The 56,042-nt window shown below is 59.6% G+C and carries 57 protein-coding genes and 2 tRNA genes (1 of these 59 running past the window's edge); 24 read left to right on the top strand and 35 right to left on the bottom strand.

Translation table 11 applies throughout. From position 1 onward, the window contains the following. A protein-coding gene (locus J3350_RS11370; protein ID WP_097791771.1) for a peptidylprolyl isomerase crosses the window boundary here: on the top strand, positions 1-453 show its 3' portion. Its footprint begins 24 nt before the window's first position; the window shows 453 of its 477 coding nt (coding positions 25-477); its start codon lies off the left edge, out of view; its stop codon occupies positions 451-453. Positions 454-590: 137 nt separating this feature from the next. On the opposite strand, the gene J3350_RS11365 is transcribed toward J3350_RS11370, so the two are convergent. Both J3350_RS11365 and J3350_RS11360 read right to left on the bottom strand, forming a co-directional pair. After that, the gene (locus tag J3350_RS11365) at positions 591-2,204 is read right to left on the bottom strand and encodes a phosphoenolpyruvate--protein phosphotransferase (RefSeq protein ID WP_097791770.1); all 1,614 of its coding nucleotides are present in this window, start codon (positions 2,202-2,204) and stop codon (positions 591-593) included. Continuing rightward, positions 2,201-3,373, bottom strand: a complete 1,173-nt coding sequence (locus J3350_RS11360) for a patatin-like phospholipase family protein (RefSeq protein WP_207686698.1) — start codon at positions 3,371-3,373, stop codon at positions 2,201-2,203. The genes J3350_RS11365 and J3350_RS11360 overlap by 4 nt, the downstream gene beginning before the upstream one ends. 129 nt (positions 3,374-3,502) lie before the next feature. Between J3350_RS11360 and J3350_RS11355 the strand changes: the two genes are divergently transcribed. Further along, positions 3,503-4,141, top strand: coding sequence for an HAD family phosphatase (locus tag J3350_RS11355; protein WP_207686697.1), 639 nt, complete (start codon positions 3,503-3,505; stop codon positions 4,139-4,141). A 325-nt stretch (positions 4,142-4,466) separates the two neighbouring features. On the opposite strand, the gene J3350_RS11350 is transcribed toward J3350_RS11355, so the two are convergent. Both J3350_RS11350 and J3350_RS11345 read right to left on the bottom strand, forming a co-directional pair. Beyond that, the gene (locus tag J3350_RS11350) at positions 4,467-4,985 is read right to left on the bottom strand and encodes a hypothetical protein (RefSeq protein ID WP_207686696.1); all 519 of its coding nucleotides are present in this window, start codon (positions 4,983-4,985) and stop codon (positions 4,467-4,469) included. 83 nt (positions 4,986-5,068) lie between these two features. Beyond that, a complete protein-coding gene (locus J3350_RS11345) occupies positions 5,069-5,791 on the bottom strand; it encodes a LytTR family DNA-binding domain-containing protein (protein ID WP_207686695.1) in 723 nt (240 codons plus the stop codon). A gap of 97 nt (positions 5,792-5,888) precedes the next feature. On the opposite strand from J3350_RS11345, the gene J3350_RS11340 reads away from it, so the two are divergent. Continuing rightward, complete coding sequence (locus tag J3350_RS11340) at positions 5,889-6,839, top strand: glycosyltransferase (RefSeq protein WP_097791766.1); 951 nt, start codon at positions 5,889-5,891, stop codon at positions 6,837-6,839. 190 nt (positions 6,840-7,029) lie between these two features. Here the strand turns inward: J3350_RS11340 and J3350_RS11335 are convergent, their stop codons facing one another. From J3350_RS11335 to J3350_RS11320, 4 genes are all read right to left on the bottom strand, one after another. Next, positions 7,030-8,829: an aminopeptidase P family N-terminal domain-containing protein gene (locus J3350_RS11335; RefSeq protein ID WP_207686694.1), complete on the bottom strand. Its 1,800-nt coding sequence runs from the start codon at positions 8,827-8,829 to the stop codon at positions 7,030-7,032. 131 nt (positions 8,830-8,960) lie between these two features. Next, positions 8,961-9,419, bottom strand: coding sequence for a MarR family winged helix-turn-helix transcriptional regulator (locus tag J3350_RS11330; protein ID WP_207686693.1), 459 nt, complete (start codon positions 9,417-9,419; stop codon positions 8,961-8,963). Positions 9,420-9,574: 155 nt separating this feature from the next. Then, positions 9,575-12,355, bottom strand: coding sequence for a hypothetical protein (locus J3350_RS11325; protein ID WP_207686692.1), 2,781 nt, complete (start codon positions 12,353-12,355; stop codon positions 9,575-9,577). 163 nt (positions 12,356-12,518) lie between these two features. Further along, a complete protein-coding gene (locus tag J3350_RS11320) occupies positions 12,519-14,177 on the bottom strand; it encodes a Na+/H+ antiporter NhaC family protein (RefSeq protein ID WP_207686691.1) in 1,659 nt (552 codons plus the stop codon). A gap of 17 nt (positions 14,178-14,194) precedes the next feature. Here J3350_RS11320 and J3350_RS11315 point away from each other — a divergent pair, with 17 nt between their 5' ends. Then, positions 14,195-14,437: a hypothetical protein gene (locus tag J3350_RS11315; RefSeq protein WP_207686714.1), complete on the top strand. Its 243-nt coding sequence runs from the start codon at positions 14,195-14,197 to the stop codon at positions 14,435-14,437. Positions 14,438-14,726: 289 nt separating this feature from the next. Here J3350_RS11315 and J3350_RS11310 read toward each other — a convergent pair whose 3' ends face one another. Further along, positions 14,727-15,113 (bottom strand): thioesterase family protein, encoded by a 387-nt coding sequence (locus J3350_RS11310; protein ID WP_207686690.1) that lies wholly within the window; start codon positions 15,111-15,113, stop codon positions 14,727-14,729. Between the two features lie 170 nt (positions 15,114-15,283). Between J3350_RS11310 and J3350_RS11305 the strand changes: the two genes are divergently transcribed. The 6 genes from J3350_RS11305 to J3350_RS11280 all read left to right on the top strand — a co-directional run bounded on the left by J3350_RS11305 (position 15,284) and on the right by J3350_RS11280 (position 20,224). Beyond that, the gene (locus J3350_RS11305) at positions 15,284-16,042 is read left to right on the top strand and encodes a YwaF family protein (protein WP_207686689.1); all 759 of its coding nucleotides are present in this window, start codon (positions 15,284-15,286) and stop codon (positions 16,040-16,042) included. Positions 16,043-16,279: 237 nt separating this feature from the next. Continuing rightward, a complete protein-coding gene (locus J3350_RS11300; RefSeq protein WP_097791759.1) occupies positions 16,280-16,615 on the top strand; it encodes a helix-turn-helix transcriptional regulator in 336 nt (111 codons plus the stop codon). Between the two features lie 20 nt (positions 16,616-16,635). After that, positions 16,636-16,857 carry a cation transporter gene (locus tag J3350_RS11295; protein ID WP_097791758.1) on the top strand — a complete coding sequence of 74 codons (222 nt, stop codon included), beginning with the start codon at positions 16,636-16,638 and terminating at the stop codon, positions 16,855-16,857. Positions 16,858-17,121: 264 nt separating this feature from the next. Continuing rightward, the gene (locus J3350_RS11290; RefSeq protein ID WP_207686688.1) at positions 17,122-19,014 is read left to right on the top strand and encodes a heavy metal translocating P-type ATPase; all 1,893 of its coding nucleotides are present in this window, start codon (positions 17,122-17,124) and stop codon (positions 19,012-19,014) included. Positions 19,015-19,145: 131 nt separating this feature from the next. Further along, positions 19,146-19,898, top strand: coding sequence for an AzlC family ABC transporter permease (locus tag J3350_RS11285; RefSeq protein ID WP_207686687.1), 753 nt, complete (start codon positions 19,146-19,148; stop codon positions 19,896-19,898). Further along, complete coding sequence (locus tag J3350_RS11280; RefSeq protein WP_207686686.1) at positions 19,895-20,224, top strand: branched-chain amino acid transporter permease; 330 nt, start codon at positions 19,895-19,897, stop codon at positions 20,222-20,224. Before J3350_RS11285 ends, J3350_RS11280 begins: the two co-directional genes overlap by 4 nt. Before the next feature lie 285 nt (positions 20,225-20,509). Here the strand turns inward: J3350_RS11280 and J3350_RS11275 are convergent, their stop codons facing one another. The 3 genes from J3350_RS11275 to J3350_RS11265 form a co-directional block, all read right to left on the bottom strand. Next, complete coding sequence (locus J3350_RS11275) at positions 20,510-21,301, bottom strand: TIGR03915 family putative DNA repair protein (RefSeq protein ID WP_207686685.1); 792 nt, start codon at positions 21,299-21,301, stop codon at positions 20,510-20,512. Next, the gene (locus tag J3350_RS11270) at positions 21,280-22,638 is read right to left on the bottom strand and encodes a putative DNA modification/repair radical SAM protein (RefSeq protein ID WP_207686684.1); all 1,359 of its coding nucleotides are present in this window, start codon (positions 22,636-22,638) and stop codon (positions 21,280-21,282) included. Before J3350_RS11270 ends, J3350_RS11275 begins: the two co-directional genes overlap by 22 nt. 69 nt (positions 22,639-22,707) lie before the next feature. Then, complete coding sequence (locus J3350_RS11265; protein WP_097791754.1) at positions 22,708-23,337, bottom strand: LexA family transcriptional regulator; 630 nt, start codon at positions 23,335-23,337, stop codon at positions 22,708-22,710. Positions 23,338-23,566: 229 nt separating this feature from the next. On the opposite strand from J3350_RS11265, the gene J3350_RS11260 reads away from it, so the two are divergent. Then, a tRNA-Ser gene (locus J3350_RS11260) sits at positions 23,567-23,654 on the top strand. 32 nt (positions 23,655-23,686) lie between these two features. Next, a tRNA-Ser gene (locus J3350_RS11255) sits at positions 23,687-23,780 on the top strand. Positions 23,781-23,873: 93 nt separating this feature from the next. On the opposite strand, the gene J3350_RS11250 is transcribed toward J3350_RS11255, so the two are convergent. Further along, positions 23,874-24,599: a TraX family protein gene (locus J3350_RS11250; RefSeq protein WP_207686683.1), complete on the bottom strand. Its 726-nt coding sequence runs from the start codon at positions 24,597-24,599 to the stop codon at positions 23,874-23,876. A 256-nt stretch (positions 24,600-24,855) separates the two neighbouring features. On the opposite strand from J3350_RS11250, the gene J3350_RS11245 reads away from it, so the two are divergent. Together J3350_RS11245 and J3350_RS11240 are read left to right on the top strand one after the other, a co-directional pair. After that, positions 24,856-25,731, top strand: coding sequence for a LysR family transcriptional regulator (locus J3350_RS11245; RefSeq protein WP_097791752.1), 876 nt, complete (start codon positions 24,856-24,858; stop codon positions 25,729-25,731). 108 nt (positions 25,732-25,839) lie between these two features. Beyond that, complete coding sequence (locus J3350_RS11240; RefSeq protein ID WP_207686682.1) at positions 25,840-27,393, top strand: lipase; 1,554 nt, start codon at positions 25,840-25,842, stop codon at positions 27,391-27,393. 59 nt (positions 27,394-27,452) lie between these two features. On the opposite strand, the gene J3350_RS11235 is transcribed toward J3350_RS11240, so the two are convergent. The 3 genes from J3350_RS11235 to J3350_RS11225 form a co-directional block, all read right to left on the bottom strand. Further along, positions 27,453-28,394 carry a transketolase family protein gene (locus J3350_RS11235; RefSeq protein WP_207686681.1) on the bottom strand — a complete coding sequence of 314 codons (942 nt, stop codon included), beginning with the start codon at positions 28,392-28,394 and terminating at the stop codon, positions 27,453-27,455. Between the two features lies 1 nt (position 28,395). Next, positions 28,396-29,247 (bottom strand): transketolase, encoded by an 852-nt coding sequence (locus tag J3350_RS11230; protein WP_097791749.1) that lies wholly within the window; start codon positions 29,245-29,247, stop codon positions 28,396-28,398. Between the two features lie 138 nt (positions 29,248-29,385). Then, complete coding sequence (locus J3350_RS11225) at positions 29,386-29,643, bottom strand: hypothetical protein (RefSeq protein ID WP_207686680.1); 258 nt, start codon at positions 29,641-29,643, stop codon at positions 29,386-29,388. Here J3350_RS11225 and J3350_RS11220 point away from each other — a divergent pair. Beyond that, on the top strand, positions 29,633-30,169 hold the full coding sequence (locus J3350_RS11220; RefSeq protein WP_097791747.1) for an ECF transporter S component: 537 nt from the start codon (positions 29,633-29,635) through the stop codon (positions 30,167-30,169). The genes J3350_RS11225 and J3350_RS11220 overlap by 11 nt on opposite strands. A 516-nt stretch (positions 30,170-30,685) precedes the next feature. Here J3350_RS11220 and sstT read toward each other — a convergent pair. The 17 genes from sstT to J3350_RS11135 form a co-directional block, all read right to left on the bottom strand. Then, a complete protein-coding gene (sstT, locus tag J3350_RS11215; protein ID WP_207686712.1) occupies positions 30,686-31,930 on the bottom strand; it encodes a serine/threonine transporter SstT in 1,245 nt (414 codons plus the stop codon). 259 nt (positions 31,931-32,189) lie between these two features. Further along, positions 32,190-33,287, bottom strand: coding sequence for a dipeptide epimerase (locus J3350_RS11210; protein ID WP_097791745.1), 1,098 nt, complete (start codon positions 33,285-33,287; stop codon positions 32,190-32,192). Between the two features lie 13 nt (positions 33,288-33,300). Further along, a complete protein-coding gene (locus J3350_RS11205; protein ID WP_207686679.1) occupies positions 33,301-34,680 on the bottom strand; it encodes a Sapep family Mn(2+)-dependent dipeptidase in 1,380 nt (459 codons plus the stop codon). Continuing rightward, positions 34,677-35,186, bottom strand: a complete 510-nt coding sequence (locus tag J3350_RS11200; protein WP_370569316.1) for an N-acetyltransferase — start codon at positions 35,184-35,186, stop codon at positions 34,677-34,679. The genes J3350_RS11205 and J3350_RS11200 overlap by 4 nt, the downstream gene beginning before the upstream one ends. Positions 35,187-35,336: 150 nt before the next feature. Then, positions 35,337-35,720, bottom strand: a complete 384-nt coding sequence (locus tag J3350_RS11195) for a helix-turn-helix transcriptional regulator (RefSeq protein ID WP_097791744.1) — start codon at positions 35,718-35,720, stop codon at positions 35,337-35,339. 261 nt (positions 35,721-35,981) lie between these two features. Further along, positions 35,982-36,650: a phosphate signaling complex protein PhoU gene (phoU, locus tag J3350_RS11190; protein ID WP_207686678.1), complete on the bottom strand. Its 669-nt coding sequence runs from the start codon at positions 36,648-36,650 to the stop codon at positions 35,982-35,984. A 16-nt stretch (positions 36,651-36,666) separates the two neighbouring features. Next, positions 36,667-37,431: a phosphate ABC transporter ATP-binding protein PstB gene (gene pstB, locus J3350_RS11185; RefSeq protein ID WP_207686677.1), complete on the bottom strand. Its 765-nt coding sequence runs from the start codon at positions 37,429-37,431 to the stop codon at positions 36,667-36,669. A gap of 167 nt (positions 37,432-37,598) precedes the next feature. After that, positions 37,599-38,456 (bottom strand): phosphate ABC transporter permease PstA, encoded by an 858-nt coding sequence (gene pstA / locus J3350_RS11180; RefSeq protein ID WP_207686676.1) that lies wholly within the window; start codon positions 38,454-38,456, stop codon positions 37,599-37,601. After that, positions 38,446-39,363: a phosphate ABC transporter permease subunit PstC gene (gene pstC / locus J3350_RS11175; RefSeq protein ID WP_207686675.1), complete on the bottom strand. Its 918-nt coding sequence runs from the start codon at positions 39,361-39,363 to the stop codon at positions 38,446-38,448. Before pstC ends, pstA begins: the two co-directional genes overlap by 11 nt. A gap of 6 nt (positions 39,364-39,369) precedes the next feature. Continuing rightward, positions 39,370-40,260, bottom strand: coding sequence for a phosphate ABC transporter substrate-binding protein (locus J3350_RS11170; RefSeq protein ID WP_207686674.1), 891 nt, complete (start codon positions 40,258-40,260; stop codon positions 39,370-39,372). A gap of 324 nt (positions 40,261-40,584) precedes the next feature. Continuing rightward, positions 40,585-41,121 carry a twin-arginine translocation signal domain-containing protein gene (locus J3350_RS11165; protein WP_207686673.1) on the bottom strand — a complete coding sequence of 179 codons (537 nt, stop codon included), beginning with the start codon at positions 41,119-41,121 and terminating at the stop codon, positions 40,585-40,587. Positions 41,122-41,134: 13 nt separating this feature from the next. Continuing rightward, positions 41,135-41,647, bottom strand: coding sequence for a twin-arginine translocation signal domain-containing protein (locus J3350_RS11160; protein ID WP_207686672.1), 513 nt, complete (start codon positions 41,645-41,647; stop codon positions 41,135-41,137). A 169-nt stretch (positions 41,648-41,816) separates the two neighbouring features. Then, positions 41,817-42,422 carry a twin-arginine translocation signal domain-containing protein gene (locus J3350_RS11155; protein ID WP_207686671.1) on the bottom strand — a complete coding sequence of 202 codons (606 nt, stop codon included), beginning with the start codon at positions 42,420-42,422 and terminating at the stop codon, positions 41,817-41,819. 163 nt (positions 42,423-42,585) lie between these two features. After that, positions 42,586-43,188 (bottom strand): GNAT family N-acetyltransferase, encoded by a 603-nt coding sequence (locus tag J3350_RS11150; RefSeq protein ID WP_207686670.1) that lies wholly within the window; start codon positions 43,186-43,188, stop codon positions 42,586-42,588. Then, on the bottom strand, positions 43,185-44,312 hold the full coding sequence (nagA, locus tag J3350_RS11145; RefSeq protein WP_207686669.1) for an N-acetylglucosamine-6-phosphate deacetylase: 1,128 nt from the start codon (positions 44,310-44,312) through the stop codon (positions 43,185-43,187). Before nagA ends, J3350_RS11150 begins: the two co-directional genes overlap by 4 nt. A gap of 122 nt (positions 44,313-44,434) precedes the next feature. Then, a complete protein-coding gene (gene nagB / locus J3350_RS11140) occupies positions 44,435-45,163 on the bottom strand; it encodes a glucosamine-6-phosphate deaminase (protein ID WP_207686668.1) in 729 nt (242 codons plus the stop codon). A 184-nt stretch (positions 45,164-45,347) separates the two neighbouring features. After that, a complete protein-coding gene (locus J3350_RS11135; RefSeq protein ID WP_207686667.1) occupies positions 45,348-46,820 on the bottom strand; it encodes a PTS transporter subunit EIIC in 1,473 nt (490 codons plus the stop codon). A 343-nt stretch (positions 46,821-47,163) separates the two neighbouring features. On the opposite strand from J3350_RS11135, the gene prmA reads away from it, so the two are divergent. The 9 genes from prmA to J3350_RS11090 all read left to right on the top strand — a co-directional run bounded on the left by prmA (position 47,164) and on the right by J3350_RS11090 (position 54,852). Continuing rightward, positions 47,164-48,078 carry a 50S ribosomal protein L11 methyltransferase gene (gene prmA, locus J3350_RS11130; protein WP_118553742.1) on the top strand — a complete coding sequence of 305 codons (915 nt, stop codon included), beginning with the start codon at positions 47,164-47,166 and terminating at the stop codon, positions 48,076-48,078. 96 nt (positions 48,079-48,174) lie between these two features. Continuing rightward, positions 48,175-48,918 (top strand): 16S rRNA (uracil(1498)-N(3))-methyltransferase, encoded by a 744-nt coding sequence (locus tag J3350_RS11125; RefSeq protein ID WP_097791732.1) that lies wholly within the window; start codon positions 48,175-48,177, stop codon positions 48,916-48,918. Positions 48,919-49,082: 164 nt separating this feature from the next. Then, complete coding sequence (locus J3350_RS11120; RefSeq protein WP_207686710.1) at positions 49,083-49,751, top strand: alpha/beta hydrolase; 669 nt, start codon at positions 49,083-49,085, stop codon at positions 49,749-49,751. Continuing rightward, a complete protein-coding gene (locus J3350_RS11115; protein WP_207686666.1) occupies positions 49,748-50,185 on the top strand; it encodes a DUF188 domain-containing protein in 438 nt (145 codons plus the stop codon). The genes J3350_RS11120 and J3350_RS11115 overlap by 4 nt, the downstream gene beginning before the upstream one ends. 581 nt (positions 50,186-50,766) lie before the next feature. After that, entirely contained in the window at positions 50,767-51,648 is an 882-nt protein-coding gene (locus J3350_RS11110; protein WP_005939384.1) for a DUF6017 domain-containing protein, read from the top strand. 55 nt (positions 51,649-51,703) lie between these two features. Beyond that, a complete protein-coding gene (locus tag J3350_RS11105; RefSeq protein WP_044953384.1) occupies positions 51,704-52,078 on the top strand; it encodes a TnpV protein in 375 nt (124 codons plus the stop codon). 151 nt (positions 52,079-52,229) lie between these two features. After that, positions 52,230-53,396 (top strand): ATP/GTP-binding protein, encoded by a 1,167-nt coding sequence (locus tag J3350_RS11100; protein WP_207686665.1) that lies wholly within the window; start codon positions 52,230-52,232, stop codon positions 53,394-53,396. A gap of 258 nt (positions 53,397-53,654) precedes the next feature. Next, positions 53,655-54,467 carry a hypothetical protein gene (locus tag J3350_RS11095; protein ID WP_005939393.1) on the top strand — a complete coding sequence of 271 codons (813 nt, stop codon included), beginning with the start codon at positions 53,655-53,657 and terminating at the stop codon, positions 54,465-54,467. A gap of 4 nt (positions 54,468-54,471) precedes the next feature. Then, positions 54,472-54,852: a hypothetical protein gene (locus J3350_RS11090; protein ID WP_005939396.1), complete on the top strand. Its 381-nt coding sequence runs from the start codon at positions 54,472-54,474 to the stop codon at positions 54,850-54,852. A 98-nt stretch (positions 54,853-54,950) separates the two neighbouring features. Here the strand turns inward: J3350_RS11090 and J3350_RS11085 are convergent, their stop codons facing one another. Both J3350_RS11085 and J3350_RS11080 read right to left on the bottom strand, forming a co-directional pair. Further along, the gene (locus tag J3350_RS11085) at positions 54,951-55,868 is read right to left on the bottom strand and encodes a site-specific integrase (RefSeq protein ID WP_242700271.1); all 918 of its coding nucleotides are present in this window, start codon (positions 55,866-55,868) and stop codon (positions 54,951-54,953) included. Continuing rightward, positions 55,861-56,042, bottom strand: a 182-nt coding sequence (locus J3350_RS11080; protein WP_207686663.1) for a restriction endonuclease subunit S, incomplete at its 5' end; no start/stop codon positions are given. The genes J3350_RS11085 and J3350_RS11080, both read right to left, overlap by 8 nt.

The following is a 56,042-nucleotide window of genomic DNA, read 5'->3' as shown; positions in this document are numbered from 1 at the left end:
GGCGGCGTCATCGACATTGAGCTGAATGAGGAAGCCGCCCCTCTCACCTGTGAGAATTTCAAGAAGCTGGTCGGTCAGGGCTTTTACAACGGCCTGACCTTCCACCGCGTCATCCCCGGCTTTATGATCCAGGGCGGTTGCCCGCTGGGCAACGGCACCGGCGGCCCCGGCTGGAGCATCAAGGGTGAGTTTGCTGCCAATGGCGTCAACAACCCGATCAAGCACACCCGCGGCGTCATCAGCATGGCCCGCAGCATGAGCCCGAACAGCGCCGGCAGCCAGTTCTTCATCATGCACCAGGATGCCCCCCATCTGGACGGCCAGTATGCCGCATTCGGCAAGGTCGTGGCCGGTATGGACGTGGTGGACAAGATCGCTGCAGTCGCCACCGACTGGAACGACAAGCCCAAGACCCCGGTCCGGATGAAGACCGTCGAGCTCATCGAGGGCTGAATCACGATCTGAAAAAGAGCTTTCCGCCGCAGGGCGAACTTCACCCCATGTGTTAGACAGTATCCTGTCTAACACATGGGGTGTTTTGTATGCCGAAAGGGCACCGCAAGTACAATGGAACACGGATCAGATTTTTGTCAATCCCGGCTGTCCGCCTCCAGCAGCGCGCGCTTCACGCTGATGAGGCTCTGCGGGCTCACGGAGAAGCTGCGCAGGCCGAGTTTCAGGTACTGCACGGTGTTGGCCGGGTTGCCGACGGCCAGACCGCAGATGGTCACGGGGATCTGGCCTGCGTCCGCCGCCTCCACGACCATGGCGATGAGCTTTTTCATCGCGTGGCTGGCCGGGCGGTAGTAGCGCTCGGCGATGGAGAGGTCGCGGTCCACGGCATGGGTGTACTGGATGAGGTCGTTCGTCTCAATGACGAAGAACTCACACCCGTGGGCCACGAATTCTTCCGCCGTCAGGCAGGCCGACGGTACACTGAGCATGACGCCGAAGGGCATCTTCTCATTGAAGCGCTCCCCCCGCTCCCGCAGGTGCTGGCGGCAGTGCTCCACCAGCTTCATGGCTTCGTCCCAGTCTTCCAGATTGGTCACCATCGGGAACATCACCCGCAGCGGGCCGTCTGCCGCCGCACGGAACAGGGCACAGATCTGGGTCTCGAACTGATGGGGGCGGCGCAGGCTGCTGCGGATGCCCCGCAGGCCCAGCTTGGAGGACTCCGGCCCCTGATGGGCGTCGGCCATGGTGCGGTCTGCACCAAAATCAAAGGTACGCACCGTGACCACCCCGCCCTTTGCCGCCGCCAGGCAGGAGTGATAGAACACATACTGCTCCTGCTCGTCCACCGGGCGGCCCGGCAGCATCATGTAACCGCTGCGCAGCAGACCCACGCCGGACGCGCCGGACTGCCGCGCCGTTTCGATGTCCTCCTGCCCGAAGCAGTTGGCCAGCAGCTCAAAGGGCTGGCCGTCCTTCGTCCGGCACGGCAAGGCGCAGACGCGGTTCATCTCCTCGTTCTCCCACTGCTTCTCGCAGATGCGGGACATCGCCTGCTGGCGGGTGACGGCATCCGGGTCGAGGATGCACTCGCCGTTGTCGGCGTCCAGGATGGCCGTGCGGCCGTCGCAGTCGTTCAAAAAATCGCTGCCCACCTGCACGATGCCGGGGATGTGCATGGCCCGCGCAATGATGGCCGCATGGCTCTGCTTGTTGCCTTCTGCCGTGATGATGCCCAGGATCATTCCGGCGGGCACACTGAACAGGTCGCTCGGCATGAGCACCTCTGCCGCCAGGATGACGGGGTGGTCCAGCGCCAGCCAGACGCGGGGGCGGTTGGTCAGGATGTTCACCACGCGGCGGGCGGCATCAAGGATGTCCACGCTGCGCAGCTGCATATAGGCGTTGTCTTCCATCTGGGCCAGCTGGTCGGCATAGCGGCGGCCGGCCCGGTCTACGGCTTCGGCTGCGCCGACGCCCGCCTTGATCTGGAACCGGACTTCGTTCATGAAGCCCTCGTCCTCCAGCATCATACTCTGGAACAGGAAGATGGCCTGTTCGGTGGGGCCGCTGCGCTCAGCCATCGAGTCCAGCTCGGCCTGTGCCGTCTTGACGGCCCGGTCCAGCAGCCGTTGTTCCCGGTCCGGGTTGAACGGCCCTGTGCCGAAACTCTCGGTCCTGCGCTCCACACGGCTCACCTGCCCCAGCACCAGGCCGGACGAGGCGGCATATCCCTGATAGACTTTCATTCCTCCGTCACCTCCGTCGGGGCAGGCGTGGTCAGTGTGCGGAAGACCAGCGCCTGCAGGAATGTATTGGGCAGCAGCGCTGCCCATGCGGCCTGCGCCGCGTTTCCGCTGCCCTCGAACAGCGGTTCAAATCCCTCGATGCGGGTGCGGTCACAGGTCTCCAGAAACGCCTTTGCCAGCGTCTCCACGGTGTAATACCGGGTGGGGTCCACGCCCACGTCCTCAGCGGCCGCTTCCAGCGGGGCCAGCTCGGCGTCCTGCATGTTGGCCAGCTTGAGCGCCAGGTCTGCCGTCAGCGTCACCGGGTACTTTGCCTTCACCGCCTTCTGCACAGCGTCGAACCGCTGCCGGAATGCGGCCGCGTCCTGTGCGGTCTGCTCGTTCTTCGCCACCGCATAGGCACAGCCGCGCAGCCGCCCGAAGGCCCGCAGGGTGTCGTAATAGCCCAGCTCGATGTTCCGTCTGGCCGTGTCCGGGTCAAAGTGGAGGATATCGCCCAGCTCCCAATAGCTGCGCACCATGGTGGTGGGCAGGCCGGTGCGGTTGGGCAGGGTGATGCCCACCCCTTCCAGATCGACACAGACCAGCTCCTCGGCCCCCATTTTCTGGGCCAGCGCCGTGGGCATGTTGTCGCGGTAGCCGCCGTCCAGAAACTGCACCCCGTCGATCTGTTTGGCCCGCAGCGCCGGGAAGCAGGCAGCCGAAGCCAGCAGGTAATCTTTCACCTTGCCTTTCGGGATCTCTTCCAGCGGCAGCTCACGGGGCTTCAGGCCCCGCTTTTCCACCGTGACGAGCCCGAACCGGATGGGCGAGGCGCGCAGCGCGTCCTCGTCCAGCACCCGCTCCACGATCTCTTCCAGCGGGGTGACATCCATGCCGCCCGCGCGCACCACGTCCCGCAGGAACTGGTGCAGCTCAGTCAGGTTCCGTGTCTCCTCCGGCAGCTCCATCACGTCCTGGCTGCGGATGCTGGTCCACATATCCCGTGCGGTTTCGTACAGGTCCAGCGCGAACATCGCGCCGTTCAGGCTGCCCACACTGGTGCCGGTGATGATCTGCGGGTTCCAGCCGAGTTCGGTCAGGGCACGCCAGACGCCCACCTGATAGCTGCCGCGGGCCCCGCCGCCGGCAAGCACCAGTGCCTTTCTGGGGGTATCGTTCTGCGCCATCCAATACGCCTCCTTGTTGTCCGATTCAAACCTGCAAAAAGTATACCATATTTTCTGGAAAATTTCTCCCTGTTTTTGGAACAAAAAGCGTGGTATAATTTAGTAAATTATGACTGTGAGGAGGACTGCATGAACTGCAACCAATGGATCTTTGATATGGACGGCACCCTGACCGACAGCATGACTGCGGTGTGGGAGAACGCCCCGCTGGCGTTGCTGCGCCGCTACGGCCGCACCCCAAGGGCCGACCTGCGCTCCACGCTCCTGAGCATGGGCATGGCGGACGGGGCGCAGTACCTCATCCGCGAATACGCGCTGCCCCTGCGGCCGGAAGACTATTTCGGCATGATGCGCTCGGTCATCGCCGAGCTGTACGAGACCGTGGAGCTAAAACCCGGTGTGCGGGAGCTGCTGGCCCGCCTCAAGGCTGAGGGTGCCCGGATGTGCATCTGCTCCAACACCTGGAGCGACCAGTGCAAAACGGTGCTCACCCGCCTGGGCGTGGACGACTGCTTCGAGTTCTACATCGAAGCCCAGGGGCCCCTGCACAAGAGCCGCCCGGACGTCTTTTTCGCGGCCTTACAGCGCCTCGGCGGCACCGACCCGCACCGCTGCGCCGTCTGCGAGGATTCCCTCTACGCGGCCCGCACCGCCCACGACGCAGGGTTTTACGTCATCGGCATCGCCGACGCCGCCAGCGCCGCCGATGAACCCGCCCTCCGCCGCGTCAGCGACCAGTTCCTGACCCGGTGGGCGGAGTTGAAATGAGCTGCTTTATAATCTTCCAAGCCGCAAAAAGGCCATCCCCTTCTGCATCAGAACGGGATGGCCTTTTCTTTCACTTTGTTCTCAAGACTTCAACACGCAGCATCTCCAAAAAAGGGTCTTACCGTGCCGGGAGACGCCCCGTCGCGTTTTGCCTTTTCCTGCTCATACATTACTCTGGTCGCTTCCTCGATAAATGCCCGCACCTCCGGAGAAGCCGCTGACCATGTCACATTGAATCGGCGGCAGACTTCGTAAAAGGTCCGATAGAATGCGTCCCGCTCCGGGTCCCGCCGAAAATACGCTTCAGCCGTCATAGGTCAACACCTCATTTCAAATAGGTCACGAATACATTCATCGCTGCTTCGCCCGAAAGCTCATAGCGCGGTGCTCCGCCAAAACTTGGCAGCGGGCAGGCTCCATAATCCCGAACATAATGTTCTGCCAATTCCGGGACTTTTGCTTCAAACGTGACCGTTCCGCCACACTCATGGTCGATCGACAGCTTGATTCCGTAGGCGATCAGGACACGCCCGATTCCCTGATATTTTTTCGAGTGTCCCACAATGGTCGGGTTGCTCTCCGGTTGGCTTTCGATATAGGTGATGTGCACCATCACATCCTGTTTCAGGATCTCATATGCGGCCAGTGCCACAAGCTCTCCGTCTCTCGTTTTCAACGCATACTTTTCAAAAGCATCGTCCTGCATATACTCCGACATCCAGCTTGTCTGCCACAGAGGCTCTTCTTCGGTCTGCGCTGCATCCGCACATTTCATCCGTGCGATCTTCACGCCGATCTTCTGACCGCTGTCCGCCCTGAGGATGAATGGTATAAATTTTGCCATATGCGTTCCTTCTTTGTGGTTTCTGCTTTTAGTTTACCACGGCATCCGCCTGAAATCAATCGAGTTATTGTATTTTTCAGCTCTTACCGTTCCAAAAACTTCCGGAAAGCTGCCCTCACGGCGGCTTCGCGGCCGCGGGGGATGGGGACGCGGGCACCGCTGCGCATCCACAGCTCCCCTACGGACAGCTGCGATGCCGCCGCCAGGTTGACCACATAGGAGCGGTGGGGCTGCAAAAAGCGCCGGTCGGCCAGCAGCGGCTTTGCCACTTCGGAGAAGGGCACCCGCAGCGAGAGCGAGGCCACATCCTCGCCGCTGGCAAGGTGGAAATGCACCACATGGTGGGTGCATTCCAGATACTCGATGTCCACAAAGGGGAGCGCCCGCAGGCCGGTCGCCGTCGTCACCGGGATGACGGGGCCATACTCCGGCTCGGTGGCGCGGTCCAGCAGGGCGGTGAGCTGTTCGGGCCGGAAGGGGATCTGCAAATACTGCATCGCATCCACCCGGAACGCCTCGTAGGCGTAGGCGGGCGTGTGGGCCAGAAAGGCCAGCGGTGCCCGCACCCCGCGCTGCCGCAGCTGCGCCGCCGCCTGCAGACCTGCCGCCGGGTTTGCCGCTGTCAGCTCGATGAGATACAGCTCAAACCGGCTGCCCGCGTCCTCTTTGCGGAGCAGTGCCCCCGCGTCCTCCAGCTGTTCCACGATGCAGGCGTCGGCCCGGCGGGCATAATATTCAAGGCAGTGCCGCTGCACCCGCCCCCGCAGCACCGCATCCGGGCTGCAGACCGCAATGTGAAAGATCATTTTTTTAACTTCTTCCTCCTGCCCGGCCTTCCGGGCGCTTGCATTTTACGCCGCACGGGAGTATAGTTACTATAAAATCAGAAAAGGAGACGCCGCCATGAATCAGCCCCTTGTCAGCATCATCCTGCCCGTGTACAACGCCCAGAACCATCTGGCCCGCTGCGTAGGCAGCATCTGCGCACAGACCTATTCCAACATCGAGATCATCATCCTGAACGACGGTTCTAAGGACCAGAGCCTGCCCGTCTGCGAAGAGTTCCGCGCCAAAGACCCCCGTATCGTGCTGGTGGACAAGGAAAACTCCGGCGTAGCGGACACCCGCAACCTGGGCCTGAAGCTGGCCGGCGGCAAGTATGTGCAGTTTGTGGACAGCGACGACTATCTCGACCCGGACTTCACGGCCGCTCTCGTGGCCGCGGCCGAGGAGCACACCGCCGACCTCGTCATCGCACCCTACAAAATGGTCATCCCGGCGGGCGCTTCCAAGCCCGAACAGGTGCTCGATAAGATCCAGGACGAGCTGGGCGTCATGAGCGTCGCCCGGCCCCCGGAGATGCGGGAGTACGGCTTTCTGCCCGCAGGCGTTTATGACAAGGACACCTTCGCCCTCCGCCTGATGGACAAGCCCGCCTCCTATTTTTACAGTGTGCTCTGGAACAAGCTCTACCGCCGCGACCTCCTGACCCGAAACGACATCCAGTTCGTCAGCGAGATGCACTGGGCCGAAGACCTCGTCTTCAACCTGCGGTATATCCAGTACGCCGAGACCTTCGTTTCCATCGGCAAGGCCGGTTATTACTACGTCCAGAACCCGCAGAGCATCTGCCACACCCAGGTCCACGTATCCACCGTGGTGCAGAACAAGCTGCAGGTGTTCCGCTATTACAAAGACCTCTACACCCGCCTGGGCATGTATGAGGAGGTGCGCCCCCAGCTGTATAAATTCCTGGTGGACATCGCCGAGAGCACCTACCCCTCCGGCCCGTTCAAAAAGGCCATCGATGAGGCAAAAGCCTACTGGAAAGAGCACAAACCGGAACAGGAATAACAAAGAACCCTCTCCGTCATTGCTGTGCAATGCCACCTTGTCCCCTTCTGGCACTAACGTGCCACCTCCCCCGGCCGGGGGAGTCTATCAAAGGGCGAGGTTTTGATGTCGAGTTGAACCTGCATCAAAGCTCCCCCATCGGGGGAGCTGGCGAGCGCCAGCGAGACTGAGAGGGTCTTTTTATCCTTATTTACGCTCCGATGGCGGCGCACTTCTTGGCCAGCCAGTCGCGCTCCTCCTCGGTCAGGCGGGGAGCGAGCTTGGTGAAGACCTCGCGGTGGTAGGCGTTCAGCCACTCGATCTCGTCCTTGGTCAGGATGCCGGGCACCACAGGCGAGGTGGCGATGGGCACAAAGGTCAGCGGGCGGAAGGCCAGGAAGGTGCCGTACTGGTTGTCGGCCTTGTGGTAGCACTCCAGCTCGTTCTCGATGCGGATGCCGACGACGCCGCTCTCGTAGACGCCCGGCTCGTCGGTGACGATCATGCCCGGCTGGAACACGGTGGTGTTGCGGCCGTTCAGAGCGTGGGGGCCTTCATGGACGTTGCCCACGAAGCTGACGCTGTGGCCGGTGCCGCAGCGGTAATTGATGAGGTGCTGCCACAGCGGCTCACGGGCGATGGTATCCAGCATGTGGCCGTCGCAGTAGTTCAGCCAGACGGCCTTGGCAATGTCGATATGGCACTGCAGCGTCCAGGTGTAGAACCGCTTTTCGTCCTCGGTCAGCTCGCCCAGCGGGTAGGTGCGGGTGATGTCGGTGGTGCCGTCCATGTAGGTCGCGCCGCTGTCCACCAGCAAAAAGCCCTTCTTTTCGAGCTTGGCGTGGTCTTCCTCGGTGGCATGGTAGTGCATCATGGCCGCGTTGCCGCCGTAGGCTGCAATGGTGCCGAAGCTCTCCACGATGAACTTGTCCTGTGCCGAGCGGTACTTGTGGAGGATCTCATCCACGGTCAGCTCCGTCAGCTCTTCGCCTGCGGCCAGACGCTCTTCCAGCTCCTTCTGGAACCGCACCATGGCCACGGCATCGCGCAGATGGGTCTCACGGTTGTGGTTCAGCTCGGTCTCGTTCTTGACGCCCTTCATCGGCAGCAGGGGGTCGGCCTCATCCTTGACGGTCAGGACCGGGTTGTTGCGCAGGGTCTCATAGACCGCATAGTTGACGGAAGCCGGGTCGGCCAGAACGGTCTGGGCCTCGGTCTCTGCAGCCAGGAAGGTGAGGACGTCGTCATATTCGGCGATCTCGACGCCGTTCTCCTTCAGCTCGGCAGCGGCCTCCGCGCCCAGACGACGGGTGTTGATGAAGAGGACGGCACGGTCCCCGGTCACATAGCAGTAGGCCATGGCGTAGGGAGTGCACTGGATGTCCATCGCGCGGAGATTCAGCAGCCAGGCCAGGTTGTCCAGCTTGCCCACCAACTGGGCCGTGCAGCCCAGCTCTTTGAGCTTGGCCCGCAGCTGCTCCAGCTTCTCGGCGGGGGCAAAGCCCGCATACTCCTTGCTCAGGAGCCAGGCCGGGGTCTCCGGCAGGGCAGGGCGGCCCTCGGTCCACAGCTCATCTTCCAGATTCAGGGTCTTGATGGTGCCGTGCTTGGCGTCCAGCGCTTTCTGTACGCTGCGCACCAGCTGGCAGGAAGCGGTCAGGCCGCACAGGCCCAGCACACCGCCTTCCGGCAGGGCATCGGCGCAGTACTGCTCCACGGTCGGCACACCCGGCTCGCCCATCCGTTCCAGCTCGATCTCGGTGCCCGCGATCTCCTTTTCGGCCTGCACAAAATAGCGGCCGTCGGCCCACAGGGCGCTCTTGTCTCTGGTCACGACGAAGTTCGAGTTCTCGCCGTGGAAGCCGGAGAAATAGGTCAGGGAGGTGTAGTGGTCGGGCAGATACTCGCTGGAGTGCGGGTCGCCCACCGGGATGAGGTAGAGGTCCACGCCATTGGCGTCCATGGCGGCGCGCAGCGCAGCCAGACGCTCAGGGACTGTATTCATGCTCATGATAAAAGCCTTCTTTCTTGCACTTGCCGGAAAAACGTCCGGCGGCGGTTCTCGCTGGCTCCTATTGTATCATTCCGGCGCACGGATTGCAATTGCCCCGGCCGTTTTACTCCAACGGGGTGAAACGGTGCTTATTCGTCCTCCGTCTTTGATTTCAGATCCAGCTCCGGCATCAGCTCCTCGCTGATGATGGTGAGCATCTGTTCCATTTTGTCCACGTCCTCGGCGGGGAAGCGCTCCCGCACACGCTCGACCACGGTGTGCAGGTAGGAATAGCTGATGTTGTAATACTCGAAATACTTCTGGGTGGGGCGCAGGTGGTACTCGCGCCGGTCCTTGGCGGACTGGATCTTTTCCACGTAGCCCTTGCGCATCAGGCTGCCGATCTTATACGCTGCGTTGGGGGTAGAGATCTTCATCATCCGCGAGAACTCCGCAATGGTTGGCTCGCCCATGGCCATGATGCCCTCCATGCAGAAGGACTCCACCGTGGTCAGGGTCGCCTCGCGGGTGGCAAAGCGCTGAAACACGTTCTGATAGAAGTGCAGCTTGAATTTTGTGTAAACGTCGTTGAATGCTTTTTCCAGCATGGTACGGCTCCTTCCGATTGCTCAATTTCCTTTAGTATACCATGTTTTTTCCCAGAAGCAACGGAATTTTTCCGTTTTGAAACAAAGGGCCCCCCAGCCCATGCAGGCCGGGAGGTCCTTTGCATTAAGGGGGACGCTCACTGCGTCGGGGATGTTCAGGTGGTGCCGAGGAGCTTTTTGAGCCGGAGCCATGCGCCGAAGACGTCCATCTTGGTGACATAATGGTCCGGGTCAAAGAAGGACGCATCCTTCTTGTCGGCCGCGTCCATCAGGCCGTTCTGGACCGCCCAGCGGGTGGCCTTTTGCAGCTCGATCTCTTCGGTGGGGATATCGCCGTAAAGGGTGGGCAGAGCCACCTCCGGTTTGCCTGCGGTCTCCCACAGGAGTAGCGCCAGCGCACGGCGGTCGGTCGGCACCGGCACACCCTGGGGCAGCGCATTGGCGAGGTAGAGGTCTACGCCCAGGCTCACGCCCTGCCACACCACGATGCCTGCGGCTGCGCCGCCCACCGCGATGGTCGCCGCCGTTGCCAGCGGAGAGGGCGCTGCGTCCTCGATGATCTCCGCCGAGCGGTACTGCGCCCGGATGGTCACATCTTCGGCAGGCATCTGGAAGGTCATGGCCTCGGCCCGGTAATCGACGTTGATATCGCCGCTGAGCTTGCTCGACGAAATGCTCCACAGGTCAAACGTCATGCCGTCCGGAATGTCGCTCTGGTCCAGCACCACGGTCAGGGTGTCGTTCTCCTTGGCGGAAACGGACGTCTTGCCGTCGATCGTGCCGCCGATGACGGTCACGGTGTAGGTGGTGGGTTCCGGCTCCGGTTCAGGTTCCGTCTTGGTGATGGGCTCGCCGTTCAGCGTACCGCTGCCGGTGATGCTCTCGCTGACTGTGCCGCTGCCGGTCACAGCACCGTTGAATACGCCGCCGTTGATGGTGCCGTTGTTCTCGACTGCACCGTGGAAGGTGCCGTTCTCGATGGTGCCATTATTCTCGACTGCATCGTTGAACGTACCATTCTCGATGCGGCCCATGGTCGTGTTGTCGACCGAGCTGTTGAAGGTGCCGCTGTTGATGACGCTGTTATTTTCGACTTTGACGTGGAAGGTACCGTCGTTGATGGTGCAGTTGTTCTTGACAGCATCGTTGAACGTGCCGTTTTCGATCATGCCGTTGTTCTCGACAGCGCCGTAGAAGGTGCCATTCACGATGCGGCCCGGTGCCCTATTGTCGACCTCACCGTGGAAGGTGCCGCCCAGAATGCCGCTGTTGTTGAACACTTTGCCGTTGAACTCGCCGCCCGTGATGGCCGTCGGCTTGCCCACAAAGACGTTGCACTCCACCGCCGAACCATCTCCGATGGTGCTGAAATCGAACAGCCCGCCGGTCTGGTTGCTGCCCGTCAGAAGCAGCATGTCGCCATTGGTCGGGTCATTGGGGATGTACTCCCAGCCGTCGCCCTTGCAGGGGATGGTGCCGCCGTTGGAATCCTTCGGCCAGCCATTCTCCATGACGAGGTCTGTGCTGGTGATCGCTTTGTTCAGCACCACGTCATCGTCCGGCATGGTGAAGGTCACGGTCTTCTTGTCGCTGCCGTAGCTGCTGTTGCAGTTGCCCGCGCCGATGGGCTGGCCGTTCAGGCTGAAAATCTCGGTATCGGCAGTGATGGTCACGGTGGTGCCCGCATAGGAGTAGAGGTCCCATGCCGTGCCGGTCGTCACGGCTCCCGTCGTTTCATCCACGTTCCGCGGGTCTTCGCCGTTCACTTTGAGCAGACTGCCATCCGTTACGGTGACGTGGCGGGCATCGGTCAGCGCCGTATTGCCGTTGAACACGCCGCCAGTCACGTTGCCGGAGTTCTTAGACAGGCCCGCCGCGAAAATGCCGCCGGTGATGGTGCCTTTGTTTTCCACTATTCCATCGAAGGTGCCGCTAAAGATCGTTCCGCCGATGTGGTTTTTCACTGTTGCACTGAAGGTGCCGCCGGTAATTTCTGCACTCGGTTGAATGTAAATCGCGCACTGCACAGCCGGAGCGAACTGCGTTCCTGCACTGATGTTTTGGGGATGGGTGGAACTGAAATCATACGTTCCATACTTCAGAATCAGTATGCCGCTACTGTCGTACTCCCAGCCGTCGCCCCAGCAGGGGGTTTTGCCGCCGTTGGAAGCCTCCGGGTAGCCGTCCTTCATGACGAAGTCGCCGTAGTTGATCTCCTCGTTCAGCACCACATTCTTGTCCGGCATGGTGAATTTCACGGTCGTCCTGTCGTTTGGTTTGGGGTAGCTGCTGTTGTAGTCCGTGCCGATGGGCTTGCCGTTCAGGCTGAAAATCTCGGTGTCGGCAGTGATGGTCACTTCATTCGTCGTGGCATTGCTGGTCACGACGACGTAGGGCTTCCAATCCGCAGACACACCGTTGACTTCCGTGATCTTGGCACCGAAGTAGGCCGCATCCCAGGTGATGTTGTAGTCACCTGTTACCCCGTTCAGGTTTGCGTCCCCATTGAATATGCCGCCGGTGATGGTGCCGTTGTTTATCACCATGCCCTTGCTCTGGAACGTGCCGCCAGAGATCTTTCCGCCGGTGTAGTTATTCACTGTTGTACTGAAGGTGCCGTCGGTAATTTCCGCACCCGATTGAATCTCAATCGCGCACTGCACAGCCGGAGCGGGCTTCGTTCCTGCACTGGTGTTTTGGGGATGGGTGAAACTGAAATCAAATTCCCTACTCATACCCTTCAGAGTCAGTGTCTTGGTGTTTTTATCGTAACTCCAGCCGTTGCCATCGCAGTCGGCAGTGCCGCCGTTGGAATCCTTCGGGAAGCCGCCCTCCATGACGAGGTCTTGGTTGGAGCCTTCTGCAAAAGCCCCCAGGGGGAGCACGGAGAGCACCATGCTCAGTGCCAGGATCAGGCTGAGAATGCGTTTTTTCATTGGGGTCGTCCTCCTCTTCTGCCAAAGGCCGCACGGTCGTTCGTTTCTGGGTCCATCATACCAGAAAAACAGCCGGAAGGAAAGCAAAGCTGCGTGAAACGCCCTGAAAACTGCGCGAATGACGATTTTTGCCCCCTTGACAGGGCCAAAAACGCCGGTTGGGTCAGTCTGCTTTGGCCGTTCGCAGCCGGATGACGTTCAGCACCACCAGCTCCAGCACGATGGCCACGGCCAGCAGCACCAGCGAGGTGAGCAGGCTGGCGCTGGTGCCCAGGAACATCTGGCTCAGGCCGGTGACGACATAGCACACCGCCGAGATGGCCGCCGCCGTGATGGCATAGGGCAGCTGGGTGGACACATGGTTCACATGGCTGCAATGAGCACCGGCGGACGCCATGATGGAGGTGTCCGAGATGGGGGAGCAGTGGTCGCCGCACACCGCACCGGACAGGCAGGCCGCAATGGAGATGACCAGCATCTCCCCCTGCGGGAACGCATGGCAGACGATGGGGATGAGGATGGAGAAGGTGCCCCAGGACGTGCCGGTGGCAAAGGCCAGGAACACCGCCACCAGAAAGATGATGGTCGGCAGCAGATATTGCAGCGCAGCCGCCGAGCCGTTGAGCAGGTTGGCCACGTAATACTTGGCACCCAGCAGGTTGGTCATGCCGGAAAGGGTCCATGCCAGCGTCAGGATGAGCATGGGGCTGACCATGGCCTTGAAGCCCTCCGGGATGCAGGCCGCGAAGTCCTGAAAGGTCATCACGCCGCGCACCCGGTAGAACACGAAGGTGAACAGCAGCGCGATGCTGCTGCCCAGCACCAGGCCCGCCGAGGCGTTGCAGTCGGAGAAGGCGGTGATGAAGTCCACGCCTTCAAAGAAGCCGCCGGTGTAGATGAGGCCGAAGATGCAGGCCGCAATGAGCACCAGCACCGGCAAAATCAGGTCGATGACGTGGCCGCAGGCTGCGGTGCCGTCGTCCACATCGTCGCCGTAGGGGCGGTCTTCGGTGGTGAAGAGGTCGCCCTTCAGCGCGTTGTCCTCGTTGAGCTTCATGGGGCCGTAGTCGGTGCCCGTGAAGATGAGGAAGAGGATCATGATGATGGTCAGCAGGGCGTAGTAGTTATACGGAATGGTGCGCAGGAACATGGTAAAGCCGTTGATGCCCGAACCTTCCGGCACCGAGGAGGTGACGGCCGCCGCCCAGCTGGACACCGGCGCGATGATGCAGACCGGGGCCGCCGTGGCGTCGATGAGGTAGGCCAGCTTTGCGCGGGAGACCTTCTGTCGGTCGGTCACAGGCCGCATGACGGAGCCTACGGTCAGGCAGTTGAAGTAGTCGTCCACAAAGATGAGCACACCCAGAACAAGGGTCATGAACTGCGCCCCCGCGCGGGTGTGGATGTGGGTGGACGCCCAGCGGCCAAAGGCCGCGCTGCCGCCCGCCTTGTTCATCAGGGCCACCAGGATGCCCAGCATGACCAGAAAGACCAGAATGCCTACGTTGCTGGAGTCGGACAGCTTGGCGACCATGCCGCCGTCTTCGTTGAAGAACAGGGTGTTCAGGGCCAGTTCCAGGTTGCCGTTGGCAAAGAGCAGCGCACCCGTCGCGATGCCCACCAGCAGCGAGGTGTAGACCTCCTTGGTGTTCAGTGCCAGCACGATGGCCACCACCGGCGGCAGCAGGGAGAGCGCCGTGCTGTACACGGCGCAGGTGTAGGTAGACGGGTCGGCAATGGTGCCGGGTGTTGCCGCCGTGCACCACAGCAGCAGAGCGAACACCAGCACGGCACCCGCCCACGAAAGATTGACTTTTTTCATAAGATCTGATTCCTCTTTTGATTTTTTGCCTCAGCGCGGGGCAGACTATCCCCAACCAGACAGGGAAGGGGGTGTTTGCCGCGCCGGATTATAAAGCGCTGTACTTTGAACTGTTCCGCGCCAGCGAACAGGCCGCCCGCCTCCTCCACGAGGCCCAGCAGCGGGCCGAAGAACAGGTGATGGCGGAGGATGAACCGCCGCTGCGGCTGGAAGAACCGCTCCGTCCCCACTCACGGGAGGGCGCCCCTCAGAAACCGTGAAGCGGCTGCGAGACGGACCCTCTCCGTCAGTGCTACGCACTGCCACCTCTCCCAAAGGGCGAGGCATTGGCAGACCGGGCCAGCCCTGCTGTTCGCTTGGGCCCGATGGGGCGCAAGGTGCCGGGCCCTGCTCTCATTGGCAGCGGCATTTGTATTGCAGCCGTGAATCGAGACAGCGGAGCCCGACCGTTCCCGATCGAAAAAAACTTCGCTCGTCCAGCACGACCACTACCGACTCGCCAGTGGCTCTCCCTTCGGGAGAGCTGTCACCGAAGGTGACTGAGAGGGTTCACCCCTTCTTGCTCTCCGCCTTCGCCGCGAACTTCGCGTCATTGACGACGAAGCGCTCATGCACGCCGCCGCCCACGGGGCCTTTTTCGTCGTGCAGCGAGACCTTGAACACCAGCTTCCGGCCTTCCACGGCGGTCAGCTCGCTCTCACAGGTCACGGTCATGCCCACGGGGGTGGGGGCGGTGTGTTCCAGTTCCAGCTTTGTGCCCACCGAGCCGCAGCCCGCGTCCAGCTCGGACGCGACGCTCATCCAGCAGGTCTTTTCGGCCAGTGCCACCAGTGCGGGCGTTGCGAACACATCCAGTGTGCCGCTGCCCATGGTCTTTGCGGTGTTTTCGTTCGTCACGAGCTGGCTCTGCTCGCCGTGGATGCCAATAGTCAACATAAAAAAAACTTCCTTTCCAGAATCGCCTTGCGGCAGTAAATTTCCGATCTCCTGATAGGATACCACATTTTCCGCGTCGATGCACCTGTTTTTGGTGGATTTCTGCATTTTCCTCTTTTCTGTCAGCCCAAAACGCGTTATGATAGGGCAAAATGGGGGAGGGTACGCCTATGAACGACTTCTGGAAATCCTACGATATCACCGCGCTGGAGTACGGAGTGAATTATCAGTGTTACCCACTGTATGGAAGAATCCATCTCACCGAACTGGCGCTTTCACTGATCTTCATCCTGAGTGCTGCGCTCTGGTACAGGCACAGCGGGCCAAAACAGCGGCGGCGCATCTTGGTGGGGGTCACGGTGCTTCTGCTTCTTGACGAAGCGGCCCTTCTGCTCGGCATGGCCCTGACTGGCCAGTGGAATTGGAGCTATCTCCCGCTCCACCTATGCAGCATCAACGTTTTCGTCTGCCTGTACAACACCCTGTTCGACCAGAACTGGTGCAAAGAGGAACTTTACGCCCTCTGCATCCCCGGCGCGGCGCTGGCCCTGCTCTGCCCAAGCTGGTTGGATGTGCCTTCATGGTGGACGCTCATCAACTTGCACTCGGTCTCCATCCACGCCCTGCTGGTGCTTTACCCGGTCCTTCTCGTTGTGGGCGGCTACCGCCCCAGCCCCCGCCGGGTGCCGCAGGTACTGGCTTTCCTGTTCGGCACCGCCTTGCCCATCTATTTTCTCAACAAGTCTCTGTACACGAACTTCTATTTCCTGAACAACCCAACCGCCAACATCATCACCTGTGCCTTCACGAGATTTCTGGGTGAACCGTATTATATACTCGGCTTCCTGCCCGCCATCGCTGCGGCACTGGCGGTGATGTATCTGCCATGGGCAGCAAAAAACTTCACCGAAAATCGACGAAAACATTGACACTTTTTCCGTTATAGCCCCTCGGAAAACCTGATACTCATTCCATTTTTCCGCACTCAAAACGCACCCTTTTTGCAGATTGAAATCGCAGTTTTCTTGCGTATTGGGGTATTTTTTTACAATTTCAAGGTTCTGCTCAAAATCTTTGCAAAAAGCCTTGACAGGGTTCCTTCCGCGTGATACTATGAACACATGAACAAGCGTTCACATGAATGTGCTGCGAAAGGAGAGACTGCCATGAACGACCCCAAAGACGCTCTGCCCGCCGCGCAGCCGGGGCCTCTTGTGATGCCGGACGACGAAGTGCTGTATGAGCTGGCCGACCTGTTCCGGGTGTTCGGCGACTCCTCCCGCATCAAGATCCTGTATGCGCTCCACGACAGCGAGCTGTGTGTGCAGGACCTCGCGAATGCGGTGCAGCTGAGCCAGTCTGCGGTGAGCCACCAGCTCCGGGTGCTGAAGGACTCGAAGCTCGTGCGGTTCCGCCGGGACGGAAAGACCGTTTACTACGCACTGGACGATGACCATGTGCGCAGCATCCTCTCCATGGGGATGGATCATATCGAAGAATAACCGAAAGGCAGGTACTTATTATGAAGAAGAGCTACAAGATCGAGGTCGATTGCGCAAACTGCGCCCAGAAGATGGAAGATGCCGCCAACACCGTGGCCGGTGTGGCAAATGCGACCGTCAGCTTCATGACCCAGAAGATGAAGGTGGAGTTCGCAGAGGGCGCAGACCCCCACGACACCATGGTGAACGTTCTGGCCGCCTGCAAAAAGGTCGAGGACGACTGCGAGATCTTTGATATCTGAGCAACGCATCCGATGAGAACGGCTCCTCCTGCGGGGGAGCCGTTTCCTTCCCCGACGATTTCCTGTTGAAAGAAAAGCCAGTTTTCAACACTTTCCACCGGGTTTTCAACAGCTTTTGCGGAAAAGTTTGAAAACAAACGCGAAAAAGTCAGATTTCTTCGGGAAAACCTCGTGGAAAACATGGGGGAAAACGTGGAAAAGTTTCCTTTCCGGGGAAAACCTGTTGAAACCGCCCCCAGCCATCCGTCAAAAGGAGAGTTTCGTATGACCAAAAAGCAGAAAAAGGTGCTGTATCAGATCATCGCGGCGGTCATCCTGATCGTGATCCTGAAGCTCCTGCCCGCATTCCCCACCCCGGTGGAGCTGGTGCTCTACCTCATCCCGTACCTCGTGGTGGGCTGGGATGTCCTGCGCAAGGCGCTCAAGGGCATCCAGAACCGCCAGCCGTTCGACGAGTGCTTCCTGATGGCCGTTGCCACCGTGGGCGCGTTCGCGCTGGGCGACTATGTCGAGGGCTGCGCCGTCATCCTCTTTTACCAGATCGGCGAGCTGTTCCAGAGCGTGGCCGTCGGCAAGAGCCGCCAGAGCATCTCCAGCCTGATGGACATCCGCCCCGACTACGCCAACATCGAGGACGCAGACGGCAAGCTGGAACAGGTGGACCCCGATGATGTCGAAGTCGGCACCGTGATCGTGGTCCAGCCCGGCGAACGTGTGCCCATCGACGGCGTGATCGTGGAGGGCACTTCGGCCCTGAACACCGCAGCCCTGACCGGCGAGAGCCTGCCCCGCGATGTGCAGACCGGCGACGAGGTCATCAGCGGCTGTGTGAACATGACCGGCCTGCTCAAGGTGCGTACCACCAAGGAATTTGGCGAGTCCACGGTCTCCAAGATCCTCGACCTCGTGGAAAATTCCAGCATGAAAAAGGCCCGCACCGAGAACTTCATCACCCGTTTTGCCCGCGTGTACACCCCCGCCGTCTGCTACAGCGCACTGGCTCTGGCGTTCATCCCGCCGGTGGTCCTGCTGCTGATGGGCCAGCCCGCCCGCTTCGGCGACTGGGTCTACCGCGCCCTGACCTTCCTCGTCATCTCCTGCCCCTGCGCTCTGGTCATCTCCATCCCGCTGAGCTTCTTCGGCGGCATCGGCGGTGCCAGCGCCTGCGGCATCCTCGTCAAAGGCTCCACCTATCTGGAAGAGCTGGCCCGCACCGGGATCGTGGTCTTTGATAAGACCGGCACCCTGACCCAGGGCACCTTCAAGGTCGTGGGCGTCCACCCCGAACACGGTGTCACCGAAGACGCCCTCGTGGAGGCCGCCGCCCTCGCGGAGAGCTGGTCCAAACACCCCATCTCTCTGAGCATCAAGGCCGCTTACGGCAGGGACATCGACGCCAGCCGCGTCACCGATGTCCAGGAGCTGGGCGGCCACGGCGTGACAGCAAAGGTGGACGGCAAAACCGTTGCCGCCGGCAATGCCCGCCTGATGGCAAAACTGGGCCTCACCGCCCCTGAAGTGACCGAGCCGGGCACCCTCGTGCATGTGGCCATCGAGGGTCAGTACGCCGGTTATCTGCTCATCGCGGACGTGGTCAAGCCCCACAGCGCGCAGGCCATCCGGAGCCTGAAGTCCGCAGGCGTCCGCAAGACCGTGATGCTGACCGGCGACGCCGAGCCTGTAGCCAGAGCGGTCGCCAATCAGCTGGGTCTGGACGAATACCATGCCGGTCTGCTGCCCGGCGACAAGGTGGACCAGATCGAAACGCTCCTCGCCGCCAAAGGCCCGAAAGAGAACCTCGCCTTCGTGGGCGACGGCATCAACGACGCGCCCGTCCTGTCCCGCGCCGACCTCGGCATCGCCATGGGTGCGCTGGGCTCGGACGCCGCCATTGAGGCCGCGGACATCGTCCTGATGGACGACGACCCGGCCAAGATCGCGCTGGCCATGCGCATCGCCCGCCGCACCCTCCGCATCGTCTACGAGAACATCGTCTTCGCGCTGGCCATCAAGTTCGCCTGCCTGGCGCTCGGCGCTCTGGGTCTGGCAAGCATGTGGACCGCCATCTTCGCCGACGTCGGCGTCATGGTGCTGGCCGTCCTCAACGCCACCCGCGCCCTCTACACCAAGGACCTTGCCCGGAAGAACGAGCAGTGACCCATAACACACGAACACCCCCGCCGGGAATTTTTTCGGCGGGGGTGTTTTTGTGCACAAAATCTTTTTCCCGAAACAACTTGCAATACCGGGAGATTCTGTTATACTACTAATCCAGGAGGTTAGTGGAAATGTATCCAGTCAAATCAGATCCTCATTCTTCCGGCAAGGTGTGGCGGGCGCTCTGGGCAGCTGCGCCCCAGACGGTGCCGGTGTTTGCCGGTTACCTCGTGCTGGGCATGGGGTACGGCATCTACGTTCAATCTCTGGGCCTGCCGGTCTGGATGCCCATGCTGATGGGCACCGTCGTCTACGGCGGCTCGCTGGAATTCGTGCTGGCAAGCCTGCTGCTGGGGGCGTTCGCGCCGCTGTCGGCCTTTCTGATGGCCCTGATGATCCAGGCGCGGCACCTGTTCTACGGCCTTGCCATGCTGGAGCGCTACAAAGGCTATGGCCTGCGCAGCGTTTACATGATCTACGCCATGAGCGACGAGACCTTTTCCATCACCTGCTCGGCCGAGCCGCCGGAAGGGGTGGACCGGGGCTGGTTCATGTTTTTCATCACCCTGCTGGATCAGCTCTACTGGGTGGCCAGCGCCGGGCTGGGCGCGGTTGTCGGTTCGGTCCTGCCCTTCAGCACAGAGGGCGTGGATTTCGTGATGACGGCCATGTTCGTGGTCATCTTCCTGAACCAGTGGGAAAAAGAAAAACAGCACATCAGCGCCCTCATCGGGCTGCTGGTTCCGCTGGTCTGCCTGGTGCTTTTTGGGGCAGGCAGCTTCCTGCTGCCCGCCATGGCCTGCATCCTGGTGCTGCTGGTGGCCCTGCGCAGGCCCATTGAGACCATTGAAGCAAAGCACGGCGAAACGGAGGTGCCGAAATGACCGCACTGCAAATGGGCATCACGATCGCGGTGTGCACCGCTGCCACCATGCTCACCCGCTTTCTGCCGTTTCTGATTTTCTCCTCCAAGGACCAGCAGCCGCCGGAGGTGGTGCGGTATCTGGGCCGCGTTCTGCCCGCCGCCATCTTCGGGATGCTCATCGTCTACTGCCTCAAGAGCGTGACGCCCTTTGCGGGCAGCCACGGCATCCCGGAGGCCCTCGCCATCGCCGTGACCATCGCCCTCCACAAATGGAAGCACCAGACCCTTGTTTCCATCGTCGGCGGCACGGTCTGCTATGTGCTGCTGGTGCAGCTGGTGTTTTGACGGCAACGCAATTTTTCACGTAAACAAGTTGACGTTTTCGTCAGAAAGCCGTATACTATAAATGTAGGAAGACCTGCCGAAGATGGTCTCGTAGAACGCGACCAAGTAAAACAAAAGAAAAGTTCACTGAGAAGACTTGCTCCCTTGAAAAAGGAGCATTTCTTTTTCCGAGCAATATTTTGAAGAATATCTTTAAGATACAAAAACCGGGAGATGCCGCATGGTATCTCCCGGTTCTGATTTTTATCACAGCATTCGGCACAATACAAGAAGTTCCGCGCTGCTTCACAGTTCCTCCCGCAGCTCCGTCAGATCGGCCCAGAAGCGTTTGGGGCAGTGGGTCATGCGGCCCCGCTCGTTGTGGCGGGCCTGGATCTCCAGCGTTTTGTAAAACTGCTTCCAGAGCGCCTGGAACTGCTGCTCCCGCTCACTGGGCGGAGGAAGCTCCAGCGGCTCGGCCAGTTCCAGCAGCTGCGGCCGGTGATCCCGATACAGCAGCACTGCCTGGTGCACCGCGTCGTAGATCATGAAGTCTTCCTCCGGAAAGCGGCCGCAGAAATGCCCCCGCAGCAGCGGCAGGATGTAGTTTTTCGGGTGGATGACCGCACCCAGCATCCCGTCGTGTTCCTCGAAGCGGACGAACCCTTGAAATTTGTCCACCTCCCAGTCGAGGCTCTTTTTCATCTCGTAGAGCGGCGCGACGTCCGGGTGGCCTGCCCGCTTGACCGTGCCCGGCCCCAGCGCGAAGGCCAGATGCAGAAACCGGATGAGAAGCAGTTCCTTGTCCTCCCGGCCGGAGAGGAAGTCCCGCGTGACGAGGTATTCCGTCTCGGCCCCCAGTTTCCGGCCAAAGCTGGCAAACACCCGCCGGGCTTTTTCGTGATCGGTGGCGATGTCCTTGAAGGGGTAGAGGGTGGCGGTCTCCCGCTCCGGCGTCCAGACCGCAAACGGGATCTCGTGCTGGGCAAAGCTCTCGAAGACACAGCAGAGAAAGCCCTCAAAGCTGCCGTCGTAGAGGTAAACGACTGCGGCATCGTGGAGCTTGCGGGCGGGGTTTACAGTGCTCTGGCCAGACATTGCACTGCCTCCTCCCGCACCAGCTTCTGGGCCGCGTGGGGCGGCACCCCCTGTGCCACCAGCTTGTCCACGGCGGGCGGCGAGAACAGGCTCAGCTGCTCCACGCCGCCGCTGAAGACGTTCGGGTCGATGAGGGCGCTCGTGATCCGCTCCCGGCCCGCGCTGCCCCGCCCCGGATGCGCTCCGGCAAAGCCCCGGCAGGTGATGAAATACTGGGCCCGCTTGAGCACCACGCCCATCCGCTTCAGCTCATCCAGCCCCAGCGAGGCCTGTTTCCGGGCATGCCAAATGCGCCGGGCACTCTTGGGGCCGATGCCCGGCACCCGCAGCAGCATTTCGAAGGAGGCCCGGTTCACGTCCACCGGGAACAGCCCGTAATGCTGGACCGCCCAGTTGCATTTCGGGTCCAGATAGGGGTTGAAGTTCGGATGATCGGCGTCCAAAATCTCGTCCGCTTTGAACTGATAGAACCGCAGCAGCCAGTCCGCCTGATAGAGCCGGTGCTCCCGCAGCAGCGGGGGCTTGGTGTCCAGCGCGGGCAGGCGGGTATCCTCGGCCACGGGGATGTAGGCGGAGTAGAACACCCGCTTGAGGCTGTATTTCTGGTACATCCCCTCGGTCAGCTTGAGGATGTGATGATCCGTCTCCGGCGAAGCCCCCACGATCATCTGGGTGCTCTGACCGGCGGGCGCGAACCGGGGCGCTTTGCGGTAGAGAGTCAGTTCCTCCCGGTTGGCGGCTCCCTCCACTGCGATCTGCTTCATGGGCCGGAAGATGGAGTGCCGCCCCTTGTCCGGGGCCAGCAGTTTCAGGCTGCTCTCGCTGGGCAGTTCCACATTGACGCTCAGACGGTCGGCCAGAAAACCCAGCTGCTCCAGCAGTTCCGGGCTGGTGCCGGGGATGGCCTTGGCGTGGATGTACCCGCCGAAATGGTATTCGTTCCGCAGCAGGCGCAGGGTCTTGAGCATCCGCTCGGTGGTGTAGTCCGGGCTGACCAGCACCGCGCTGGACAGGAACAGCCCCTCGATGTAGTTGCGGCGGTAGAACTCGATGGTCAGCTCGGCCAGCTCCCACGGCGAAAAGGTAGCGCGGGGCGCATCGTTGGACCTGCGGTTGACGCAGTAGCTGCAATCGAAGGCACAGCAGTTGGTCATCAGCACCTTGAGCAGGCTGACGCAGCGGCCGTCCGCCGTAAAGGCATGGCAGCAGCCCGGCGCGTAGCAGCTGCCCATGCTGCCCGCCTTTGCCGCGCGGGACGCTCCGCTGGACGTGCAGGCTACATCGTATTTCGCGCTGTCTGCCAGAATGGTCAGCTTTTCCATCAGCGACTGTTCCATGCCGCACCTCCGTTCGTTTATCAAAAAAGGCTGCCGCATCCTTGCAGCAGCCTTTTCAGCGCAAATTGGTTACCACTTGGCCTTGGTCTCGACCACGCGGCCTGCAATGTGCAGGCGGTTCAGGTCTTCGCCCTTGATGACCAGCTCCTTGTAAGCCGGGTTGAAGGGCTGCAGCACGACGCAGTTGCCCCGCTGCAGATACCGCTTGAGGGTGCCTTCGCCCTCGTCGCCGTAGATCAGGACGCCCAGGTCGCCGTTTTCCAGCGTATCCTGCCGGTGCACCAGAGCCAGATCGCCATCGTGGATGCGGGGTTCCATACTGTCGCCGCGCACCACAAGATAGAAGTAGCTGGAGGGGTCTTTGACGCGGGCATATTCCTTGCCGTAGTCCTCCTCATAGGCCAGCGCGCCGTAACCGGCCTTGACCGTGCCGATGACCGGGATCAGGCTGTACACATAGCTGCCGAAGAAGCGCTCCTCGGTCTGGCCCTCGCTGGCGGGATCGAACAGGCCCAGCAGGTAGTCTGCGGTGGTATCCAGGATCTCGGCAAGCTTGGCCACCGTGGCAGGGTCCGGGGAGCTTTTCCCGCTCTCCCATTTGCCCACTGCCTGCTGGGTAACGCCCAAAAGTGACGCAAGTTCCGCCTGGCTCATATGCTTTTGCTTGCGGCATTGCCGTAACAGCTCCGGAAACGACATCGTTCAACACTCCTCTGTTCTCGTCCGTCGGGTTTGTTTCTTGCTGTTTTTATTATACAACAAAAGGCTGTGCAAGTAAAGAGAAAGTTTTGTTTTGGCTCGAAAAAAAGTTGTCGCAAAATCATTTTTGGTCTGCATCGTGGAGAAATTTTTAATTTGGGGTTGACAGCAGGCTGGAAATCTGGTAAATTAAATAGGCATTCGGTACGGCGTGTGCGGGTGCCCACGAGGAGAGATGTCCGAGTGGTTTAAGGAAGCAGTCTTGAAAACTGCCGTGCGGCAACGCACCGTGGGTTCGAATCCCACTCTCTCCGCCATTTTTTTGAATCAGTGTAACACACTTTGCTCTGGAGTAGTACTCAAGAGGCCGAAGAGGCGCCCCTGCTAAGGGCGTAGGTCGTCTAAACAACGGCGCGAGGGTTCAAATCCCTCCTACTCCGCCAAGAAAAAGCTCGATGATCCTTTGAGTTCATCGGGCTTTTTCCATTGTCGGGCACAAAAAAGCAGCCGCTCCGGGGCTTCCGGGGCGGCTTTTTTCATGCCAGGAGCAGATTCGTCACCAGCGCCAGCAGCGTCAGATGCACAGGATAGAACCCGTAGAATGCCCATTTGGCCCACTGCGGGCAGCGGCCGCGCTCACCGTTGTAAAACCAGAGCAGCACGAACGCCAGCGGGGCGGTGATCTCAAACAGCATCAGCACCGCGCCGATGATGCACTGATACCTCCGGTCGTTCCGGGTCAGGTACAGCGCCACGATGAGCGCGACGCCAATGGCCCCATAATCTGTCCCCGCCAGCTGGGCCATCACTGCGCAGGCCAGCGCTGCGAGACGGCCTGTCCAGGCCGCATTGCCGTCGGCATCCTCGGATTTTTGCAGCAGCGCCATGGCAAGCACGCCCAGCGCCAGCGTCCAGTACACGTTCTGATTGCCCCAATGGAACGGCGTCTTGAAGAAAGCCATGTCAAAGGGTACCTCGCTGAGAAGCCCGAACAGGAACAGCCGCCCGATGTACTTTTTCACATCGTGGGTGTGGAGGAAGCCTTCCACGAGCAGGAAGCAGAAGATGGGAAAGGCCAGCCGCCCGATGAGCCGCAGCACCCGATCCAGTTGCAGGATCTGCGGCGGCGTCCGGTATGCGACCCCATAGGTCGCCTCAATGCAGGAGGCCCCGATGTGGTCGATGAGCATGGTGATGCAGGCAGCGAGCTTGAGCGCCGTTCCGCTCAGGCCCGGCCGGGTCTGTGTCTGAAGTGTTTCCATTCAATTTCCTCATTTCAATCGTTTGCACCGTGTCTTTTTTCATTCTTTTGTTTTATACGATCTCTCTTCTCCAAATCCTGCATCCGATTTGACAAAATCCGCCTGCCGTGCCCAGAAATCGGCCCGAAAATGCTTGACAGAACGAGCCCGGAATAGTACAATCAAGAAGATAATTGAACTATCTCAAATCAAAGATGAAAAAGATTCACAGAGAATGAAGCGTCTCCGAACGAGAAAACGGAAGGAGGCATGGGATATGACGCTGTTTTCCTATGAAATTTTCGACGCAGTCGCGCGGCAGGGCAGCTTTAACAAAGCCGCCCAGCAGCTGCACCTGACCCCGTCTGCCATCAGCCACGCCATTGCGGTGATGGAGGCTGAGCTGGGCTTTACCTTATTCAACCGCGGCAAGAACGGCGTCACCATGACCAGCTACGGTGCCTCGCTCTATCCGTCCATCCGGGCCGTCCTGAACAGCGACGAGGCCCTGCAGCAGAGCATTGCACGGCTGAACGGCCTGGAGAAGGGCAAAGTGAAGCTGGGCGCTTTCAACTCCGTCTGTGCCGGGCTGCTGCCCGACATCCTCAAGGGCTTCATGGCCCAGTTCCCGCAGATCGAGGTCGAGGTCTATCAGGGCACCTACGACGACGTGAAGGAGTGGCTGCGCACCGGGCAGGTAGACATGGCCTTCCTCTCCAACAACTGCCGGGAGGAGTTCACCCTCACCGAGCTGTTCCGTGAGCCGCTGCTCTGCATCACCCCCATGGACTGGCCCGAACCGCCCCGCGGCGTGATGACGCCAGAGCTGATGAACGGCCAGAACTTCGTCGTCCAGTGGGATGCCACCGACGCCGAGATGCGCCAGTTCCTCAAGAAATATTCCATCGCCACTGAGCGCCGCTGCCACGTCATCGACGACCAGTCCAACATCGCGATGGTGGAAGCCGGTCTGGGCATCTCCATCATGCCCCGGATGCTGCTGCGCAAGTGCACGGCCGGGGTCAAGATCTATCCCATCCAGCCGGAAGAAGACCGCGTGGTCGGTCTGGCCGTTCAGCGGCCCACCGCCATGGCTCCGGCTGTGGAACAGATGTTCCGCCACATCGTCGAGTACTGCCAGCACCTCGACTGAATCTCATGATAACACACCGCGGGGCGGCTGCAAAATGCAGCTGCCCCGTTGATTTTTGGTGCCGGGATGCGATATACTAGAAAAAATTGAGGAAGGGGACGACATCGTATGAAGCGACGGGATTTTTGCAAGGCGCTGGGGCTTTCGGCCGTCGGCGGGCTGCTGCTTCCGGCTGGCTCTGCCGCTGCGGCGCAGCCGGTGGGCCATGCCGTGCCGGATGGCACCTATCCGCTGCCGTTTCTCAGCATCCTGAGCAATCTGGATATCACCCACGATTTCTACTACTCCGAGAGCCTGTTCGACCACCCGGCCACCGAGTACGACCACCAGCTGGCCTTCGTGACGCTGGGCATGGTCATGGCCGCGTTCACTGCGGCTGTCAGCATCCCGCAGTACTGGGTCAACGGCTCTGTGGGCCGCGAGGCGAACCTCGCCGCCGCCTATGAGCTGCTGGGCTTCGGGGATGCCCGTTTCTACAACTACGACATCGACACTGGCAAGGCCGGGGATTTCGTGGGCTACTCACTGGCACGGAAGCGCTACATCCACAACGGCAAAACACGCACCCTCGTGGCCCTGATGCTGCGGGGCGGCGGTTATGGCGGCGAGTGGGCCAGCAACGTCCACACCGGCTCCACCAGCGCCCACTACGGCTTCACGACGCCAGTGGCCGCCGTGTTTGCCTCCCTCAAGGCCTATCTGGCGCAGATCGGGCAGGAGGGAGACCCCGGTGAGCTCAAGCTCTGGATCGGCGGCTACAGCCGCGGAGCCATCATTGCGAACCTCCTTTCCGCCAAGGCGCTGAACGCCCTGCCGCAGCTGGAAAAGGCCAACTGCTTCGTCTACACCTTTGCCACCCCTGCGGCCCTGACTGCCGCCGACCAGCCGGACATGCAGCTGGATTTCGACAACAACCACAAGGCCGACGGCTCGCTGCGCGTCACCTGGGGTGAGAGTAACATCTTCAACATCCTTTCCAGCGGCGACCTCGTCACCCGCGTGCTCCCCTCCGACTGGGGCTACCACCGCAACGGCAACGACCGCTTCCTGCCCGCCACCCGGAACCGGACCGAGCTGGCTGACCTCGACGCTCTGGGCGCTTCCTACGGGCCGGTGCCGCTGGAGATCAGCAGCCTTGCCACCGCCGAGGACGCCACTGCCGTCATCCGCGCGGTCGAGAACTTCTGCGGCAGCAAGGAGATCTTCCACGAAAAATTCGAACCCGCCGTCATGGACATGCTGCAATGCGCCTTCATCCGCACCGAGGACGAGGCGCTCTACGGCAAGATCCTGTCCGACGAGGAGATCGTCCTCCGGCTGCAGAGCCTTTCCAACATGCACCAGTTCGATTTCTGGACCATCGCCCGCAGCGTCTGGGCCGCTTCCAGAATGAGCCGCCCCATCCTGGAGCGGTTCGGCCAGAACGTGCCCCTGCTGGCCCAGCAGATCATCATCCCGGTGCTGGCCGTCGGCCTGTGCTACGGCATCGAGTCCAACATCGTCCGGATCATGGCGCAGTACATCGTCAAGCTCGTCTCGATGCGGGGCGAACTGGACAGCGTCCTCCGCGCCGCCTACTGCCATGAGGGCGAGAACTATCTGGCCCTGATGGAATACTACACCCCCGAAGAGCACGGCATGGTGCCCTTCACCCGCATCTGAACCCAGCAAAAAGCGCCTGTCAGCATCTGCCGACAGGCGCTTTGCATTTGCAGTTCTTCTTACAGCATCTCGTGGGCCGTCTTGCAGATGGTGGCGGCATCGAGGCCGTACAGCTTCAGCAGATCCCAGGCCGGGCCGGAGCAGCCGAACTTGTCCTGCACACCGACGCGGCGGACGAGGGTGGGGCACTTCTCGCTCAGGACGGCGCAGACGGCCTCGCCCAGACCACCGATGACGCTGTGCTCCTCGGCGGTGATGACCTTGCCGCACTCCTTTGCCGCCCGGATGACGATCTCCTCATCCAGCGGCTTGATGGTGTGGATGTTGATGACGCGGGCGTGGATGCCCTCAGCGGCCAGCTGCTCTGCCGCCAGGCGGGCTTCGTTGACCATCAGGCCGGTGGCGATGATGGCGATGTCGTTGCCCTCGGTGAGCTGCTCGCCCTTGCCCAGCTCGAAGTGGTAGTTGGCCTCATCGTGGAAGACGGGCACTGCCAGACGGCCGAAGCGCAGGTAGACCGGGCCCTGCATCGCATACGCGGCGCGGACGGCTGCGCGGGCCTCGACGTCATCGGCGGGGCAGATGACGGTCATGCCGGGCAGGCTGCGCATCAGGGCGAAATCCTCGCAGCACTGGTGGGAAGCGCCGTCCTCACCGACGGAGATGCCGCCGTGGGTCGCGCCGATCTTAACGTTCAGGCGGGGGTAGGCGATGGAGTTGCGGATCTGCTCAAAGGCACGGCCCGCAGCAAACATGGCAAAGCTGGAAACGAACGGGGTATAGCCCATGGTGGCCAGGCCCGCGGCCACGCCCATCATGTTGCCCTCGGCAATGCCGCAGTCAAAGTGGCGGTCCGGATACGCCTTGCGGAACATACCGGTCTTGGTGGCGGCGGCCAGGTCGGCGTCCAGCACCACGATGTCGTCGTGACCCTCTGCAGCCAGCTCCTTCAGGGTGTTGCCGTAGCTGTCACGGGTCGCAATCTTCTTCACATCTGCCATCTTACTTTTCCTCCTCTTCCAGCGCGGCGTAGGCTGCGGTCAGTTCCTTCATGGCGATCTCATATTCCTCGTCATTGGGGCCCTTGCCGTGCCAGTCAACGGCGTTTTCCATAAAGGAGACGCCCTTGCCCTTGATGGTGTCCAGCAGGATGCAGGTGGGCTTCTCGCTCTCTGCGTGGAAGGCTGCGATGGCCTTCTCGATCTGGTCGTAGTCGTGGCCGTCGATGGTCAGGACATTGAAGTTGAAGGCGCGGAGCTTATCTTCCAGCGGCTCACTGCTCATGACGTTCTCGGTGGGGCCGTCGATCTGCAGGCGGTTGCGGTCCAGGAAGACGCAGAGGTTGGACAGGCCGTAGTGTGCGGCAAACATAAAGGCTTCCCAGCACTCGCCCTCTTCGACCTCGCCGTCGCCCACGATGGCATAGACGTTCAGGGCCTTACCTGCGTGCTTGGCACCCAGTGCCATGCCGGCGGCGGCAGAGATGCCCTGGCCCAGGCTGCCGGTGGACATATCCACGCCCGGCACACTGTTCATATTGGGGTGGCCCTGCAGGTAGCTGCCGATCTTGCGCAGAGTCTTGAGGTCTTCCACCGGGAAGAAGCCGCGCTCGGCCAGCGCTGCGTACAGGCCGGGGGCTGCGTGGCCCTTGGAGAGCACCAGACGGTCACGGTCCGGGTCCTTCGGAGCCTTCGGATCGACGTTCATCTCTACAAAATAGAGGTAGGACAACACTTCGGCGATGTCCAGGCTGCCGCCCGGATGGCCGCACTTGGCGCTGTGCGTGCCCTCGATCACGCCCATGCGGATGTGGCAGGCGTGCTTTGCCAGGGTGAGTTTTTCTGCATTTGTCATGATGGTCCTCCCGTATGAACCTCAGCGTTTGCATCGGAATGTCTGCGCAGCGGGCTGTTGCGCCCCAATACGCTATTTTTCAAGTATATATTATCTATTCTATGTAAAAACGTCAAGGTTCTTTCGTCAAAATGTACATCAATTAGCAAAAAGCTGCTCAATTGCTTCCGTTTTTGTGAAAATTGCAAGGCTTTCTTCCATCTTGACAGCGTTCGCCGCATCTGCTATAATTTTCACAATTCCGGCACGAAGCCGGGCACCGGGCCGAAGCCCGGCTTCATTTTTTTCATTGCAGATTGTTGAACGGACACCATGAAGGGGTCTGCCTTTGGCGAGGAACGCCGGGGCAGGCCCCTTTTTTGTCTGCCCAGAGGAGGAACCATTCATGAACACCAAGACCCACTCTCCCGCACGGGATCTCGTTCTGGCCGCGTTGTTTCTGGCGCTGGCCTTCGTCCTGCCCATGATCACCGGCCATGTGCCCCAGGTCGGCAACATGCTCTGCCCCATGCACTTTCCGGTTCTGCTGGCCGGCTTTGTGCTGGGCGGCCCCTGGGGCCTGGCCCTGGGCTTCCTCGCGCCGCTGCTGCGCTCGGTGCTGTTCGGGATGCCCCCGCTGTACCCCATCGCCATCGCCATGGCCTTTGAGCTGGCCACCTACGGCGCTGTGGCGGGCTGGATGTACAAAAAAGTCCGGCACACGCTGCCCATGATGTATGCCGCCCTCGTCACCGCTATGGTGGCGGGCCGTCTGGTCTGGGGTGCCGTACGGTTCGTGCTGGCGGGTCTGTCCGGCTCGGCCTTCCCGTTCTCGGCGTTCCTGTCCGGTGCGCTGCTCACCGCCATCCCCGGCATCATCGCCCAGCTCATCCTCATCCCGCTCATCCTGACCGCCCTGCAAAAGGCAAACTTCATCGACTGACCCATTCCCGGACGCAAAAAGGGGAGCCCCTGCAAGCCAGATGGCTGCGGGGGCTCCCCTTTGTTCTATCATCAAAGCGTTTTGCTTTTTTATCTGCTCAAAAGTTCGTGTTCCACTTTCCCACAGGAACCAGAACTTTTCATTAGCCAGCGTAGAAATCGATGCCAGCGTTGACGGAGCAAACCTCGCCGATGATCTGAGCGATCTTCTTCAGAACCTTCATAATTTTCATCTCCTCTTCCTCTTGGGATGGCCATATTATGCCATCCATTTATGAAGAAAAGCAGAACGAACTATGAACATTCTATGAATTTACGGTTGCATTTTTTACGTTTTTTCGTTCATTGTCTCTCGTTCACAAAAGGTTTTTCCTCTGCGCGAAACTTCTTGTATACATTGACGAGCACATGGCTGTTCCATTATTCTGGAGCCGAAAACCTGCGATCCGCCCCAGACCCATGCAGCAAAAACGGCCTCCCTGCCAGAACAGCAGGGAGGCCGATGTGCGTTTTCGTTTTACTTTTTTCCGCCCAGGAACTCCGGCAGGGGCTTGCCTGCCTTGCGCCACTGGTGATACTCGGCGGTGGCGGCGAACTCGACGTCACCGGCAGAGTTCAGGGCCGTTTCCACGGAGTCCTGCACGACGCCGATGATGAAGCCGACACCGACGACCTGCATGGCGATGTCGTTCGAGATGCCGAACAGGGAGCAGGCCATGGGGATGAGCAGCAGGGAGCCGCCCGCCACACCGGAGGCACCGCAGGCACCCAGTGCCGACATGACCGACAGCAGAATAGCCGCAGGCAGAGAGACCTGCAGGCCCAGCGTATTGGCCGCAGCCAGCGTCATGATGGTGATGGTGATGGCCGCGCCGTCCATGTTGATGGTCGCGCCCAGCGGGATGGAGACGGAATACATATCCTTGTCCAGGCCCAGCTTCTCGCACAGGGCCATGTTGACGGGGATGTTCGCGGCCGAGCTGCGGGTGAAGAAGGCCGTCAGGCCGGATTCACGCAGGCAGCGGAAGACCAGCGGATACGGATTGCAGTGCAGATACAGGAAGATGATGAACGGCGAGACCACCAATGCCATGAAGAGCATGGTGCCGACCAGCAGGGCCAGCAGTCTGCCGTACTGGGTGAAGATGGACAGGCCGTTGTTCACCACGTTGGTATACACCAGACCCATGATGCCGAAAGGGGCCAGGTTGATGATCCAGCGGACGATCTGGGACACCGCGTCGGCGGTGTTGGACAGGAAGACCTTGGTGCTCTCCGCACCGTATTTCTTCATTGCCAGACCGAACAGGCAGGCCCAGAACAGGATGCCGATGTAGTTGCCGTTCAGCAGGGCGCTGATGGGGTTTGCCACAAAGTTGGTCAGCAGGGTGCTCAGCACCTCGCCAAGGCCCTGCGGCACCACTTCCGACTCCGCAGCCTCTGCCAGAACGATGGTCTGCGGAAACAGAAAGCTCGTGACGACCGCAATGGCCGCCGCCAGAAAGGTGGTCAGCATATACAGCCAGATGACCGTGCCGAATCGGCGGTCCAATTTGGAGGTGCCCTGTGCCAGTGCACTTGCCACGATGACGAAGACCAGCACCGGGGCAATGCCCTTCAGCGCACCGACGAACAGATTGCCGAACTCTTCCACCCAGCCTGCACCGGGCACCACCAGCGCCAGCACCACGCCGACGAGCAGGCCCACCAGAATGCGCAGGATGAGGCTGGCGGCATTGTACTTTGCCACGAGAGCCTTCAGCGTTTTCATATTCAAACACTCCTCTTTCCATTTGTTGTGCGTCCATCGCGCACAGATTTTCCCATTCCTCTACACGGAACATGTGTAATTATAGCCTTCTGCTCCCAAAAAGTCAACGATTTCGCCCACTTTTTTCGGCTTTTCATCTACCCATCTCCAAACACGAAGTTTTTTATCGTCCTTGCACGGAATACAATTCGACAGAAAAAGACCTCCTCCCGTCTGTTTTCAGGTGGGAGGAGGTCCGTTTTTTCACAGTTCAGCCGAGATACTGCACCTTGCCGGGGACGAAGCCCTGGATGCCGAGGCCGGGCGCATCGGAGACGGTGATGTTCTTTTCGTCAAAGACGGCACCGCCGAGGATGTGGTCTTCGCTGCACAGCACCGGGCCGTCGAGGTCGATCCGGGTGATGATCTTTTTGGCGCAGGCCAGCTCCACGGCAGCGTTGACCGAGATCTTTGCTTCCAGCATACAGCCGATCATGCACTCGACGCCGTACACCTCTGCCGCCGCCGCGATCCGCAGCGCGTTGGTGATGCCGCCGCACTTCATCAGCTTGATGTTCACGAGGTCGGCCGCGCCGGTCTGCATGATCTTCAGGGCATCCGCCGGGCTGAACACGCTCTCGTCGGCCAGCACCGGGACGTCTGCGTGGCGGGTGACGTACTGCATCCCCTCCAGGTCTGCCGCCGGGACGGGCTGCTCCACGAACTCGATGTCCAGCCCCTTGTCCTGCATCTGGTTCAGGATGCGGACGGCCTGCTTGGCGTTCCAGGCCTGGTTCGCGTCGATGCGGATGCAGACCTCTCTGCCCACCGCCTCGCGGACTGCGGCCAGCCGGGCCACATCCAGTTCCGGGTCGATGCCGACCTTGACCTTCAGGCAGTCGTACCCGCGGGCGATGGCGGTGCGGGCATCCCGCGCCATCTCCTCCGGCGGATTCACGCTGATGGTGATGTCGGTGACGATGTTCTTCCGGGCACCGCCCAGCATCCGGTAGACCGGGGCGTTGTACTTTTGGCCCAGCAGGTCCCACAGTGCCATATCCACCGCAGCCTTTGCGCTGGTGTTGTGGACGAGGGCCTTCTGCACGGCAGCGGTCAGGTCCTCGAACTCGTCGATGTCATGGCCGAGGATGGCCGGGGCGATGTGGTCCTGAATGGCCCCGATGATGGCCCCGGCCGTGTCGCCGGTGATGACGCCGGTGGGCGGTGCCTCACCGTAGCCCACGGCACCGGTGTCGGTGTGGAGCTCCACGATAACGTCCTCGACGCTGTTGACGGTGCGCAATGCCGTTTTGAACGGCACCCGCAGCGGGGTGGAAATGCGGCCCAGCCGCACCTGCGTGATCTTCATACGCCCATCCTCCTTATTCCAGCGGCAGGTTGGCCAGTTTGACCACAGCCTGCGCAATGATCTGTGCGTTCTGCACCAGACGGTCCAGGTCGATAAACTCGTCCGGCTGATGTTCCGTCACCGGGTCGCCGTCGAAGAGGGGGCCAAAGGCCACCGTGTTCGGCAGGACTTTGGCATAGGTGCCGCCGCCGATGCACTTGGGGGCAGACCGGTCGCCGGTGGCGTCGCGGTAGACGCCCAGCAGCGCCTGCACGAGCGGGGTCTGCTCCGGGTAATAAAGCTTCTGTTTATGGACGGACTGGTCCAGCGCCCAGCCGGCGGCCTCGAAGGCGGCCTTGACGGCGGGGGCGCAGTCGTCCACCGTTTTGGTGACGGGGTAGCGGTAGTTCAGCTTGACCCAGAGGTGCGTCTCGTCGCCCTCGATGAGGCCCAGATTGCAGCTCATGGAGCCGGAGAGGTCGTCTTCCAGCCGGTGGCCCAGCAGCCGTTCGCCGTAGGGGTCCATGCCCAGCGTTTCTGCCAAGAAGGTCACGGCCTTCTGTGCGTCGCCTTCCAGCGGGAGCTGCTTCAGATAGAGCGCCAGCCGCCCGATGGCATTCTGCCCCTGTTCGGGGTGGCTGCCGTGGGCCGAAACGCCGTCGGCCTCCACCTTCCAGCCGCCGGGGATGGCGGTGCAGGTGATGTGCGCAGCCGCCGGAAGGGAAGCCCCCGCCGGAGCGGTCAACTCGGCGCAGGCGTAGTCCGGCACCACATTGCCGGCCACGCCGCCCCGGACCGAGACCAGCTTCCAGGCCCCGGTCTGGTGCAGCTGCACCGCATAGCTCTCGTTCAGGATGCCCTTTTCGCCGTTGATGAGCGGGTATTCGCCATCGGGCGTAAAACCCAGCACCGGGATCTCGCCGCCGTGGTCGCGGTAATAGAAGACATCCCGGTCGTTGGTTTCCTCGTTCAGGCCGAAGAGCAGACGCACCCGGCGCCGGAGCGGGATGTTCAGGTCCCGGATGGCCTTCAGCGCAAACAGGCTGGCCACCACCGGGCCTTTGTCGTCGATGGCCCCCCGGCCAAAGAGCCGGCCGTCCACGATCTCGGCCCCATAGGGCGGGTGGTGCCAGCCCTCGCCTTCGGGCACGACGTCCAGATGGCCCAGCACGGCCACCATCTCGTCGCCAGAACCGATCTCGCACCAGCCGATGTACCGGTCAAGGTCGGTCGTCTCGAACCCCAGCTCACGGCAGAGGGTCAGCGCCTCCGTAAAGCAGGCGTCCACATCTGCACCGAAGGGCTTGCCGGGCAGCTCCGGCCCTTCCACGCTCTTCTTCCGCACCAGCCGCTGCAAAGCGGCGGTCATTTCCGGCCGCAGGGCGGCAACGGCTTCGTTTAGCGATTCCTTCATCGTGCCATCCCCTCCCGCGACAGGCGCTGGTAGGCGATGCGGGGCGTTCCATCGGCCACATGGATGATGCCGCAGCGGGTGAAGCAGTTCTTTTCCAGCAGGTGCTGCATGATCTTGTTGTCCGCGTGGGTATCGGCCCGCAGGCTCTCGCAGTGCTCCAGACACCAGTTGATGACATCGGTCGCCACGCCGGGGCGCTTGCCCGCCGAGGCCAGCCGGTGGATGGTGCCATAGGGCAGCGCATCGTTCAGCCACTGGCCGTCTTCGATCTTTGCATAGGTCGGGTCCGGGCCGAGGACGAAGGCGAACACGGCCTCCATCTCACCGTTGTGCAGATACACGAACAGGCGGTTGGTGTCGATGTCCTCTTCGATCAGGTCCTGCGGGGGAAAACTCGTCCCCCACTGGGTCGGGTTGCCGCTGGCGGCCATTTCCTGCCGGGCACGGGCATAAATTTGCATGATAGCGTCCAGATCAGAGCGTCTCGCTCCACGAAACATGTTCATTCACCCTCTCTTGCGATGCGCAGAAACCGACGCATCCAGTCTATTGGTCTCATTTTATCACAATCCGTGCCGAAATTCCAGTTTTGACCGGACACAAAACGGCCCCCTCCGCCAAAAAGCGGAGAGGGCCGCCGGAAAGGGACTCGCACATCACGCATGGGGGCGGCGCTGGCGGGCATTGCGGTACTCGCGGGGGCTCTGGCCGTAGCGCTCGTGGAACAGGCGGTAGAAGTAGCTCGTGTTCTCGTAGCCCACCTGGGTGATGATCTGCTGGATGTTCAAATCGCTGCGGCGCAGCAGGCGGGCCGCCGTCTCCATCCGGTGCTTCTGAAGCAGTTCCTTGTAGGTCTTGCCGGTCTGTGTGCGGACGCACTCGCTGACATAGGCCAGCGAAACGCCATAGGTGCGCGCTACGTTGGAAAGGCTTGCTTCACGGTAGTTCTGGGTGATCTCCTGTAAGGCCGCCTGGACCAGCGCTTCCCGGCTGACAGTCTCGCCGCGCGCTTCCAGCGGAAATTTCTGCATCTGTTTCATAAGAATCCGGTCCTCCGTTGCGGCGCGGCGGGCGAGGGGACAAAAGGGGGATGCCGGACGCCTGCCGCTGCCAGTTCCATGGGCTTTCTGGGAAGCCCTTCTGACCATAATACGGTCGTACCTGGCAAAAGATTGCAGCAGTTCCCTAAAATTTTGAGCAGACCAAAACTTTCACAATTTTACACCAAAAAAGCTGCCGCCCGGCACAGGCGGCAGCTTTTCCGGAAAAGTGAGGAAAACACAGAATCTTCCGGGAGAAACTCAGAACATATTCTCGTTGTGGTAGCGTCCGGTGCGGACGAACTCCACCCACTCGGCCACGTTGACGGCGTGGTCGCCGATGCGCTCCAGATACTTGATGACCATCAGCAGGTCGAGCGCGGCGTCCACCTTGGCGGGGTCGGTGGCGATCTCCTCAGCGAGGGTGTGCTTGATGGCGTTGAAGTCATAGTCCACCTCGTCGTCGGCGGCAATGACCTTCTGGGCGGCAGGCTCATCCTCCCCGGCCAGGGCGGCGAGGGCGTCCAAGATCATCTTGTGGGCTTTCTGGCCCATCCGGATGGCCTGGCTGACCGCCGGGTCGCCGTCCCTGCGGACGGTGACGAGGTGGGGGATGATCTCCGCAATGTCGGCGGCATGGTCGCCCATGCGCTCGATGTCGGTAACGACCTTCATGGCCGTGGAGATGCGGCGCAGGTCGCCCGCCACCGGCTGCTGGCGGAGCAGCAGGGTCATGCAGCGATGCTCGATGTCCCGCTCCATGTTGTTGATTCGGCCATCGCCCTTGACGATGGCGGCAGCGGCCTCGGCGTCAGCGGTGCAGAGGGCCTCCAGCGCGGCCTCCACAGCGTCGGCGGAGTTCTGGCCCATCTCGACCAGCGCCGCCTTCAGGGCGGTAAGGTCGGCCTCGTATTGTGTGCGAACTGTCATACTGTGACCTCCCTCATCAGCCGAACCGGCCGGAAATGTAATCTTCGGTGCGCTTGTCCTGCGGGGTGCTGAAGATCTGCGCCGTGGGGCCGACCTCCACCAGTTCGCCCAGCAGGAAGAACGCGGTGCGGTCGCTGATGCGGGCCGCCTGCTGCATGTTGTGGGTGACGATGACCACGGTGTAGTCCTTTTTCAGCTCGCTCATCAGCTCCTCGACCTTCATCGTGGAGCCGGGGTCGAGGGCGCTGGTGGGCTCATCCATCAGCAGCACTTCGGGCTTGACGGCCAGAGCGCGTGCGATGCACAGGCGCTGCTGCTGGCCGCCGGAAAGGCCCAGAGCGCTCTTCTTCAGGCGGTCCTTGACCTCGTTCCAGAGGGCAGCGCCCTTCAGGGAGCTTTCCACCAGCTCATCAAGCTCGGCTTTGTTGTGCACCCCGTGGAGCTTGGGGCCGTAGGTGATGTTATCGTAGATACTCATGGGGAAGGGGTTGGCCTTCTGGAACACCATGCCCACCCGGCGGCGCAGTTCGGTGAGCTGCATCTCGCGGGCGAAGATATCCTGCCCCCGCAGCCGGACATCGCCCTCGATGCGGACGCCGGGGACCAGGTCGTTCATCCGGTTCAGTGTTTTCAGAAAGGTGGACTTGCCGCAGCCGGACGGGCCGATGAGCGCGGTGATCTCGCGCTCGCCCACATCCAGCGAAATATCCTTCAGTGCCTTGAAATCACCGTACCAGAGGTTGAGGTCCTTAGCGGTGATGATGGGAGCAGTCTCTGTCATAGACAAAATCCTCGTATTTGATCGGAAACGACCCTCTCAGTCTCGCTGCGCTCGCCAGCTCTCCCAAAGGGAGAGCTTTTGTGCTGCATTGACCGGCACTTCTGAACCTCGCCCTTCGGGAGAGGTGTCAGTGCGGAAGCACTGACGGAGAGGGTTCTTTTTCCCTTTTATTGTTTCTGTTTCAACTTGGTCTTGGCCAGACGGGCAGCCAGGTTGATGACCAGCACCAACACCAGCAGCACCGCGCCGATGGCCCAGGCGGAATCGAAGTCGCCGTCCTCAAAGGCCCGCAGATAGAGCAGGACCGAGAGGGTCGCACCGTTGGAGGTGTAGGCCTTTGCAACGCCCTTGGCGATGACCTCAGCAGCACCGGCGGTGAAGAGCAGTGCAGCGCTTTCGCCCACGATGCGGCCTACGGCCAGGATGCAGCCGGTCACGATGCCGTCGATGCTGCAGGGCAGCACGATGGTACGGATGATGTGCCACTTGCCCGCGCCCAGACCCATGGCACCCTCGCGGTAGCCCTGGGGCACCGTCTTCAGGGATTCCTGGGTGGTGCGGATGATGGTGGGCAGGTTCATGATGACCAGCGTCAGACAGCCGGAGAGCAGGCAGGTCTGGAAGCCCAGCGCCTGGGCGAAGACCAGCATACCCACCAGACCATAGATGATGCTGGGGATGCCCGCCAGCGTCTCGTTGGTGAACTCGATGACCTCGATGATGCGGCGGTTGGTGGCGTACTCGGTCAGGTAGACCGCAGCCCCCACGCCCAGCGGCAGCACGATGAGCAACGTCAGCACGATGACATACAGCGTGTTGAGGATGGCCGGCAGGATGCCGTCCGTCCCCTTGAGGACGCTGGCCGTGGTGGTCAGGAACTTCCAGCTGATGTGGGGCAGGCCCCGCACCAGCACCATCCCGATGATGCCCGCCACCAGCGCCATGACCAGAATGGCAGCGGCCCAGACAGCGGCGGTGAAGAAGCGGTTCCAGGCCCTGCGGGCCGGGGAGAACTCAGCGTTCATCGCGGTCTCCTCCCTTCAGCACAACATTCAGCACAACATTGATGAGCATGATGAAGACGAACAGCACCAGCGCGATGCTGAACAGTGCCTGCTTCTGCAGGCCGCTGGCGTAGCTCATCTCCTTGGCAATGGCGGTGGTCAGGAAGGTGACGCTCCGGAACAGGCTGTCCGGCATGTTGGGGCTGTTGCCCGCCACCATCATCACGGCCATGGCCTCGCCGATGGCGCGGCCGATGCCCAGCACGATGCCGGCGGCGATGCCGCTCTTCGCGGCGGGGACACTGATCTTGAACCAGGTCTCGGTGTCGGTGGCACCCAGCGCCAGACTGCCCTGCTCATATTCCGGCGGGACGGCGTTCAGCGCTGTGACCGACACGGACACGATGCTGGGCAGGATCATGATGGCCAGCACCACGATGGCGCTCAGCAGGCAGGCACCGGATGCCTTGCCAAAAGCCCTGGCCACTGCGGGGACGAGCACCTGCATCCCCAGCAGGCCGAACACGACGCTGGGGATGCCGCTCAGCAGCTCGATGGCCGTGACGACCACCGTGCGCACACGGGGCCCGGCGGCCTTCGAGAGGAACACCGCCGTCAGCAGGCCCACCGGCACACCGATGAGGGTCGCACCCAGTGTGCCGTACACGCTGGACAGGATGAAGGGCAGGATGCCGTACTTCGGGTCTGCGGCCGTGGAGGCCCACTCGGTGCCGAACAGGAAGCGGAACAGGCCGATCTTCCGGATGGCAGGCACGCCCGAAGCGATCATGTACACCGAGATGAGCACTACGCAGCCCACTGCCAGGATGCCGCAGAGAAAGAAGAGAAAGTTCATCACAGCTTCCAGCCACTCGGCGGGGGTGCGGGGCAGCTCGATCTTTTTCAGAAGCGAAGCGTTTTGTTTCATACTCGATTACTCATTCACAGGCACTGCACCAGCGGTACGGATGAGGTCCGCAGCATCGGCGCTGGTGGCGAAGTCGAAGAAGGCCTGCGCCTGCTCGGACAGGGTGACGGACTTGTTGGTGACGAAGACGAAGGGACGCTGGACCTCATAGCTGCCGTCCTTGACGGTCTCCTCGCTGCAGGCCACACCGCCGACCGTGACCATCTTCACAGTCTCGCCGACGGCAGACAGGGAAGCGTAGCCGATAGCCAGCGGGTTGGCCTCGACGGCGCTGATGACAGCGCCGGTCGCGGTCAGCTCCTGTGCATACTTGCAGGAGTCCTTGACATCCACGATGCTCTCGAAGCCGTCGCGGGTACCGGAGCCAGCCTCACGGCCGATCAGAACGATCTCGCCGTCGTCGCCGCCGACCTCAGACCAGTTGGTGATCTCGCCGGTGAACATCTGCTTGAGCTGATCGACGGTCAGATCCTCGACCTTGCTGTCTTTGTTCACGATGATGGCGATGCCGTCCAGTGCGATGACGGTGCCGTCCACATCGTTCTTCTCGTCGTCCTTCAGGGCGCGGGAGGACGGGCCGATGTCCAGGGTCTTATCGGTCGCCCCGGTGATGCCGGCCCCGGAACCGGTGGGGTCATAGCTGACGGTGCCGCCCGGCTCCCCCTCAGCGAAACCTTCGGTCAGGGCGGCGATGACGTTCTTCATGGAAGTGGAACCGCCGGTGGCCACATTGCCGGACAGGCTGCCGGAAGCAGTGGAAGCGGCCGAAGAGGCCGTGGATGCAGCGGCGGAAGAAGCCGCAGTGGAAGAAGCGGAACCGCCGCAGGCGGTCAGGGCAGCAGCGGCGGCTGCGGCACCACAAACAGCAAGGAACGAACGGCGCGTGATCTTTTTCATAATGTTTTCCTCCATAACCATATCCGGGTCGTATTTTCCCGGTTCTTTTTTCCTTTTTGTGTTTTTCCTTGGAACGCCTTTATTGTACCGCCGTCCTTCTGCTGCTGCGACCACGCGCGGGAAAAATCGAAGTAAATTGTTTGCACAGGCTTTTCCTGCTTTGTAAAATTCCGGCTCTTCCGGTGTGAAAATCGTTGCGCCGGATTTTACAGTTCCGCGCCAACTGCCGAAAATGCCCCGCTCTGCTTGTGCAGACTACACAATCAAAAAAGCCGGAGCTGTGCGGCTCGCACAGCTCCGGCTTGGAGGGTTTTGCTCTGGCGCTCAGATGCCCAGCATTAGGGAAGCTTCCTTGGCTGCGATCTTGCAGCACAGGTAGGTCTTGGCGTCCTGCGGGTTCGGGTAGAACAGCACCTGCACGTAATCGAATTTCGACACGCCGCTGCCCTTGCCGCACAGATGCCCCTTTGCGTACTGGCCGCGGTTCAGGGTGCGGGTATCCAGCGCGTTCAGCTTAGAGTTCTTGTCCAGAATGGCCATGGTGTCGGAGTTGATGTCCAGCTCCTCCGAGCCGTTCACCCGCAGCTTGAAGCTGCCGCCGGTGGGGTTCAGCGGGATCCCGGCCGCGCTGCCGTTGTTGATGAGCACTTCCGGCACCAGATAGAAGGTGCCGTCCGAATAGCTTGCGTAAGCCAGAGACCGCACGGTCATCTTGATGCCCTTCAGCTCAGCGGTATCGTTCAGGCCGTTGGCGTTGCCCACCATCTCGCCGCCTTCGCAGCCGCCCAGCAGGCCCACAGCGGCCACAGCCAGCGTTGCTGCGCCCACACTCTTCAAAAATCCACGACGGGTCAGTTCCATCTTCCGTTCCTCCTCATCCAATCTTTTCGACCGTTTTGGTCAGCGTACCAAAATTCAGGGTATACACAGCCGTCTGCCCCGAAAGCTTGACGGTCAGTTTCAGGTCTACCGCGCCGCTGTTGACCTGCTGGTACAGGTCGGCGTCTTCGATGATGAAGCTGGGGGTGCACTCGGTCGGCACCCGCATCGGCAGAGTGGCGAACTCCGTCTTGGAGTTGCCCGCTTTCAGCTCCGTCTCCCCGGCATACAGCGAGGGGAACATGCTTCGGATGAAAGGCATCGCGGCAGCACCGGCGTCGTTGTTGGTCACAAAGACCGACAGCTTGACGGTCGCGCTGCCATCCCCGTTTTTGCCCAGTACGGAGCGCTTCAGGTCCAGGTCCACCTTATAGTCGCCCAGGGTCACCGCCGTGGACGGCTCTGCTCCGGCATCTGTGCTGCATCCGGTCAGACCCATGGCCGAGACGGCCAGCGCCGCAGCGGCGGCACCCTTCAAAAATCCGCGGCGGGAAAATGTTTGTTCCATGTCTTGTTTCCTCCTTGCCCGGTCTTATCCATTTTCAGTCGTTTGTCAAGTTAAGCATACCATATTGTTCCAGCCTGTCAAGCGTCTTTTTTTCAGTAAAAAGCCGCCCACCCCCGCAAGGTGCAGGAGTGGACGGCAAAAACTGTGCCTGTCGTTCTTTGTGCAGATCTTACTTACGGGAAGAGGTCACTTTTCCGCCCGCGTCCCTGTTCATAACAAAGGTCGTTTCCTTTCCGGCAAGCGTGAACTTCATCTCAAAGTTGCTCCAGTCACCGGTAATGCCCGCATCACCCTCCGGATAGATCGGCTCAAAATAAATGCTGGCGCCTACTGCGACCTCGCTCATGTTATTGCTGGGACGATAGGTCCGGCTTCCGGTCGTCTTATCAAACAGCAGTTCGCCTGCTCCCTTGACACTGATCTTTGCATCGTGCTCCGGGTCCAGGACGATCCTGGTCGGATAGCCGTTCAGTGTTGCGCTCTTGATATCCGAAGCATTGAAGACGACCTCGTGGTCGGTCATGTTCTTGACCAGGAAGGTCAAACGGAACAGAGCCAGCTTGCCATCAACCGCCCACCATTGGCAGTCATTGTTCAGTGTATACACTACACCATTGGCATTTTCTGCCGCACAGCCGAGTTTGTCACCCAAAGTCGGGATGCTTCCCGCCACAAAGTCACCCAGTCCGCATCCGCTCAGCATTCCTACAGCACCCACAGCAAGAGCTGCTGCACCTGCGGTCTTCAAAAAGGCACGTCTCGTTACGTTTTTCATTGATTTTTCCTCCTGTCAAAGCCCCAGAATAGGGCGTCCAAACCTCATGACCCAATCCAAGCTTACCATACTTTACCACATTGTCAAGCCATTTTTTCAGTAAAAAGCCGCCCACCCCTGCAAGGTGCAGAGGTGGGCGGCACAGTTTGAATGCAAACTTTGGTCAGAACCGGGCTTCGGCCCCATCCGGGCGGTAGAATGTGACGTGTTTTTTCCACTGCGGATCGCCCATCGTGCGGCGGTAGCAGTCAGCCAGCCCCTGCACGGTGGTCTCCGCATCCGGGGTGGTCCGGCCGCAGGGCAGCACCAGCACCCGGAACCAGGCGTCGAAGAGATGCTCCGTCCAGCCCACATCCACAGCCCCGCACCGGGCGTAGAAGCCCAGACGGCGGACGGCCATGGCCTCGTCCTCGGCCTTTTCGGGGCACTCGGCCTCAATGAGGATGGCCTGACAGCCGTTTTCGTGGCCGGGCAGCTCTGCCAGCAATGCCGCGCCCAGACCGGAGGCCCGGTACCGGGGCAGGACTGCAAAGTAGTCCAGCTGGCTCATGGCACAGCCCACGGGGCGCACCATCAGCAGATAGGCGGCCAGTGCATCGCCGTCGTAGATGCCCCAGGTGTGGGCGGTTCCGGCAGCTTCGCTGTTCAGGATCATGCTCAGGGGCTTGAGCTCGCTCTGGGGGAAATCGCGGCGCATCTCGTCGAGGTACACCTTCGTCAGCTCTTCGGCGGTCAGCAGCCGCCAGGTCAGGGGCACGGGATTCATACGATGCGGGTTCCTTTCTGGACGACAGCCTGAATGTTGAGCGCTTCGTCGGCCAGAATGACGTTGCCGTACCGTCCGGCGCTCAGACTGCCGTAGTCGTTGTCGATGCCGATGCTCCGGGCGGGGTTTTCGCTGGCGGCGCGGACGGCGCTCTCCAGCGGGACGCCCATCTCCAGCACAGCCCGCTTCATGCAGTCGTACAGGCAGGTCGCGCTTCCGGCGATGGTGCCGGGCTGTTCGGTCAGCGTGGCGCGCGGGCCCTTGACCGTGACCGCCTGTCCGCCCAGGCTGTACTGCCCATCGGGCAGGCCGCAGGCCATCATGCTGTCGGCGATGAGGATGACATGGTCGTCGCCGAAGGTGCGGAAGGTGAAGCGGACCATGGCCGGGTGGATGTGGACATTGTCGGTGATGAGCTCGACTTCTGCGCCGCGCTCCAGCGCCGCAATGATGGGGCCGGGCTCGCGGTGGGTGATGCCGGGCATGGCATTGTAGAGGTGGGTCATGTGGGTGGCACCGGCGTCAAAAGCCGCGCAGGCGGTATCGTAGCTGGTGCAGGTGTGGGCGATGGAGATGCGGACCTCCCCGCGGCACTCCCGGATGAACTCCAGCGCACCCGGCTCTTCGGGGGCCACATCCACCAGCTTGATGAGGCCGTTCGCGCGCTTCTGCAAACGGCGGAACATTCCCACATCGGCAGGATGGAGGTATTCCGGGTTCTGTGCGCCGACCTTTTTCGGGCTGATGAAGGGGCCTTCCATGTTGATGCCGACAAGGTCTGCGCCCTTGCCGTTCCGGTGGGCCGCAGCCGCATCCATGACGCCGTTCAGGATCTCTTCCGAGAAGGTCATGGTCGCGGGGCAGATGGCCAGCACACCCTTGCTGGCCTCAAAGTCGGCCAGCGTCTGGATGGCCTCTTCCGTTCCATCGCAGAAGTCCTTGCCCATGGCACCGTGGAAATGGATGTCCACAAGGCCGGGCAGAGCATAAGCACCCTTGGCATCCAGAACTTCTTCGCCCGCTTCCGGCTGTGCAAAGGGCACGATGCGCCCCTCCCGGATGAACAGGTCCCCCTCCTCGAACGTGTGGCGGGGGGTATAGATCTTTGCATGTTTGATGATCATAATTGAAGCCTCTATAATCGAGCTATTTGCTGCTGTTTTTCTTTACGCTCCCGCAATGCCTTGCTGCCAATGGCTCCCCCTTTGGGGGAGCTGGCAAAGCCGCAAGGCTTTGCCTGAGAGGGTCACAGCAGGCTCAGTGCCTCTTCGTCAGCCACCAGGATGCAGTCGGGGTGCATCTGCAGGATGGAACCCGGACACTCCGGGGTGACGGGGCCGGACACGACGGCCTTGACGGCCTTGGCCTTGGCCAGACCGTTGGCCACCACCAGCACCTTGCGGGCCTGCATGATGGTCTTGATGCCCATGGTGTAGGCCTGCTTGGGCACGAGGTCTTCGTTGCCGTCAAAGAAGCGCTTGTTGGCCTCGATGGTGGCAGGGGTCAGGTCCACGCAGTGGGTCTCCAGCTCAAAGGCTTCGCCCGGCTCGTTGAAGCCGATGTGGCCGTTGGGGCCAAGGCCCAGCAGCTGCAGGTCGATGCCGCCAACGCTGTGGATGATCTCGTTGTACTTTGCACAGGCGTCTGCTGCATCGGGGTTGGTGCCATCGGGCAGGTGGATGGCCTCCGGGCGGATATTCACATGGTCAAACAGGTTCTTGTGCATGAAGCTCCAGTAGCTCTCCGGATGCTCCTTGGGCAGGCCGCGGTACTCGTCCAGGTTGACGGTGGTGACCTCCGAGAAGTCCACATCGCCCTTGTTGTACCACTCCACCAGCTGGGCATACGCGCCCACAGGGGTGCCGCCGGTGGCCAGGCCCAGCACACAGTTCGGCTTCATGATGACCTGCGCGGAGATGATGTTTGCCGCCTTGCGGGACATATCCTTGTAATCCTTTGCACGAATGATCTTCATAGTGGAAACCTCCTGATTTTTCTCGTTGTCTTCAGTATAGCACAGTCGCAGTGCTCAAAAAACGGTTTTGTGTGAACAAAAAAGGGCCGCCGAAGATGGGCGTGAACGCCCGCCCTCAGCGGCCCTTCGGGAACGGATGCAGGATCAACCAGTCTCCTGCATAAAATTACGGTTCAGGATGCGATCACAGCATCTTCTTCAGCTCGTCGTACACGAACTGGACCTTGGTGCCAATGATGACCTGGCAAGTAGTCTTGTCAGGACGGATGACACCGGCTGCGCCTGCTGCCTTGACAGCCTTTTCATCGACCTGCGTGTAGTCCTTGATGGTGAAACGCAGGCGGGTAGCGCAGTAGTCCACGCTGGAGACGTTTGCCTTGCCGCCGATGGCCTTCAGCACACCAGAAGCAACTTCGGTGTAGTTGTTGTTGGCCAGGGTGATCTTCTTTTCGGCCTCTTCAGCGTCCTCGTCCTCACGGCCGGGGGTCTTCAGGTCGAACTTGGTGATGGCAAAGTAGAACACCAGATAGAACACGATGAAAGCAGCGATGCCCAGAGGAATGATCATCCAAGTCTTAGCAGCTGCAGGCAGGGATGCGGAGAAGACCAGGTCGGTCGCACCGGCAGAGAAGCAGAAGCCAGCACGGAAGCCGGAGTAGTAGGTGATGACAGTGAAGATGCCGTACAGAGCAGAGTACACAATGTACAGCGGGAAGCACAGGAACATGAAGCCGAACTCGAACGGCTCGGTGACGCCGCAGACGAAAGCGCAGATCGCAGCGGACAGAACCAGACCGATGGCAGCCTTCTTGTTCTTCGCGGTCTTGACCATTGCCAGAGCAGCACCGGCGATACCGAACATCATGCAGGGGAAGAAGCCGGACATGTACATGCCGAGGCTCCAGTCCACATCTGCAGAGGTCTCACCAGCCCAGAAGTGGGACAGGTCGCCCAGGCCGATGGTATCGAACCAGAACACGTTGTTCAGAGCGTGGTGCAGGCCGGTGGGGATCAGCAGACGGTTCAGGAAGGCGTAGATGCCAGCGCCGATGCCGTTCATGCCTGCGATGCCCTTGCCCAGAGCGACCAGCGCGTCGAAGATGACGGGCCAGACGAACAGCAGAACAACAGAGACCACAATGGAGATCAGGCCGGTGGCAATTGCAACGAAGCGCTTGCCGGAGAAGAAAGCCAGCCAGTCAGGCATCTGGGTGTTCTTGAACTTGTTGTAGCAGGTCGCGCCCACCACAGCGGCCAGAATGCCGATGAACGAGTTGCCAGCGACCTTCTGGAAAGCGATGTAGGTAGCGGTGCCCTCTTCGAGGGTGCGGACTGCACCGACGACGGCGGGGTTCAGCAGCTGCTGCATCATCAGGAAGCTGACGAGGCCAGCCAGACCAGCGGTACCATCGTGGTCATCTGCCAGACCGACTGCTGCACCGATTGCGAACAGCCAGGCCATGTTGTCGATCAGAGCGCCGCCTGCCTTGACCAGCAGGAAGCCAACGGTGTAAGCTGCACCGGAAGTTGCTGCACCGGGCACACCCATAACGCCCGGAGCAAAGGCATAGCCAAGACCCATCAGGATGCCGCAGATCGGCAGGACCGCGACGGGAAGCATCAGTGCCTTGCCCAGTTTCTGGAGATACTTCATCATAAGACACATTCCTCCTTAAAGAATGTTGTTGTTATGGAGGCCCCTGGTTGCAGGCTGTCCATAATTGCGTAACAATATCTTAACACATGTTAAGAAAAAAAGAAAGGGGGTTTTCGCCATTTTCTTTGCGAATGATACAAAAATCCTTGATTTTGCATTTTTCAGTCAAAAGTTTTTGGAGTTTTTGATGGGATGCAAGCTTCCTCTTTGAAAATAATTTTCTTGTTTGTGAATTTTCTATATTCTGCTGCCTCTGCCGCGCACTTCTTGCACCGGGGCGGCGTCTATGTTACTATATAGGTATTCCCGAACCGTGCACAACATCCCGAAGGAGGTTTTATCAATGGAATGGACCGACATCCGCCTGACCGTGGCCAAAGCCGACGCTGACAACGCCGAGGCCGTCGCCACGATGATCGCCGAAGGCGGCATCTATATCGAAGACTACAGCGACATCGAACAGCAGGTGGCCGAGATCGCACACGTAGACCTCATCGAGCAGGAGCTGCTGGACAAGCCCCGCGACCAGGTCATCATCCACCTGTATCTGGAGCCGGGCGCTTCGCCGGTGGAGACGCTGGCCCTCATCGCCGCCCGGATGGAGGCGGCAGGCATCGCCTACACCGTCGAGACCGAGGGTGTGGAGCAGGAGGACTGGCAGAACGGCTGGCGCAAATACTATCACCCCATGGAGATCGGCCAGCGGCTCGCCGTCGTGCCCTCCTGGCAGGAATATGACACCGACCGCGTCAAGCTCATCCTCGACCCCGGTCTGGCCTTCGGCACCGGCGGCCACGAGACCACCAGCCTCTGCCTGGAAGCGCTGGACGAGCGGGTGAAGGGCGGCGAGCGGGTGCTGGATATCGGCACCGGCTCCGGCATCCTCGCCATCGCTGCCCTCAAGCTGGGCGCGGCCTCTGCCGAAGGCGTGGACATCGACCCCGTGGCCGTCCGCACCGCCGGGGAAAACGCCGCACTGAACGGCGTGGCCGACCAGCTCACCGTTCTGGTGGGCGACCTGTCCGACAAGGCCAGCGGCACGTATGACATCATCACCGCCAACATCGTCGCCAACGCCATCCTGTCTCTGGCCCCCGCCGTCCCCGGCCTGATGGCCGAGGATGCCGTTTTCATCGCCAGCGGCATCATCGACAGCCGGAAGGATGAGGTCATCGCCGGGCTGGAAGCCGCCGGTCTCGCCGTGCAGGAAGTCAAGGAAAAGCGCGGCTGGGAGTGCATCGTCTGCCGCAAAAAATAACTGCTCAGGCGCTTTGCACCAGCTCCCCTGTTCGGGGAGCTCTTGGCAGTCGGATACAGTTTGTATAAGCTGAGCAAGTTCAGGATAGGAGCCACTATGCCGCACCGCTATTTTACCACTGAGATCGCCGACGGCACCGCCACCCTGCGGGGTGCGGACGCCCACCACCTCGCCCGCGTGATGCGGGGCAAGCTGGGCGACACCGTCATCCTCTGCGACGGCAACGCCGTCGAATACACCGCCGTCATCACCGGCTTCGGCCCGGAGACCGTAGAGTTCTCGGTGGAACCGGGCTACCCCAGCGCCGCCGAACCCAGCGTGGAGGTGACCCTCTTCGCGGGCTATCCCAAGCAGGACAAGCTGGAACAGGTCATCCGCCACGGCGTCGAGCTGGGCTGCGCTCATTTCGTTCCCTTCTTCAGCCGCTACTGCGTGGCCGCCCCCAAGAAAGAGGAGCAGAAGAACGAGCGCTACAACCGCATCGCCTTCGAGGCCGCCAAGCAGTGCGGCCGGGGCATCCTGCCGGACGTTGCCCTGCCGCTGCCCAACTTCGGCGCGGTCTGCCGCAGTCTGGAAGGGTACGACCTCGTGCTCTTCTGCTACGAGTGCGGCGGTGCCCCGCTGCGGGAGCTGCTGGCCGATGTCCGCCCCGCCGACGGCAAAAAGCCGAAGATCGCCGTCATCACCGGTGCCGAGGGCGGCTTTGCCGCCGAGGAAGCCGAGATGGCCGCCCAGGCCGGTGCCAAAACAGTCGGCCTCGGCCCCCGCATCCTCCGCTGCGAGACGGCCCCTTTGGCCGTTCTCTCCGCCGTCATGACCCTTACGGGGAATCTGGAATAAGCGCTTTACAAACCAGGAGGGACAGCCCGCAAGCTGTCCCTCCTGTTTTGTTTATCATTGGTCTGCGAATGCGAACGCCTTTTGAATTGCAAAATGATTTTTCAGTTGCTATACTGGGCTTATCAAATTTTTTTCGGGAGGATGCCGCAGTGACTGCACAGACAATGCTAATCGGGAACAGACCTTGCCGTATTTACGGTGAAGCCCATGCAGAATACCTACTGCTCCAAATGACCGGCGAACACGAGCTGCAAAGCATGGAAAGTGAGGTTACCGCTATTGCGCAGAGTGTGCCCCACTTTCTGTTTGCGGCCATCCCGGTGGAAAGCTGGAACGATGCACTTTCTCCGTGGAAGTCTCCTGCCGTGTGGGGGAAGCAAGGTTTCGGCGGTAAGGCTGCGGACACCCTGCGCTTTCTGACGGCACAGGTCATTCCCACGCTGAAGCAGCAGTTTCGTCTCCCGGAAAACGTCAAAATCATTCTGGGCGGCTATTCGCTGGCGGGATTGTTTGCTCTGTGGGCCTCCACCCAGACTGATCTGTTCTACGGTATCGCCGCCGCATCTCCCTCGGTGTGGTTTCCGGGCTGGATGGAGTATGAACAGCAGCACCCGATACAGGCACAGCACATTTATCTGAGCCTTGGCGACAAGGAAGAGCATACGAAAAACGCCGTCATGGCTGTGGTGGGCGATAACATCCGTGCCCTGCACAGCCGACTTGCAGAGCGTGGCACAGACTGCACCCTTGAATGGAACAGCGGCGGGCACTTTAAGGACGCTGATTTTCGTACCGCGAAAGCCTTTCGGTGGACGATGGAGGAACACACATGACCATTTTGATTGATGCAGACGGTTGTCCGGTCGTCGATCTGACGTTGCAGATTGCAAAGCGGTTTGACGTTCCGGTCATCATCCTGTGCGACACAGCTCACCAGATCGAGCGAGAAGGTGCGCAGACGCTGGTGTTCGACAAAGGAGCGGACAGCGTGGATTTTGCTCTCGTCAACCGGGTAAAACCGGGGGATGTGGTCGTGACGCAGGACTACGGGTTGGCGAGTATGTGCCTTGCCAAGTGCGCACAAGTGCTGAACCAGAATGGTCTGGAATACACCGCCGACAACATAGACGCTCTCATGCTGCGGCGGTATGAAAACAAAAAGCTCCTCCGTGCCGGAAAGCACCCAAAGGGGAGCCCAAAGCGGACGAAGGAGCAGGATGTCAGGTTTGCGGACACGCTTGAGAAGATTCTGAGCAAAAATTATTGATACATACTTTCTAGCCGCAAAAAAGGCACCAGCCTGAGCTGATGCCTTTTGTTGGCGGAGATGGTGGGCATTCTCCCGCGGGCTAAGCAACAGCCCGCAGGGCTGATTGCTTGCGGCCTGTGGGCCGCCGCCCTGTTCTCATCCGCACCATCTAGCCGCAAAAAAGGCACCAGCCTGAGCTGATGCCTTTTGTTGGCGGAGATGGTGGGATTCGAACCCACGTGCCCGGTTAAGGACAAAACGATTTCGAGTCTTTGAAATTGTTGGATGAAGCTGGTTCCTCGCGGCTGTCATTGGCAGCTGAGGGCATTCTTGTAACCTCCAAAAAGTCACGTCACACCGCAATTTGCAGGCAAAAATCAGCCGCTTTTTGCGAAATGACGTTAGAAAAAGCCTTTTTCACACAGGCCGTCAGCGGCTGCATTTCAGGTGTAGTTGTGTTAGATGTCCGTTAGAAATATGCAGTGCTGCCGTTGCTGTGCCAGCTCACAGCAGGCTTCCCTGTCTGAACGCAGCGTTTCCCGAAAGCCGGGAAATGCTGCGTTTTCTCTTGCCCGCATTGGGCTGAAAGGGAAGCCGCCATGTCAACATTCCGCGTCAATAAAAATGTCAACTACACCGTCATGAGCAACCACCACCTGCAGGATAAGAGGCTGTCCCTGAAAGCCAAGGGACTGCTGTCCTATATGCTCTCCCTGCCGGACGATTGGGATTACAGCCTGAAAGGGCTAACCGTTGGTTGTAAGGATGGTCTGGACAGTGTACGCACCGCTGTTCTGGAACTGGAAGAACACGGCTACGTCCGCCGTCAGAAAGTCCGCAATGCCAAAGGGCAGATCATCGACTACGATTATCAGGTTTATGAATCGCCTGTTGAGGACGATCCTGCCGTTCCCGGCAAGGAAGGCGGGCCATCGAACCCGTCCGCAACCAAAAGCCCGAAAAGCCGCATGAAACCTTGTTCTTCACCATTTTTGGATTTTCCAAATTTGGCTGAGCCCAATTTGGAAAAGGCAACGCAACAAAATACTAATAAACAAAATACTAAAAGACAAAGTACTAATCTATCAGGGCAGGCAGGCGAATCCGCAGATTTTGACCAGATGGAAGCACAGGTACGGGAGGAGTTTCGGGAACGTTTGGAGATCGACACCCTTGCCCAGCGGTACGACCCCGACAAGCTGGAGGAACTGCTGGACAACATTGTGGAGATGTACTGCTGTCCTCGGCAGACCCAGTACGTCGGCAAGCAGCCGCAGACCACCAAAGCCATCCGGCTGCGGCTGGACAAGCTGACCAGCCAGCACGTTGAGTACATCTTCGATGTGATGTCCAACACCACCCAGCCCATCAAGAACATCATGGCCTATCTGCGCACCACCATCCTGAACGCACCCACCACGATGGAGCACTACTATCAGGCGCAGGGCAACTGGCTGACCGCACAGAATCGGAAGAAGTAAGCGCTGTTTTCCACAAAGAACGCAACACCTGTTGAAAATGCAAAGGAGAATTTCCATGAAGAACACGAACGCCGTCCGCACCGAGATCCATTACGCACAGGTTGGGGAGTATCAGCTGCCCCTGCTCACCCTGCCGCAGACCGATGATACCGAACCGCTGGGCAAGTATGGCCGGATGCGGCTGGCCTATCTCAAGAATCAGCGTCCTGTGCTGTACAACCGGATGTTGCTGAACGGTACGCTCTGGCCGCATTTGCAGGATGTCCAGAAAACGGCCTACGCGTGGCTGGAACGCACGATGACCACTCTGTTAGACAAGTACCCCGCGCCGGACAAAGAGCGCGCACAGCTTCTCTGGGTGGCGCACATGAACGGGCTGAAAGCGCAGGCTGAAGAGGTAGTGGTGAGGGAAGTCGTGTATGCAGAATGATCCCTGATAGCATCCGAATGGTATCAAAAGCCGATATTTTAGATTTTATTCTTGATTTTTGCGAAATATTTGCAAATTTCAAAATCAAAATTTGACTTTTCGCCCAGAATAGAGTACACTGGATTCAGAAAATCATCTGGGAGGAATCGCGATGCTGCTTCAATTTTCAGTCACCAACCACCGCTCCATCAAGGACACGGCTATTATCAGCTTGAAAGCATCTACGGATAAAAGTCTGTCTGATTGCCTGATTTCGCCGGACGAGAAGAAACAGCTTGTGCCTGTGCTGGCACTGTACGGCGCAAATGCAGCCGGGAAGAGCAATGTTCTCCATGCTCTCCTGCTCATGCGGGAAATGGTCTGTGGCCGATATGCCAAGCTGCTGAAAGGTGAGTCCCTTCCGCAAGAGCCGTTTGCTTTCACCGACCAGCCTACACAGCCGACCAGCTTTGAAACCATCTATTTTTATGGCGGCATCAAGTATGCCTATGGGTTCTCGTTTGACAAGTCCAAAGTCCTGACCGAATATCTCTATCACTGGCCCAACGGCCGGGAGGCTCTGGTTTTTTCCAGAGAGGGAAATAGCTACCAATTTCGTGAAAACATCCAAGAACAGCTTACGCTTTCTGGACGAACTGCCGAAAATCGCCTGTACCTGTCCAGTTCTAACGAGTGGAATTGTCCGCAGACCGAAAAAGCGTATCTGTGGTTCTTTGAAAAGCTGACAGGCTTTATGGGAACCGAAATGCGGCTGGATGCTACATTGTCTGCCATCCGGCAGGGCGGCTCTGAAAAGAGCTGTATCCTGCATGAAATGCTGTATGCAGACCTCGGTATCAAGGACATCCGCATTACAGGCTCCAAGGAAGAGCCTATCATTTCCGCACTGCACACCCTCGATGCCGAAGATGGCACTTCTAAGGGTTTCTGGCTCCCGTTGGGGCAGGAATCCGTTGGGACACAGCGTTTCTTCTCTCGCATCGGTATGTGGCTTGCCGCTTTGGAATCCGGGTCTGTTTTGGTAGTAGACGAGATCGAATCCAGTATGCACCCGCTGCTGACAAGGCATCTGATCGAGATGGTGCAGGATGCCGCTATCAATACAAACCATGCACAACTCATCTTCACCACGCACGATACCGGACTTCTCGACCTGACGTTGCTGCGGCGCGATCAGATCTGGTTTGCCGAAAAGGACGAAAAGACCATGCAGACCGATATTTACGCTCTGACCGAGTTTTCTCCACGGAAAGGTGAGAACATCTCCAAGGGCTATCTGCAAGGACGATATGCAAAAAACAGTTCAAGTCGAATTTAGAATATCAAAATCTTTTTAACACTTTTTCAGTATTCAACCATCAAATTTCACTTTTGGGGTTTGGATTTCATTTTTTTGAGCGTTCATTTCACTTATTGAGCAAAAAATTTAATGTTTCTATCGAAATTTCATATTTGATTTGACTTTTCTACTTCAAATTTCAAAAAACAATTTGATTTTTTGATTTTTGCTATTGACCATAGTTTACCTTGTCTATCCATCCAAACATGGTATAATGGGGCAAAGGAGCGTGATACCATGAGCCCAATTGAAGTCCCTGCAAAAATCCAGTTGGTTGAAAAGCGTGAAACACGGACGAGCCGTGGAATGCTCTCAAAGGGCTGGTATCATGTAGATGATCAGCTTGTTATGGTCAAGGGCAACTCCATCACAGAGGCCGGAACCGCTGGGTATGAGCCGTATTCTGAGGTGATGGCATCGCTGATTGCACAGGTGCTGAATTTGCCCCATGTAGAATATACGTTGATGCCTGCCAAACTCTTTCCCGACATTCAGACCTATTCCTGCGATGTGGTCAGCGTCTGCCCCAAGTTCACAACGGACGATGAACAGCTGTATCATTTTGCAGACTTGGCTGATGCTCATTTCCTTGCCAGCGGTCGAGCCGCTTCACCGGAAGCATTGTTCCAGTATGCGATAGAACTATATGGTAAGAAGTGGCTTTATCAAATGCTGGCATTTGACGCCTTTATCGGCAACGAAGACCGCCACGAAAACAATTTTGATGTGATCGTCCGGGATGGAAAAAATTATGCACCGCCTATTTACGACAATGGCGGTAGTCTGCTTGCGTGGGCAACGGATGAAGAATTGACTGACACGAAGCTCCGTTATCAGTTCGACAAAGCCAAACCGTTCCGCAGTCACCATGCCCAGCAAATCAAGATGATCGATGAGCCTGTGCTGCCAACGCGTGACTTGGACGAGTTGTATAGTGAAATCATTCAGTCCATCTCGCCTATTCTTGCATTGTTGAGCGAGAAAAGAGCATCTGCGATCCGTCAATACCTGAAATACCGTCTGCACTACCTGAAAGCCGCCATGGGGTGATAAAATGGCCTATCTGAAATTGATGATGGATGAAAAAGAAATTGCACACCTAAGCGAAGATGGGCAGTCTCTTTGCGCAAATGAGGGCGTGCCGCAGTACAGCCTCCCACTGAACCTTTTCATCGGTGACAAACGTGAAGTTCCATTGGTTGATGTGGTGGTTTGGGCAAAGAAACGAATCTTTCCGAAAAATCGGATGGACTGCAAGGAAATTCTGAAAATGATGGGTCTGCCGAACTACAATGCATGGGAAATCGTCAAACGCACCAACGCCTGCCTGATGGAAGACCCCTATTGGCTACGATTCAGCGAGGATGAAACCTTTGAGGACACCACGCGCGGACGAGCCAGAAGAATTATGAACGAAAATCAAAAGAGCAGCTGATACCAAAAAGCCAAACCTCACCGTACATCCTGTACAGCTTGAGGTTTGGCTTTTCTCTTATCATCCTTCACCAGCGCGAGCGATGGTTGATTATTTTATCAGCTTAATCCAGAGAGTGACCGCATTACAAGGTCGATGTCCTGATTTTCCAGTTCCTGAATGATGTGCAGGTAGGTTTTCTGCGTGGTTGTCATGCTGGAATGCCCCAGCCTCCTTGCTACGCTTGCAATGGATACCCCTGCAAACAAAAGCACCGAAGCGTGGGTATGCCGCAGACCATGTACCGAGATGACCGGGATCTTGGCCCGGTCGCAGTGCCGTTCCAGAACATCGTTAACAGTGGAATTGTAGGCGTGTTCCTTGAACACAAAAATCGGCTTATCTTCAGGAACGTCTTTTACCAGTGCTGCGAACTGAATCACCGTCTGCCAGTCAATTTGAATTTTACGGACAGACGATTTATTTTTTGTCGGCAGAAATCCGCCGTTCCCCTTATAATCCCATGTTTTATTGATGGAAAGCATCTGGTGCGAAAAGTCAAAATCCGCAGGAGTGATCGCCAAAGCTTCGGAAAAGCGGATGCCGGTTTTGGCAATCAGCAAAATCATCCAGTCCCAGTTGAGTTTTCCCTGTAGATCCAAGTCGCTCAACAAAAGATGCAGTTCAAACTGGTTCAGGTATTTCACCTTTTTAGGCACCGGGGGCTTGCCTTTGATGATCGCTTTTCGGGTTGGGTCTTTCACGATCAGTCCATCATCCACAGCATCCATGATGGCGCCTTTCAGTTGATGGTGGAAGTCCATCGTGGTCTGACGCTCGTGGCCTACGGCATAATCGTTCAAAAGCTGCTGATAGGTCACTCTGGAAACCTCACAGAGTTTCAAAGTAGGAGCAAGTTTTTTTACCCAAGAAAGGGTCATTTTGTACTTATCCAATGTAACCGGGCGAACTGCACCCTCTTTGTATACAGCAACCCACTGCTCATAATAATCGCAGAACAGGTTGTTTTCATTCATTTCGTTTAACACGTTTTACCTCCAAAATCGGTTTTATATGCTCACGCTGATGAAGGGTGATAAGGGTGTCGAGGCTATCAAAGAACTGTCCTATCTTGCGTTGCTCTTCAAGCGATGGAAGGGAAACCGTTCCCATGCAAAGTTTGTCATAATAGAAATAAAGGCGAACGCCAC

It is taken from the genome of Faecalibacterium sp. Marseille-Q3530 (assembly GCF_017377625.1).
Classification (GTDB): domain Bacteria; phylum Bacillota; class Clostridia; order Oscillospirales; family Ruminococcaceae; genus Faecalibacterium; species Faecalibacterium prausnitzii_E.
This window is presented reverse-complemented; position numbering and strand designations above follow the sequence as displayed.

Coding starts and splice junctions, on each gene's coding strand:
- J3350_RS11365 (WP_097791770.1), bottom strand. CDS start 2,204: ATGAAAGTCTATCAGGGATATGCCGCCTCGTCCGGCCTGGTGCTGGGG.
- J3350_RS11360 (WP_207686698.1), bottom strand. CDS start 3,373: ATGGCGCAGAACGATACCCCCAGAAAGGCACTGGTGCTTGCCGGCGGC.
- J3350_RS11355 (WP_207686697.1), top strand. CDS start 3,503: ATGAACTGCAACCAATGGATCTTTGATATGGACGGCACCCTGACCGAC.
- J3350_RS11350 (WP_207686696.1), bottom strand. CDS start 4,985: ATGGCAAAATTTATACCATTCATCCTCAGGGCGGACAGCGGTCAGAAG.
- J3350_RS11345 (WP_207686695.1), bottom strand. CDS start 5,791: ATGATCTTTCACATTGCGGTCTGCAGCCCGGATGCGGTGCTGCGGGGG.
- J3350_RS11340 (WP_097791766.1), top strand. CDS start 5,889: ATGAATCAGCCCCTTGTCAGCATCATCCTGCCCGTGTACAACGCCCAG.
- J3350_RS11335 (WP_207686694.1), bottom strand. CDS start 8,829: ATGAGCATGAATACAGTCCCTGAGCGTCTGGCTGCGCTGCGCGCCGCC.
- J3350_RS11330 (WP_207686693.1), bottom strand. CDS start 9,419: ATGCTGGAAAAAGCATTCAACGACGTTTACACAAAATTCAAGCTGCAC.
- J3350_RS11325 (WP_207686692.1), bottom strand. CDS start 12,355: ATGAAAAAACGCATTCTCAGCCTGATCCTGGCACTGAGCATGGTGCTC.
- J3350_RS11320 (WP_207686691.1), bottom strand. CDS start 14,177: ATGAAAAAAGTCAATCTTTCGTGGGCGGGTGCCGTGCTGGTGTTCGCT.
- J3350_RS11310 (WP_207686690.1), bottom strand. CDS start 15,113: ATGTTGACTATTGGCATCCACGGCGAGCAGAGCCAGCTCGTGACGAAC.
- J3350_RS11305 (WP_207686689.1), top strand. CDS start 15,284: ATGAACGACTTCTGGAAATCCTACGATATCACCGCGCTGGAGTACGGA.
- J3350_RS11300 (WP_097791759.1), top strand. CDS start 16,280: ATGAACGACCCCAAAGACGCTCTGCCCGCCGCGCAGCCGGGGCCTCTT.
- J3350_RS11295 (WP_097791758.1), top strand. CDS start 16,636: ATGAAGAAGAGCTACAAGATCGAGGTCGATTGCGCAAACTGCGCCCAG.
- J3350_RS11290 (WP_207686688.1), top strand. CDS start 17,122: ATGACCAAAAAGCAGAAAAAGGTGCTGTATCAGATCATCGCGGCGGTC.
- J3350_RS11285 (WP_207686687.1), top strand. CDS start 19,146: ATGTATCCAGTCAAATCAGATCCTCATTCTTCCGGCAAGGTGTGGCGG.
- J3350_RS11280 (WP_207686686.1), top strand. CDS start 19,895: ATGACCGCACTGCAAATGGGCATCACGATCGCGGTGTGCACCGCTGCC.
- J3350_RS11275 (WP_207686685.1), bottom strand. CDS start 21,301: ATGTCTGGCCAGAGCACTGTAAACCCCGCCCGCAAGCTCCACGATGCC.
- J3350_RS11270 (WP_207686684.1), bottom strand. CDS start 22,638: ATGGAACAGTCGCTGATGGAAAAGCTGACCATTCTGGCAGACAGCGCG.
- J3350_RS11265 (WP_097791754.1), bottom strand. CDS start 23,337: ATGTCGTTTCCGGAGCTGTTACGGCAATGCCGCAAGCAAAAGCATATG.
- J3350_RS11250 (WP_207686683.1), bottom strand. CDS start 24,599: ATGGAAACACTTCAGACACAGACCCGGCCGGGCCTGAGCGGAACGGCG.
- J3350_RS11245 (WP_097791752.1), top strand. CDS start 24,856: ATGACGCTGTTTTCCTATGAAATTTTCGACGCAGTCGCGCGGCAGGGC.
- J3350_RS11240 (WP_207686682.1), top strand. CDS start 25,840: ATGAAGCGACGGGATTTTTGCAAGGCGCTGGGGCTTTCGGCCGTCGGC.
- J3350_RS11235 (WP_207686681.1), bottom strand. CDS start 28,394: ATGGCAGATGTGAAGAAGATTGCGACCCGTGACAGCTACGGCAACACC.
- J3350_RS11230 (WP_097791749.1), bottom strand. CDS start 29,247: ATGACAAATGCAGAAAAACTCACCCTGGCAAAGCACGCCTGCCACATC.
- J3350_RS11220 (WP_097791747.1), top strand. CDS start 29,633: ATGAACACCAAGACCCACTCTCCCGCACGGGATCTCGTTCTGGCCGCG.
- J3350_RS11210 (WP_097791745.1), bottom strand. CDS start 33,287: ATGAAGATCACGCAGGTGCGGCTGGGCCGCATTTCCACCCCGCTGCGG.
- J3350_RS11205 (WP_207686679.1), bottom strand. CDS start 34,680: ATGAAGGAATCGCTAAACGAAGCCGTTGCCGCCCTGCGGCCGGAAATG.
- J3350_RS11200 (WP_370569316.1), bottom strand. CDS start 35,186: ATGAACATGTTTCGTGGAGCGAGACGCTCTGATCTGGACGCTATCATG.
- J3350_RS11195 (WP_097791744.1), bottom strand. CDS start 35,720: ATGAAACAGATGCAGAAATTTCCGCTGGAAGCGCGCGGCGAGACTGTC.
- phoU (WP_207686678.1), bottom strand. CDS start 36,650: ATGACAGTTCGCACACAATACGAGGCCGACCTTACCGCCCTGAAGGCG.
- pstB (WP_207686677.1), bottom strand. CDS start 37,431: ATGACAGAGACTGCTCCCATCATCACCGCTAAGGACCTCAACCTCTGG.
- pstA (WP_207686676.1), bottom strand. CDS start 38,456: ATGAACGCTGAGTTCTCCCCGGCCCGCAGGGCCTGGAACCGCTTCTTC.
- pstC (WP_207686675.1), bottom strand. CDS start 39,363: ATGAAACAAAACGCTTCGCTTCTGAAAAAGATCGAGCTGCCCCGCACC.
- J3350_RS11170 (WP_207686674.1), bottom strand. CDS start 40,260: ATGAAAAAGATCACGCGCCGTTCGTTCCTTGCTGTTTGTGGTGCCGCA.
- J3350_RS11165 (WP_207686673.1), bottom strand. CDS start 41,121: ATGGAACTGACCCGTCGTGGATTTTTGAAGAGTGTGGGCGCAGCAACG.
- J3350_RS11160 (WP_207686672.1), bottom strand. CDS start 41,647: ATGGAACAAACATTTTCCCGCCGCGGATTTTTGAAGGGTGCCGCCGCT.
- J3350_RS11155 (WP_207686671.1), bottom strand. CDS start 42,422: ATGAAAAACGTAACGAGACGTGCCTTTTTGAAGACCGCAGGTGCAGCA.
- J3350_RS11150 (WP_207686670.1), bottom strand. CDS start 43,188: ATGAATCCCGTGCCCCTGACCTGGCGGCTGCTGACCGCCGAAGAGCTG.
- nagA (WP_207686669.1), bottom strand. CDS start 44,312: ATGATCATCAAACATGCAAAGATCTATACCCCCCGCCACACGTTCGAG.
- nagB (WP_207686668.1), bottom strand. CDS start 45,163: ATGAAGATCATTCGTGCAAAGGATTACAAGGATATGTCCCGCAAGGCG.
- J3350_RS11135 (WP_207686667.1), bottom strand. CDS start 46,820: ATGATGAAGTATCTCCAGAAACTGGGCAAGGCACTGATGCTTCCCGTC.
- prmA (WP_118553742.1), top strand. CDS start 47,164: ATGGAATGGACCGACATCCGCCTGACCGTGGCCAAAGCCGACGCTGAC.
- J3350_RS11125 (WP_097791732.1), top strand. CDS start 48,175: ATGCCGCACCGCTATTTTACCACTGAGATCGCCGACGGCACCGCCACC.
- J3350_RS11120 (WP_207686710.1), top strand. CDS start 49,083: ATGCTAATCGGGAACAGACCTTGCCGTATTTACGGTGAAGCCCATGCA.
- J3350_RS11115 (WP_207686666.1), top strand. CDS start 49,748: ATGACCATTTTGATTGATGCAGACGGTTGTCCGGTCGTCGATCTGACG.
- J3350_RS11110 (WP_005939384.1), top strand. CDS start 50,767: ATGTCAACATTCCGCGTCAATAAAAATGTCAACTACACCGTCATGAGC.
- J3350_RS11105 (WP_044953384.1), top strand. CDS start 51,704: ATGAAGAACACGAACGCCGTCCGCACCGAGATCCATTACGCACAGGTT.
- J3350_RS11100 (WP_207686665.1), top strand. CDS start 52,230: ATGCTGCTTCAATTTTCAGTCACCAACCACCGCTCCATCAAGGACACG.
- J3350_RS11095 (WP_005939393.1), top strand. CDS start 53,655: ATGAGCCCAATTGAAGTCCCTGCAAAAATCCAGTTGGTTGAAAAGCGT.
- J3350_RS11090 (WP_005939396.1), top strand. CDS start 54,472: ATGGCCTATCTGAAATTGATGATGGATGAAAAAGAAATTGCACACCTA.
- J3350_RS11085 (WP_242700271.1), bottom strand. CDS start 55,868: ATGAATGAAAACAACCTGTTCTGCGATTATTATGAGCAGTGGGTTGCT.